The organism is Leuconostoc sp. DB-1, from assembly GCF_013414845.1.
Lineage (GTDB): Bacteria > Bacillota > Bacilli > Lactobacillales > Lactobacillaceae > Leuconostoc > Leuconostoc mesenteroides.
The window spans coordinates 1,872,672-1,930,342 of record NZ_JABFNJ010000001.1 but is presented as its reverse complement, the minus strand read 5'-3'; the positions used below and the strand labels follow the sequence as shown (position 1 = coordinate 1,930,342).

Annotated in this window: 55 protein-coding genes, 1 tRNA gene, 1 riboswitch and 4 other annotated features (1 of these 61 only partly in view); of the genes, 9 read left to right on the top strand and 47 right to left on the bottom strand. The window is 38.3% G+C overall.

Going from position 1 to position 57,671, the window contains the following annotated elements; genetic code table 11:
• Positions 1 to 102: 102 nt before the first annotated feature.
• On the bottom strand, positions 103 to 1,599 hold the full coding sequence (gene gltX / locus HFP47_RS09555; protein ID WP_179876378.1) for a glutamate--tRNA ligase: 1,497 nt from the start codon (positions 1,597 to 1,599) through the stop codon (positions 103 to 105).
• Positions 1,600 to 1,697: 98 nt separating this feature from the next.
• A complete protein-coding gene (locus HFP47_RS09550; RefSeq protein ID WP_011679118.1) occupies positions 1,698 to 2,285 on the bottom strand; it encodes a TetR/AcrR family transcriptional regulator in 588 nt (195 codons plus the stop codon).
• Positions 2,286 to 2,419: 134 nt separating this feature from the next.
• Here HFP47_RS09550 and HFP47_RS09545 point away from each other — a divergent pair, with 134 nt between their 5' ends.
• A complete protein-coding gene (locus HFP47_RS09545; RefSeq protein WP_011679117.1) occupies positions 2,420 to 3,658 on the top strand; it encodes a YhgE/Pip domain-containing protein in 1,239 nt (412 codons plus the stop codon).
• Positions 3,659 to 3,759: 101 nt separating this feature from the next.
• Here the strand turns inward: HFP47_RS09545 and radA are convergent, their stop codons facing one another.
• Positions 3,760 to 5,130 carry a DNA repair protein RadA gene (radA, locus tag HFP47_RS09540; protein ID WP_071951759.1) on the bottom strand — a complete coding sequence of 457 codons (1,371 nt, stop codon included), beginning with the start codon at positions 5,128 to 5,130 and terminating at the stop codon, positions 3,760 to 3,762.
• Between the two features lie 47 nt (positions 5,131 to 5,177).
• Positions 5,178 to 5,717: a deoxyuridine 5'-triphosphate nucleotidohydrolase gene (locus HFP47_RS09535; RefSeq protein ID WP_011679115.1), complete on the bottom strand. Its 540-nt coding sequence runs from the start codon at positions 5,715 to 5,717 to the stop codon at positions 5,178 to 5,180.
• 211 nt (positions 5,718 to 5,928) lie between these two features.
• On the opposite strand from HFP47_RS09535, the gene HFP47_RS09530 reads away from it, so the two are divergent.
• The 3 genes from HFP47_RS09530 to HFP47_RS09520 all read left to right on the top strand — a co-directional run bounded on the left by HFP47_RS09530 (position 5,929) and on the right by HFP47_RS09520 (position 8,463).
• Complete coding sequence (locus HFP47_RS09530; RefSeq protein ID WP_258984611.1) at positions 5,929 to 6,231, top strand: GNAT family N-acetyltransferase; 303 nt, start codon at positions 5,929 to 5,931, stop codon at positions 6,229 to 6,231.
• Entirely contained in the window at positions 6,228 to 6,914 is a 687-nt protein-coding gene (gene rpiA / locus HFP47_RS09525; protein WP_179876377.1) for a ribose-5-phosphate isomerase RpiA, read from the top strand. The genes HFP47_RS09530 and rpiA overlap by 4 nt, the downstream gene beginning before the upstream one ends.
• Before the next feature lie 118 nt (positions 6,915 to 7,032).
• Positions 7,033 to 8,463: an aspartate ammonia-lyase gene (locus HFP47_RS09520; RefSeq protein WP_010292838.1), complete on the top strand. Its 1,431-nt coding sequence runs from the start codon at positions 7,033 to 7,035 to the stop codon at positions 8,461 to 8,463.
• Positions 8,464 to 8,494: 31 nt separating this feature from the next.
• On the opposite strand, the gene HFP47_RS09515 is transcribed toward HFP47_RS09520, so the two are convergent.
• The 4 genes from HFP47_RS09515 to HFP47_RS09500 form a co-directional block, all read right to left on the bottom strand.
• Positions 8,495 to 9,433, bottom strand: a complete 939-nt coding sequence (locus tag HFP47_RS09515; RefSeq protein WP_179876376.1) for a DUF1810 family protein — start codon at positions 9,431 to 9,433, stop codon at positions 8,495 to 8,497.
• An 11-nt stretch (positions 9,434 to 9,444) separates the two neighbouring features.
• The gene (locus tag HFP47_RS09510; protein WP_179876375.1) at positions 9,445 to 10,437 is read right to left on the bottom strand and encodes a nucleoid-associated protein; all 993 of its coding nucleotides are present in this window, start codon (positions 10,435 to 10,437) and stop codon (positions 9,445 to 9,447) included.
• A gap of 107 nt (positions 10,438 to 10,544) precedes the next feature.
• Positions 10,545 to 12,695: an AAA family ATPase gene (locus HFP47_RS09505; RefSeq protein ID WP_179876374.1), complete on the bottom strand. Its 2,151-nt coding sequence runs from the start codon at positions 12,693 to 12,695 to the stop codon at positions 10,545 to 10,547.
• A gap of 56 nt (positions 12,696 to 12,751) precedes the next feature.
• A complete protein-coding gene (locus tag HFP47_RS09500) occupies positions 12,752 to 12,976 on the bottom strand; it encodes a transcriptional regulator (RefSeq protein ID WP_179876373.1) in 225 nt (74 codons plus the stop codon).
• A 273-nt stretch (positions 12,977 to 13,249) separates the two neighbouring features.
• On the opposite strand from HFP47_RS09500, the gene HFP47_RS09495 reads away from it, so the two are divergent.
• Together HFP47_RS09495 and rlmD are read left to right on the top strand one after the other, a co-directional pair.
• The gene (locus HFP47_RS09495) at positions 13,250 to 14,413 is read left to right on the top strand and encodes a DUF998 domain-containing protein (RefSeq protein ID WP_179876372.1); all 1,164 of its coding nucleotides are present in this window, start codon (positions 13,250 to 13,252) and stop codon (positions 14,411 to 14,413) included.
• Between the two features lie 111 nt (positions 14,414 to 14,524).
• On the top strand, positions 14,525 to 16,015 hold the full coding sequence (gene rlmD, locus HFP47_RS09490; protein WP_011679108.1) for a 23S rRNA (uracil(1939)-C(5))-methyltransferase RlmD: 1,491 nt from the start codon (positions 14,525 to 14,527) through the stop codon (positions 16,013 to 16,015).
• 32 nt (positions 16,016 to 16,047) lie between these two features.
• Here the strand turns inward: rlmD and adhE are convergent, their stop codons facing one another.
• Positions 16,048 to 18,750, bottom strand: a complete 2,703-nt coding sequence (adhE, locus tag HFP47_RS09485; RefSeq protein ID WP_179876371.1) for a bifunctional acetaldehyde-CoA/alcohol dehydrogenase — start codon at positions 18,748 to 18,750, stop codon at positions 16,048 to 16,050.
• A gap of 226 nt (positions 18,751 to 18,976) precedes the next feature.
• Positions 18,977 to 19,753, bottom strand: a complete 777-nt coding sequence (locus tag HFP47_RS09480) for a (S)-acetoin forming diacetyl reductase (RefSeq protein ID WP_010290041.1) — start codon at positions 19,751 to 19,753, stop codon at positions 18,977 to 18,979.
• Between the two features lie 126 nt (positions 19,754 to 19,879).
• Here HFP47_RS09480 and HFP47_RS09475 point away from each other — a divergent pair, with 126 nt between their 5' ends.
• Positions 19,880 to 20,563 carry a hypothetical protein gene (locus HFP47_RS09475; RefSeq protein WP_011679106.1) on the top strand — a complete coding sequence of 228 codons (684 nt, stop codon included), beginning with the start codon at positions 19,880 to 19,882 and terminating at the stop codon, positions 20,561 to 20,563.
• Positions 20,564 to 20,578: 15 nt separating this feature from the next.
• Here HFP47_RS09475 and thiD read toward each other — a convergent pair whose 3' ends face one another.
• From thiD to HFP47_RS09420, 11 genes are all read right to left on the bottom strand, one after another.
• Positions 20,579 to 21,406 carry a bifunctional hydroxymethylpyrimidine kinase/phosphomethylpyrimidine kinase gene (gene thiD / locus HFP47_RS09470; protein WP_179876370.1) on the bottom strand — a complete coding sequence of 276 codons (828 nt, stop codon included), beginning with the start codon at positions 21,404 to 21,406 and terminating at the stop codon, positions 20,579 to 20,581.
• A gap of 38 nt (positions 21,407 to 21,444) precedes the next feature.
• Complete coding sequence (locus tag HFP47_RS09465; RefSeq protein ID WP_102753392.1) at positions 21,445 to 22,002, bottom strand: folate family ECF transporter S component; 558 nt, start codon at positions 22,000 to 22,002, stop codon at positions 21,445 to 21,447.
• 36 nt (positions 22,003 to 22,038) lie between these two features.
• Positions 22,039 to 22,171: riboswitch (THF riboswitch) on the bottom strand.
• A gap of 117 nt (positions 22,172 to 22,288) precedes the next feature.
• A complete protein-coding gene (locus HFP47_RS09460) occupies positions 22,289 to 22,831 on the bottom strand; it encodes a hypothetical protein (protein WP_014324186.1) in 543 nt (180 codons plus the stop codon).
• Positions 22,832 to 22,920: 89 nt separating this feature from the next.
• Complete coding sequence (locus HFP47_RS09455; protein ID WP_011679102.1) at positions 22,921 to 24,432, bottom strand: peptide chain release factor 3; 1,512 nt, start codon at positions 24,430 to 24,432, stop codon at positions 22,921 to 22,923.
• Positions 24,433 to 24,550: 118 nt separating this feature from the next.
• Positions 24,551 to 25,333, bottom strand: coding sequence for an amino acid ABC transporter ATP-binding protein (locus HFP47_RS09450; RefSeq protein WP_011679101.1), 783 nt, complete (start codon positions 25,331 to 25,333; stop codon positions 24,551 to 24,553).
• 10 nt (positions 25,334 to 25,343) lie between these two features.
• Complete coding sequence (locus HFP47_RS09445) at positions 25,344 to 26,054, bottom strand: amino acid ABC transporter permease (protein ID WP_011679100.1); 711 nt, start codon at positions 26,052 to 26,054, stop codon at positions 25,344 to 25,346.
• The gene (locus tag HFP47_RS09440; RefSeq protein WP_011679099.1) at positions 26,051 to 26,773 is read right to left on the bottom strand and encodes an amino acid ABC transporter permease; all 723 of its coding nucleotides are present in this window, start codon (positions 26,771 to 26,773) and stop codon (positions 26,051 to 26,053) included. Before HFP47_RS09440 ends, HFP47_RS09445 begins: the two co-directional genes overlap by 4 nt.
• 23 nt (positions 26,774 to 26,796) lie before the next feature.
• Positions 26,797 to 27,657, bottom strand: a complete 861-nt coding sequence (locus HFP47_RS09435) for a transporter substrate-binding domain-containing protein (protein ID WP_011679098.1) — start codon at positions 27,655 to 27,657, stop codon at positions 26,797 to 26,799.
• A 53-nt stretch (positions 27,658 to 27,710) separates the two neighbouring features.
• Positions 27,711 to 28,673 (bottom strand): uroporphyrinogen decarboxylase family protein, encoded by a 963-nt coding sequence (locus HFP47_RS09430; RefSeq protein ID WP_257229750.1) that lies wholly within the window; start codon positions 28,671 to 28,673, stop codon positions 27,711 to 27,713.
• Positions 28,666 to 29,697 carry a uroporphyrinogen decarboxylase family protein gene (locus HFP47_RS09425; RefSeq protein ID WP_140683012.1) on the bottom strand — a complete coding sequence of 344 codons (1,032 nt, stop codon included), beginning with the start codon at positions 29,695 to 29,697 and terminating at the stop codon, positions 28,666 to 28,668. Before HFP47_RS09425 ends, HFP47_RS09430 begins: the two co-directional genes overlap by 8 nt.
• A 169-nt stretch (positions 29,698 to 29,866) precedes the next feature.
• Positions 29,867 to 30,124: a binding site (T-box leader), on the bottom strand.
• Positions 30,125 to 30,245: 121 nt separating this feature from the next.
• Positions 30,246 to 31,091 carry an undecaprenyl-diphosphate phosphatase gene (locus tag HFP47_RS09420; protein WP_041775143.1) on the bottom strand — a complete coding sequence of 282 codons (846 nt, stop codon included), beginning with the start codon at positions 31,089 to 31,091 and terminating at the stop codon, positions 30,246 to 30,248.
• Positions 31,092 to 31,230: 139 nt separating this feature from the next.
• Between HFP47_RS09420 and HFP47_RS09415 the strand changes: the two genes are divergently transcribed.
• Positions 31,231 to 31,303, top strand: a tRNA-Lys gene (locus HFP47_RS09415).
• A gap of 152 nt (positions 31,304 to 31,455) precedes the next feature.
• On the opposite strand, the gene xylB is transcribed toward HFP47_RS09415, so the two are convergent.
• The 22 genes from xylB to HFP47_RS09305 form a co-directional block, all read right to left on the bottom strand.
• The gene (gene xylB, locus HFP47_RS09410) at positions 31,456 to 32,967 is read right to left on the bottom strand and encodes a xylulokinase (RefSeq protein WP_179876369.1); all 1,512 of its coding nucleotides are present in this window, start codon (positions 32,965 to 32,967) and stop codon (positions 31,456 to 31,458) included.
• Between the two features lie 146 nt (positions 32,968 to 33,113).
• Entirely contained in the window at positions 33,114 to 34,460 is a 1,347-nt protein-coding gene (gene xylA, locus HFP47_RS09405; protein WP_179876368.1) for a xylose isomerase, read from the bottom strand.
• A gap of 174 nt (positions 34,461 to 34,634) precedes the next feature.
• Positions 34,635 to 35,804 (bottom strand): ROK family protein, encoded by a 1,170-nt coding sequence (locus tag HFP47_RS09400; protein ID WP_025267671.1) that lies wholly within the window; start codon positions 35,802 to 35,804, stop codon positions 34,635 to 34,637.
• A 205-nt stretch (positions 35,805 to 36,009) separates the two neighbouring features.
• On the bottom strand, positions 36,010 to 37,464 hold the full coding sequence (locus HFP47_RS09395) for a sugar porter family MFS transporter (protein ID WP_036089410.1): 1,455 nt from the start codon (positions 37,462 to 37,464) through the stop codon (positions 36,010 to 36,012).
• 142 nt (positions 37,465 to 37,606) lie between these two features.
• A complete protein-coding gene (locus HFP47_RS09390) occupies positions 37,607 to 38,245 on the bottom strand; it encodes a hemolysin III family protein (protein ID WP_002815718.1) in 639 nt (212 codons plus the stop codon).
• An 83-nt stretch (positions 38,246 to 38,328) separates the two neighbouring features.
• Positions 38,329 to 39,210: a DegV family protein gene (locus HFP47_RS09385; RefSeq protein WP_011679091.1), complete on the bottom strand. Its 882-nt coding sequence runs from the start codon at positions 39,208 to 39,210 to the stop codon at positions 38,329 to 38,331.
• A 43-nt stretch (positions 39,211 to 39,253) separates the two neighbouring features.
• Positions 39,254 to 39,592 (bottom strand): CrcB family protein, encoded by a 339-nt coding sequence (locus HFP47_RS09380; RefSeq protein WP_011679090.1) that lies wholly within the window; start codon positions 39,590 to 39,592, stop codon positions 39,254 to 39,256.
• Positions 39,589 to 39,987, bottom strand: a complete 399-nt coding sequence (locus HFP47_RS09375) for a CrcB family protein (RefSeq protein ID WP_179876367.1) — start codon at positions 39,985 to 39,987, stop codon at positions 39,589 to 39,591. The genes HFP47_RS09380 and HFP47_RS09375 overlap by 4 nt, the downstream gene beginning before the upstream one ends.
• Before the next feature lie 148 nt (positions 39,988 to 40,135).
• The gene (gene solA, locus HFP47_RS09370; RefSeq protein WP_179876366.1) at positions 40,136 to 41,263 is read right to left on the bottom strand and encodes an N-methyl-L-tryptophan oxidase; all 1,128 of its coding nucleotides are present in this window, start codon (positions 41,261 to 41,263) and stop codon (positions 40,136 to 40,138) included.
• A 35-nt stretch (positions 41,264 to 41,298) separates the two neighbouring features.
• Positions 41,299 to 42,162 carry a MetQ/NlpA family ABC transporter substrate-binding protein gene (locus HFP47_RS09365; RefSeq protein WP_179876365.1) on the bottom strand — a complete coding sequence of 288 codons (864 nt, stop codon included), beginning with the start codon at positions 42,160 to 42,162 and terminating at the stop codon, positions 41,299 to 41,301.
• Between the two features lie 47 nt (positions 42,163 to 42,209).
• Positions 42,210 to 42,986: an acetoin reductase gene (locus HFP47_RS09360; RefSeq protein ID WP_014324174.1), complete on the bottom strand. Its 777-nt coding sequence runs from the start codon at positions 42,984 to 42,986 to the stop codon at positions 42,210 to 42,212.
• Between the two features lie 50 nt (positions 42,987 to 43,036).
• Positions 43,037 to 44,368 carry an APC family permease gene (locus tag HFP47_RS09355; RefSeq protein WP_011679085.1) on the bottom strand — a complete coding sequence of 444 codons (1,332 nt, stop codon included), beginning with the start codon at positions 44,366 to 44,368 and terminating at the stop codon, positions 43,037 to 43,039.
• A gap of 1 nt (position 44,369) precedes the next feature.
• Positions 44,370 to 45,116, bottom strand: a complete 747-nt coding sequence (locus HFP47_RS09350; protein WP_011679084.1) for a cyclase family protein — start codon at positions 45,114 to 45,116, stop codon at positions 44,370 to 44,372.
• A 72-nt stretch (positions 45,117 to 45,188) separates the two neighbouring features.
• Positions 45,189 to 45,437 (bottom strand) — a binding site (T-box leader).
• A gap of 74 nt (positions 45,438 to 45,511) precedes the next feature.
• Positions 45,512 to 45,826 (bottom strand): thioredoxin, encoded by a 315-nt coding sequence (gene trxA, locus HFP47_RS09345; protein ID WP_010291094.1) that lies wholly within the window; start codon positions 45,824 to 45,826, stop codon positions 45,512 to 45,514.
• 14 nt (positions 45,827 to 45,840) lie between these two features.
• Complete coding sequence (locus HFP47_RS09340; protein WP_115230875.1) at positions 45,841 to 47,007, bottom strand: amidohydrolase; 1,167 nt, start codon at positions 47,005 to 47,007, stop codon at positions 45,841 to 45,843.
• Positions 47,008 to 47,032: 25 nt separating this feature from the next.
• Entirely contained in the window at positions 47,033 to 47,848 is an 816-nt protein-coding gene (locus HFP47_RS09335; RefSeq protein ID WP_179876364.1) for a transporter substrate-binding domain-containing protein, read from the bottom strand.
• A gap of 34 nt (positions 47,849 to 47,882) precedes the next feature.
• Positions 47,883 to 48,635: an amino acid ABC transporter ATP-binding protein gene (locus HFP47_RS09330; protein WP_011679081.1), complete on the bottom strand. Its 753-nt coding sequence runs from the start codon at positions 48,633 to 48,635 to the stop codon at positions 47,883 to 47,885.
• Between the two features lie 14 nt (positions 48,636 to 48,649).
• A complete protein-coding gene (locus HFP47_RS09325) occupies positions 48,650 to 49,318 on the bottom strand; it encodes an amino acid ABC transporter permease (RefSeq protein ID WP_010285713.1) in 669 nt (222 codons plus the stop codon).
• A 14-nt stretch (positions 49,319 to 49,332) separates the two neighbouring features.
• Positions 49,333 to 49,890, bottom strand: a complete 558-nt coding sequence (locus HFP47_RS09320; protein WP_179876363.1) for a GNAT family N-acetyltransferase — start codon at positions 49,888 to 49,890, stop codon at positions 49,333 to 49,335.
• Between the two features lie 21 nt (positions 49,891 to 49,911).
• Complete coding sequence (locus HFP47_RS09315) at positions 49,912 to 51,246, bottom strand: MmgE/PrpD family protein (RefSeq protein ID WP_179876362.1); 1,335 nt, start codon at positions 51,244 to 51,246, stop codon at positions 49,912 to 49,914.
• Entirely contained in the window at positions 51,221 to 52,303 is a 1,083-nt protein-coding gene (locus HFP47_RS09310) for a glutathione S-transferase C-terminal domain-containing protein (RefSeq protein WP_179876361.1), read from the bottom strand. Before HFP47_RS09310 ends, HFP47_RS09315 begins: the two co-directional genes overlap by 26 nt.
• Positions 52,304 to 52,458: 155 nt before the next feature.
• Positions 52,459 to 52,703: a binding site (T-box leader), on the bottom strand.
• A gap of 41 nt (positions 52,704 to 52,744) precedes the next feature.
• Positions 52,745 to 52,891 (bottom strand): hypothetical protein, encoded by a 147-nt coding sequence (locus HFP47_RS09305; RefSeq protein ID WP_010290557.1) that lies wholly within the window; start codon positions 52,889 to 52,891, stop codon positions 52,745 to 52,747.
• 68 nt (positions 52,892 to 52,959) lie between these two features.
• Positions 52,960 to 53,205, bottom strand: a binding site (T-box leader).
• A 209-nt stretch (positions 53,206 to 53,414) separates the two neighbouring features.
• Between HFP47_RS09305 and HFP47_RS09300 the strand changes: the two genes are divergently transcribed.
• The gene (locus HFP47_RS09300; RefSeq protein ID WP_011679077.1) at positions 53,415 to 53,954 is read left to right on the top strand and encodes a DUF1440 domain-containing protein; all 540 of its coding nucleotides are present in this window, start codon (positions 53,415 to 53,417) and stop codon (positions 53,952 to 53,954) included.
• Between the two features lie 87 nt (positions 53,955 to 54,041).
• On the opposite strand, the gene HFP47_RS09295 is transcribed toward HFP47_RS09300, so the two are convergent.
• From HFP47_RS09295 to HFP47_RS09280, 4 genes are all read right to left on the bottom strand, one after another.
• Positions 54,042 to 55,412, bottom strand: a complete 1,371-nt coding sequence (locus tag HFP47_RS09295; protein WP_179876360.1) for an FAD-dependent oxidoreductase — start codon at positions 55,410 to 55,412, stop codon at positions 54,042 to 54,044.
• A gap of 180 nt (positions 55,413 to 55,592) precedes the next feature.
• Positions 55,593 to 56,075, bottom strand: a complete 483-nt coding sequence (locus HFP47_RS09290) for a GtrA family protein (protein ID WP_179876359.1) — start codon at positions 56,073 to 56,075, stop codon at positions 55,593 to 55,595.
• Between the two features lie 82 nt (positions 56,076 to 56,157).
• Positions 56,158 to 57,162: a glycosyltransferase family 2 protein gene (locus HFP47_RS09285; protein WP_140682994.1), complete on the bottom strand. Its 1,005-nt coding sequence runs from the start codon at positions 57,160 to 57,162 to the stop codon at positions 56,158 to 56,160.
• A gap of 20 nt (positions 57,163 to 57,182) precedes the next feature.
• A protein-coding gene (locus HFP47_RS09280) for a glycosyltransferase family 39 protein (RefSeq protein ID WP_179876358.1) crosses the window boundary here: on the bottom strand, positions 57,183 to 57,671 show its 3' portion. The gene runs 1,614 nt beyond the window's last position; only the last 489 of its 2,103 coding nucleotides appear in the window; its start codon lies off the right edge, out of view — the gene reads right to left on this strand; its stop codon occupies positions 57,183 to 57,185.

Genomic DNA, 57,671 nt, shown 5'->3' with positions numbered 1-57,671 from the left:
GTATTATACATGAGCTGCAAACATTTTGGCATTATTCCTCAGTACGAATGGATACTCAAAATCATAATAAAAAACGCCGAGCATTCCTCGACGTTTAGATACCTATGCTAAATATTTTTCTTTCACATCGCGCATTGTCTTCAGAACAGTGTTCTTATCCAACAATGTCAACATTTCTGGTAAATTAGGCCCTTGGACTTCGTGAGTAGTCATAATACGAATAGGATTCCATAAGTTACGGCCTTTTATTTCTAAGTCGTTTTGAATCGCACGAATTGTACTCATATAGTCGGCCGGAGTTGCATCAGTCGGCAAGGATTCATATGTTGATTCCCACGCAGCTGCCACTTTACGGCCATCTTCTGAAGTCAGGTATTCAACCATTTCATCTGTTATATCGCCCAACTCAAAGAAAGGTTTGCGAACTAGCTCAACAATTTGACGCGTATATGATATACCATCAACGCCAGCGACTTTAATAACTTCTGACAACCACTTTTTCTTATCAGCAGCATCCTCTGCAGATATCAAATGAGCATTGACGAGCTCTTGAATAAGTTGTGGCATAACAGCATCCGTATCACGACGCATCCATTGGTTGTTGACCCATTCTAATTTCTTTTGATCGAACTTAGCATTTGCTTTGCTCAAACGCTTTTCATCAAACATTTCTTTGAATTCTGACAAACTAAAGATTTCATCTTCACCCTTTGGTGACCACCCCAGCAAACCAATAAAATTAACCATAGCTTGTGGTTGGTAGCCTAATTCCTTGTATTGTTCAACGAACTGCAAGAGATTTTCATCACGTTTAGACAATTTCTTACCAGTTTCTCCATTGATAATCAAAGCCATATGTCCAAACTTTGGCACATCCCACCCCAAAGCTTCATAAATCATGATTTGCTTTGGTGTATTTGAGACGTGGTCATCTCCACGAAGAACGTGGGAAATTTTCATCAAGTGGTCATCAACGACAACCGCAAAATTATAAGTTGGCATACCATCAGCTTTTTGAATGACCCAATCACCACCAACTTCTTTAGCACCAATCTCGATATGCCCTTTAACGATGTCATCCCAAGCATATACCTGCTCTTCTGGTACACGGAAACGCACTACCGGCTTTAATCCTTGTGCTTCAAATTCAGCATATTTGGCTTCACGCTCTTCGTTAGTCAAACCTTCATATTCATAAACATAATGCGGCGCCTGCTTAGCTGCCTGTTGCGCTTCACGTTCAGAGGCGAGCTGTTCTGACGTTTTGTAAGACTTGTACGCTTGCCCACTAGCTAATAGTGCATCGATAAATTCTTGATAAATACCCTGTTCATTACGTTCTGATTGACGATAAGGTCCATAAACGCCTGGTTTGTCTGGGCTCTCATCCCAGTCTAAACCTAGCCAAGCTAAATTTTCAAGTTGTGATTTTTCGCCATCAGCAATATTACGTGCTGAGTCAGTATCCTCAATACGAATAACGAATGTGCCATTGTAGTGGCGTGCAAATAACCAATTAAAAATAGCTGTTCGTGCATTCCCTATATGCAAATGTCCCGTTGGTGACGGCGCATAGCGAACACGTATGTCTTCTGTCATGAATCAATAATCTCCTATGTATGGTATTTAGTACCGTTTTGTCTAGGTACTAGTATACAACACTCATGATACTAATTTCCAATCACTATATCGTGTTTTTATGGACGTAAACTTTTTGCAAAAAAGCGAATTTGCTTTTCGTAGAAATCTTCTGGTTCAGTAATTAACTCAGGATTGTCATAGCGAATCGCAGTCAAAAAATAACCGAAATTCAACCATATGACATTCATAACCGCTGCTTCCACATCTACCGACTTTTTTATTTTATTTTGTGCCCTCATCTCTGTAAAATACTGCAGTAAGATTTTTCTGAATCGAATTGGTATTTCTTCGACCGCATGACTCACTTTTGGCATTCGAAAAGATTCTTGAAGGCCTATCAAAACAACTTCTTGATGTTTCTCCTGAAACTCTTGATACGTTCTTGACATATTGATTAGGTCAGTCTCAATATCACCCGTCACAACCAGTGCATCATCAAAAATAGCAGCCAAATCATTGAGATGCCTATCAATCACAGCTGATAGTAACCCTTCTTTGTCTTTAAACTTTCTAAAAATTGTACTAGGATTGACATTCGCTTTTTCAGCAATTTTGTTGATGGTTGCCGATTGATAACCGACTTCTATCAACAATGTAATGAACGCATTTAAAATTAAATCGTATTTTGATGGTTGTTTGGACATGTTTCGTACCTCTTCTTTAGTTATATTATCATATTCTCTTTTGAAAGACAGACTATTTTTAGTATGCACGCAACTACTTGCATGCAAAACGAATAAGTGCTACTCTATTGTCAGCAAAAGAAAAGGAGTTCCACATGAGTTTCAAAAAATTTATTGTCAGCAAGGGTGTCATCGGAGCGCTCATTATCGTGCTATTCTACGGCTTATTGATGGTTGGTATTTATTTTTCAGGGTATAAAGTCGTGCCCAGCAAAATAAACCAATTGCCAGTTGCCATTGTCAACCAAGATAAGGACAGCACTACATTAAAAAAACAACTTAAAAAAAGCTTGCCGTTTAAACACGTCAAAACTGATTTGAATATGAAACAGGCTAAAAGTCAATTGAACGATCGCAAAGTTTATTTGATTATTGATATTCCAAAAGATTTCAATGCCAACCTCAAGAAAATAGATGGTCAATCTAAAGGTGAACTTAAGTTTTACATCAACTACGCCAATCCTATGACATCAGTTTCAGCCATGGAAACTGTCGCCAAATCAGTCGGTAATCATGTTCAAAAAAGTGTTTTACTGCAGCAAAGCAAGGGGATTCTAACAGCCACCGAATTGTCACAATTAGAATCAGAGACAAAATCATTAATCACAGCTAATCCAACACAAAAAGACGCTATTTTACAAAAAGCTGAACAAACAAAAAGCACTGCTACAGCAAAAATAAATCAAACCTATGCAAACGTTGCTAATTCATACAATTACAGCATTGTAAAAGTGAATAAAGCACCTTCTGGTATGCAACATAGCATGGCTCCGTTCTTTATGTCACTAGCTTTTTATATTGGTTCCATGATTGGCGCTATGTTAATTGTCGTTGCATACAAGTCATTTTCACCATTAATAGGTCGCTGGAAAGCATACACTTATACGGAAATCGCTATTATCTTAATTTCAATGATAGCACCGCTGCTAATTGTTGCACTAAGCAAAAGTATGCTTCATTTTGATAGTAATACCTATTGGCAACTGTGGGTTAACCATTCTATTGAGTTATTTGCATCATTGAATGTCAACCTAATCTTCTCATTAATTCTTGGACAACTTGGTATTATGATCAATATGCCTTTCATGCTGACTCAAGTCGTTTCAGGGGCCGGTCTCATTCCACGCCCAATCCTGCCTGATTTTTTCAAGGTCATGAGTAACATTTCTCCTTGTTTCTATTCAATTCGTGCAGATTACAACATTTTATACGGCGGCAATAACACACACACCCTTTGGCTGCAACTTCTGACCATTGGCATCGTAGCTATTATTATTCACCTAGCTATTGTTGCTTTCCAAAAAAAGCGCACACCGCTGGTACAACCTTCATAATAAAAAAGGCCCTTTCTAGGAAGGCCCTTTTTTATGTTTAGCTATTTAATAGAGAGCACAATTGATGTCAGTCAACCCTGTTAATAAATGCTCTGACATGATCATTCTCCTAAGGCAATTTTAAGCGCCTCACTTAATGTTGTTACTCCAATAACTTGAATACCTTGAGGTAATTCGACGCCATTTAAATTATTTTTAGGAACAATAGCACGCTTAAAGCCCAATTTTTTAGCTTCTTTTAATCGTCCTTCAATATCTGCTACGCTACGGACTTCGCCAGTTAGACCAATTTCGCCAACAAAGACATCACTTGGCCTTGATTCTTTATCATGATACGAACTAGCTAGAGCAACAGCAATCGCTAAATCAATTGCTGGTTCATCAAGTTTCACGCCACCTGCTGCCTTTAAATACGCATCTTGATTTTGTAATAATAAGTTAGCGCGTTTTTCTAATACAGCCATAATCAATGACACACGATTCCTATCGAGGCCTGCTGCTGTACGCTGTGCGTTACCAAATACAGTCGGCGTTACTAAGGCTTGTAATTCAACCAAAATAGGTCGTGATCCTTCTAACGCGACCACAATTGCCGATCCAGTGGCACCAGATAAACGTTCTTCTAAGAAAATCTCAGAGGGATTAGCTACCTCTATCAAACCGCCATTACGCATTTCAAAAATACCTAATTCATTCGTTGCGCCAAACCGATTTTTAACCGCACGCAGAATGCGGTACTTATAATTACTATCTCCTTCAAAGTACAATACTGTATCAACCATGTGCTCCAGAATTTTTGGCCCCGCTATGGCGCCATCTTTAGTCACATGCCCTACTATAAATATAGAAATATTATTAGTCTTAGCGATTTGCAACAGATCGGCTGTCACTTCTCGAATTTGTGACACTGATCCAACAGCCGATGAGACATCAGGTTCTTGCATGGTTTGTACCGAGTCAATAACAACAAAATTCGGTTGTAATTCCTCAATCTGCTTTTTCACGGCCGTCATATCCGTTTCCGGATATAAATAAAACTCATCGTGCCCAACGCCTAAGCGGTCGGCACGCAGTTTCACTTGTGTGGCAGACTCTTCGCCGGTCACATATAGTACCCGTCCTTCTTGAGCAAGTTGTCCAGATACTTGAAGTAGTAATGTTGACTTGCCAATACCAGGATCACCACCAATCAAAACCATCGAACCTGGGACAACACCACCACCTAAAACTCGGTTTAGTTCTTTAAGCTTAGTTGCTACGCGCGGTGTCTCTTCAGATGTAATCTCGTTTATTTTTTCAACTTTAGCATTGCGTCCATCTAGACTCACACGACTTTTACGATCATTTGATTCTGGTTGGATTTTTTCTTCAACAAGCGTGCCCCATTCACCACAATTTGAGCAGCGCCCTAAATACCGCGCCGAAACAAAACCGCAGTTGGAACATATAAATTGTGTTTTTACTTTAGCGATATCCTAGTCCTTTCATTTAATTCGTTCTAACATAATGATAAAAGATATTATTGCCCTGTTGAACCAAAGCCACCCTTACGATCTGACTTTTCCACAGCATCATCGCCATCAGCTAACAAATAGGGCAAAAATATGCCTTGACCGATGCGCTCACCTTTTTTAATATGGGCGTCTTTAAGGCCAAAATTAATAAACTGAAAGAAAATTTCCCCTTCATTACCCTCATTATTATAATAATCAGCATCTACGATACCAACTGCATTAGGCATCATTATCCGTTTTTTAATAGGTCCACTTGAACGTGAAACAAGTTGCAAGTATTCACCTTCCCCCATGTAAGCTTTTATACCCGTTGGAATAAGTACCGGTTTAAGCATATCTTGCAAATCTTCATTATCACGTAGCTTTGAAAGTTTCCCAAGTGATAAAATATTAAGTCCCTTGAAAAAATTATTACTCAAAACGCTAGGAATAGTGATGTCCACTGCGGCTTCAAAATCATAACCTGCTGCTTGCTGTGTGCTGCGCTTTGGAACAGTAATATTCTCGTCAGCATATTTGCTAACAATCTCAAATCCACGTGTCATAATAAGTACACCTCTTCATAAATAGTTTATCCCTTATTATACGATATATTGTCCTTATTTTAAAAAATATACGTTAAATTATAAAATGTTAGATGGATTAAAAAATGGTCAGAACAAGTAACACAGACAAGCACAAATTATGTTAGTATCATAGGTAAATAGTAAATTTTCACGCACTCAATTAAATACCGCTAATCATTATGCTGTTATAATAAAACGAGAGGAAATTATTATGGAATTCCAACACGAAAATGGTCGTTATTTCTTGGAAAAAAACGGCAAAGTTATCGCTCAGATTACTTATACAGTAATCAACGAGGGGCAAACCTATTCAATTAATTCAATCGTAGTGGATCCATCTCTACGTGGGCAAGGTGTTGCTAAAAAATTGTTAGACACGATTGTTGCTGATGCGCGTGCCAAAAACATGACAATAAAGCCCGTTTGTCCTTATGTAAAAGAAGCATTTTTACGTTACCCCGACACTTATCAGGAGATTGAGTACAAATCATGAGTTCATCACAGGATTTACAAAAAATTATTGCTGGTCGCCGCACCGCCGACTTTGTTCAGGACGGTATGGTAGTGGGCATTGGCTCTGGATCAACAATTGCTCAAGTCATTACCGCTTTAGGTGAACGCGTGGCCAATGAAAATTTAAAAATCGTCGGCGTCCCTACTTCTGAAAAGACAAGGCGCAATGCTGCAAAACTAGGAATCCCGATGTACAACGTTGATGATGTCGATAAAATTGATCTTACAATTGATGGAGCTGACCAAATTTCGGATGATTTCTCAGCCATTAAAGGTGGCGGGGCCGCGCTTTTATGGGAAAAAATCGTTGCGTTTAACTCTCGTGAGAATATCTGGGTTGTAGACAGTAGCAAACGTGTATCCAAACTAAATCAGTATTTGCCAGTCGAAATTATTCCATATGGATCTGACCAATTATTTAAACGCTTTACTGCAGATGGGTTCCATCCTACTTGGCGTTTAGATCAAAATGGCAACCCTGTACGTACAGATTCAGCAAATTACCTCATTGATCTACATGTTCCCGTTATCGAAGATCCACGTGATTTGGGTCAAGAATTAATTAATATGGTCGGTGTTGTAGAGCACGGTCTGTTCACTGATGTTGTTAACCGTGTAGTCATTGGTAGTGATGATGGCGTTGAAATTATTGAAGCACCTTAAAGGGTGCTTTTTTTCTATATCAAGAAAGAAAAATATGGTGTCATAAAACTTAACAAATAAAATTGGTATAGTTATTTTTTGCGGTAAAATATTCTCATAACCAGTAAGGAGAAGCAATATGCGCACAGAATCAGATTCACTCGGCCAAATCAACGTACCCAAAGATGTCTACTACGGGGCACACACTCAACGTGCGCTAAATAATTTTCCAATTTCAAAAGAAACAACCCATCCAGAAATCATTCGAGCCTTTTTAGAAATTAAACAGGCTGCGGCACAAACAAATGCTACATCTGGTAATCTAGATCGAGCTGTTGCTAAACATATTGTTGATGCAACAAAAATTTTGTTAAGTCAGCCAATCGATCTTACAATGTTTCCAATTAGTGACGTTCAAGGTGGTGCTGGTACAAGTACCAATATGAACGTCAATGAAGTTGTTGCTAATACAGCTCTTGAGCAGGTAGGCCGTGCACGTGGTGAATATGGCTACGTTAACCCAAATGACCACGTTAATATGGGTCAGAGTACCAATGATACTTATCCTAGCGCAGGAAAAATTGCTCTTATCCGACTACTCGAACCACTTTTTTCAGAATTAACATTATTGGTAGACGCTCTTGGTAACAAAGCCGACGAATTTTCAACAACTTACAAAATGGGTCGTACACAGCTACAAGATGCTGTGCCCATGACCTTAGGAAATACCTTTCATGCTTGGTTAAAACCACTTCGTCGAGACTTTAAACGTATCGAAGCCGCACGCAATGAGCTATATACATTAAATCTGGGCGGATCAGCTATTGGTTCCGGTATTAACGTAAGTTATCATTACCAAGTGCACATCGTCCCTAACCTAGCTAGCATAACTGGGCTTCCACTTGAGCAAGCCCATGATTTATTTGATGCAACTTCAAACTTAGACTCCTATGTTGCCCTGTCTGGTTCATTAAAAAATTTAGCAGTTAATCTATCTAAAATGTCTAATGATCTACGCTTACTCAGTTCTGGCCCACGTTCGGGATTACATGAAATTAACTTACCTTCAAAACAAGCAGGTTCATCAATCATGCCTGGTAAAGTTAATCCAGTTATTCCAGAAGTTGTCAATCAAGTCGCCTTTGAAATGATTGGCTTTGATACCACCGTTACGGCAGCAAGCGAAGCTGGTCAATTAGAATTGAATGCATTTGAACCCATTATTTTCAAAAGCTTAATCACTGGCATTGAACATCTCCAACAAGCTATGAATACTCTACGCATCAATGCCATTGACGGCATTACAGTAAACAAACATCGCTTGTCACAAGACATTGATTTGTCGGTGAGCTTTGCAACCGCGATGGCGCCAATAATTGGCTACAAAGAAGCCGCTAAAATTGCTAAAGAATCTCTGCGCACTGGAAAATCTTTGCGTGAAATCGCTGAAAAGAAAAATAGATTTACTGAAAGTGAATTGGCACATATTTTCAAGGTTGAAGATATCGTTATTAATGCTCGAACACCAGAGCATGGTCTAGTATTGCACGCGCCAAAAACAACAGTATAAACAAATAAAAAAGACGACTTAGTCGCCTTTTTTATTTGTTTAATAAGTCTAGTGTTGGTTGATGTAAGTCACCATTGAAATATTTCACTAAAACTTGCTGATACAAATCAGGTGTTTCTACAACTTGTGCAAACAACGTCACACTTGCATGAAGCTTTTCAGCGTCTACTTGTCCAAATATGGCAACTGGATCTGATGATTCTATAGTCAATACAATTTTTAAAATTTTCTCCAAGCGAGTACGTAATTCATCATCTGCTAGATACTCACGAGCCTCTTTGGCATTTTTGATACCGTAATACGTCGCACGTTCACTTGTTCCTAGCCCACGAAGTTGTGGTAATACAAACCACATCCAATGTGTTCTTTTTTGACCGGCAGTCAATTCATTAATTGCATCCTCATACGTATTCACATCAGCAATGCGACCATCCTGCGCATCCAAAAAACGCTGCAGTTCACTATTGATGGTTAACAATTGTATTTGTTTCGTTTCTTGGAATTGACGATATGCCTGATACACTGCTCGACCGGAAAAGGTTAAATGAACATGATCAATTGTTTGCGGTGTCATACATTTTTTCCCGTCAATCTCTGTATCGTCTATCTTATCTAACTCTTCTGACCATTTTGTCAGCAAAAATACATTTGTATAGAGCTTAACCCGGTCACCATTAGGATATTGCGTACGATAGTTTTCTCCTGAAACAGAACCAATCAATTGCAAATCTTTTGCATTCGCACGAATGCCAGACTCTTCCAAAGCTTCTCGTGCTGCATTTTCTTGCCATGACATTTCTGGTTCAATGTAACCACCTGGAAAGGCCCAACCATCAAAATCACGGTTATAAATCATCAAAAGTTCACCTTTTGAATTGGCAATTACCACATCTATCGTAGGCATCACGAGCTCAAAGTCGTGCCCAATTTTTTCGCGTATTTTAGCAACATAAGAATCTTGATAAGGCATTATTTTCTCCTCTACACATTGAACTTATTTAATATTGATGCGATATCTTTAATCATTAAGGTGATTGTCCCATCAGCATTATTGACAAATTCAACTTTACTCAAATCCTGGTAAACATGAACAGGAATAGAAATTTCAATTCCAGAATCGAGTTTAAATTTTTGTGTTCGATACTTTTTCTCATACTTCTCGGAATTAACAACCGAAACTTCCGTTGGCAATGATTTTGCAGTCAGCTTTTCTTGATATTCTTTTTTAGCCGTGATGTTATCACCAAACACCTTTTCTGCAATAACATCTGTGCTAATACTACCTGTCTCTGCTAAACTATTGTAAATCACTTCCTGCGTTGCAGCTAGTATCTCATGTTCTGGCTCATCATATTTTTCAGCAATATTTTTAATTGTACGCTTAATGACTTGGATATTTTCTTTTGCTGAAACTTCAGGTTTTATTTCCAAAAAATTTTCTGAAAAATAAGGCACACGATGCCCGTCAATCAATTGTTTCTTTTCCAACAATTGATAGCTGCCATCATCGACATTTACCAAAATAGCTTCATCAACTGTTTGCGTTGCAGCCGGTAAAATTGACTGATTAAGCACCAAATTATTCACCATCTGGTCATCTTCGTACTCTACTGCGTGAGCATAACGAGTGCCGAAATTGAGTTTGATTAATCCAAAGATTGGCCCTTCATCAATTGTAGCCTGAAAACTTAACAAATCACCAGCTGGAATAGACTCACTAGCAGCAATCGTATCAAATAATTTAGTGGCCAATTGTGTCGTTAATTCCGGAAAATCCGATTGTTTAATCATCTTGTCCAGATAACTATCTGGCAATAAATTTCCTGTCTTGATGTCACCTTTATAGATTTTATTAACCAGCTTTTCAATATATTCATGAACGCCAACATTGTCGACGTTCATTTCTCCTTGCGATGCAATGAGACTACCTGTATTCGTGTCCAGTATATGGAGAATTGCATGTTGAATAATCATGTAGACGTCCTTTAGTTTAATGAATTCATTATACCATGCTGAATAAATTGTTCATTGAAAGCAAAATAAAAACCACGTTTTGTACACGAACGTGATTTTTTCAAACATTAGTTAGTAACCGCAGTCTTCTCAACAACAGCCGAGATGACAACTTTGCCATCAACCAAGTCTGCGCTTAAGGATTTTTCACCTGGATTATCCAAATAGAAGTCCGTTACTTGATCACGAATTTGTTGCTCAATTACTCGACGCAATGGTCGTGCACCTAAGGCTTCATCATAACCATCTTCAATCAAGTGATCCTTAACTTCGTCAGACACATGTAATGTCAAGTCTTTCTTAGCCAATGTCTTATTGACATCATCTAACATCAAATCAACAATTTGCTTCAAATCATCCTTAGTCAACGTACTAAATTCGATCACACCGTTAAAACGGTTCAAGAACTCTGGACGGAAGTATGGCGCCAACTTAGCCATCAAATCCTGATCTGCATCACTCGAATTGTGTCCAAATCCAGCGTTAGATGTTGCAATAATGACCGTGTTCTTGAAGTTAACGACGTTTCCCTGACCGTCTGTTAAGCGACCATCGTCCATCACTTGTAATAACAACGTTAGTACTTGTGGATTGGCCTTTTCAATTTCATCAAGGAGAATAATTGAATAAGGATTACGGCGAACTTTTTCAGTTAGTGTGTTGCTATTGTCATCATAGCCAACATACCCAGCGGTCGTACCAATTAACTTAGATACCGCTGTCAAATCCGAATACTCACTCATATCCAAACGAACAATGTTATCTTTGCTACCAAACATGTCCAAAGCTAGTTGCTTTGCTAACTCCGTCTTACCAACACCAGTTGGACCGACGAACAAGAACGAACCAATTGGTCGGTTTCCTTCATCAAATCCCGCGCGGTTACGACGAATGGCTTTAGCGACCATACTTACAGCTTCATCTTGACCAATAACTTTACCTGCCAGGCGATCACCAATTGTCTTCAAACGTTCAATGTCTGATGCCCCCATTTGTGCCACAGGGATACCAGTCAAACGCTCCACTGATTCGGCCACATCGTTCGGTGTTGCCTCAACCTTCTTAGCTTCCTCTGCACTACCAATTCTCTTTTCTAAATCAGCAATTTGGTTCTTGTACTTCAAAGCGGCTTCATAATCCTCATCAGCAACAGCCTTTTCTTGCTTTGCTTTAGCATCGCTCATCTGCTTCTCTAAACTAACCTTATCTGTTACTGGGTTCTTAGCTGACAGGTGAGCCGCTGTCATGTCAAGCAAATCTATCGCCTTATCTGGTAACGAGCGTTGTGGGATGTATTGTACCGCGTAATCAACTGCTGCCTTCAACACGTTTTCAGGCAATGAAACATGGTGATGCTTTTCATACAACTTCGCAATCCCCTTCAAGATTTCAAGCGTATCCTTAGGTGATGGTGCATTCACAGTCACTTCATTAAAACGCCGAGCTAGTGCAGCGTTCTTCATAATCGTGTTACGATATTCATCTTGCGTTGTCGCACCAATTAATGAAATTTCACCACGACTCAAAGCTGGCTTGATAATATCAGCTAGTCCTTTACCGCCATCTTCTCCACCGGTTGAACCAGCTCCCAAGATTTGATGAATCTCATCAAAGAACAAGATAACGTTGCCTGCTTGTTTAACTTCTTTCAAAAGGTTCTGGATATTTTCCTCAAAAGCACCACGGAATTGAGTACCAGCTTCAAGGCTAGAGATATCGATACTGTAAATCTCCTTGTCCTTAATTGCTGCTGGGACATCCCCATTAACAATCGCTTGTGCCAAACCTTCAACCACTGCTGTCTTACCAACACCAGCATCGCCAACTAGCACTGGGTTGTTCTTTGTACGGCGTCCTAAAATTTCAGCCGTTTCTTGAATCTCTTTGTTACGTCCAATGACTGGATCAAGCAAACCGTCGCGAGCCTCTTTCGTCAAGTTACGTCCAAGCTTTGCCAGCATTCCTTCCTGCTTTACTTGTCCAGGTTGCCCAGCTTGTTGTGCTACTGGCTGACCGTTTGTAGCATTGGCTGCTTGAAGACCTTGTGGTAGTTTCCCAGTTTGTCGATATTGAACAAACTCTTCCGGCGTAACCTCGCGACCGTTAATCAAATAACGACGGTTCTCAGAGTTCATGCCGTTCATATTGCCCATCATGTTATTAAAAATGTCATTCATGTCTGATCCAAATGGATCATTGAAAAAATCATTGTTAGCCATAGTCTAAAATCTCCTTTTAGTTTTCTATGTGCTTGTGCTTACCCCAAGCACGTTTATCATTCATCAAAATAAAGTTTTTCTAATTCTCGCAACACTTCCCACATTTGTTTATGTTGCACCTTAGCCAGAGCATCTAAATCACGCATGTTTAGGCTCGTGGCATCTGATTGTGTTTTGTTAAACGACTTGTGTATCGTTGTGTATCCATAACCAGATTCCTTTGCTACGCGGTAAATTGTTAGTGAATTATCATCTAAGTAAGCCTTTAAATCAAATCTCATTGCTAATCGCCATCCTATTCAGTCTGACCTCGTACGCGATTGTGTACAAAGTCGTTAATAAAGTTTCTGCGTTTAATCATTTATCCACATCTCCTTTAACTCGAGAGGTCTCTGAGGCACATCTGCTACTTTTTCTGTTCCTCTCTACATCTATATTATACCACATATTTGTTATAACACAAATGTGATATATAAATACAAAATATTAAAAAATACATGTTCTTTCAATCTTCTTTTATGAACATGCTAAACTAGAACATATTGGAGAGAATTATGTCAAAGACACCATATCAACTTACGTTACCTGATGAAATTGTTAGCGAGCTACATTTAAAACACAATCAACCACTAAATCTCACGCTTAGAAACGGACAATTGATCATACAGCAGACAAATAATCCTAATGAACGTCAAACATTGTCGTTGCGACATTTTTTGATTCCTTCTATGGTGATGGCAATCATTTTCACAATTTATACCGTGGAGGAAAAAATGTTTCGTATCCCTTTGGGTGGCGACAACTCTATCGCTAGTGCCGTCATTATGTTAAGTGAGATCAGCGGCATTTTCATGTTCCTTTTAATATACTTTCAGCAACAACGACAACAAATTGATAAGCTGCGGCGTAAAACCAGTTGGCGCGTCTTACCAGCTTTAACCGTAGCTTTTGCTATTATCTTAGCTTTTGTGACATCAGGATTCTTTTGGGCAATTAATTACTTATTTCAAACCGCATCGTTTGATTTATTCACGTCAATTGCGCTATTTACTATGTTTAACGGAATCATTAACTTTTTAATGATTTATTCAGCGTTATCAATCTCTACCTTATTCATTACTTCAATTTTTGTAATGACTATCATTGGCGGTGTACTAACAGCGATGGTTACAAATAGCTCGCGTATGTGGTGGCAATATAACCTAAGTTTTTTAGGAACTGATAATGCGCTGGACTCTTGGCAGTTTAACGCCACTTTAATTCTAGCTGGGTTAATCTGGTTGGCGTTAGTAGACTATCTATTCGTTCCTTTACAAAAAATTCTGCGTCACAACCGACGGCTCATTACGTTGCGCATATTGCTAAATTTATCGGCTTTGTCATTAGCTGGTGTCGGTCTGTTTCCAAACAACGCTGGACGTCTTCATATTTTGCATGACCAAATGGCCAATTTTTTAATCTACTTTATTTTAATTATGATGTTGGGCAATCGCTGGCTACTACCAAATGCACCGCGTGAATTCGAAGCAACATCCTATATCATCTGTGCAATCCTAGTAACAAGTATGATTTTATTTCAATGGGTAGGTTATCTGTCTCTAACAACCTTCGAGATTGTTGCCTTTGTGTTGGCTTTAAGTTGGATACTACTACTATTTCAAAACATTTATCGACTCTATTATCACACTTATCAAACATTCGTAGTCCCCATCTCCTGACTTTTCATGCTATCATGTTATGATGGTTACATAATCCTGACTTTTCATGCTATCATGTTATGATGGTTACATAATAATGAACCTTGGGCATTGCAATGCAGAAAGATGAATATGACAGAACAAAACAAGCGGCCTTATCAAAAAAGTCGCAACAATAACGGTAAAAAACCATATTATGGTAAAAACTTTGACCCCCGTAAGTCTGGCGCACCAAGAGGCAACACGAGTGAAGGTGTCAACGTACGTGTTGGCCAAAACTTCCCGTTAACAATCAAGCGCCTCGGTATTAACGGTGAAGGAATTGGCTACTTTAAACGTAAGATTGTATTTGTACCTGGCGCTTTACCTGATGAAGTGGCTGTTGTAAAGGTTACTGAAGTAGAACCAAAATATATCGCCGCTAAAGTCTTGAAAATACGTGAGAAATCTCCGGATAGAGTGAAACCGCTTGATGAATTCGCAGATAGTGTTGGTGGATTTGAATTGGAGCATATGAATTATCCAGCACAATTACGCTTCAAAAAAGATGTACTCGTTCAATCGCTTGAAAAATTCCAACCGAAGGGCTGGTCTAATTATGACATACGTGACACAATCGGCATGGATCATCCGTATGAATACCGTAACAAAGCCCAATTCCCTGTTCGAAAAATTGGCGATAAACTGAGTGTCGGTATGTATAAACGTGGTAGCCATGATTTGGTTGATTTACCGGTTGTACATACACAAACCCCAGCCACGATGAAAGTCATGCGTACCGTTCGTGAGTTACTCGATAAATTATCTGTCTCAATCTACAATGAAGATAAAAATCGAGGTACGGTAAAAACTATTGTTGCTCGTGTATCTCAGACAACCAGCGAAGTTCAACTAACATTTATCACAAACACAGATGGATTCCCAGGAGATACCGCACTGATTGAAGCAATCAATCAGGCCCTACCAGAAGTTACTGGTATTTTTCAAAATTATAATCCTGGTCGTACTAGCCTCGTTTGGGGCGAAGAGACACTTAAGCTTTGGGGTAAGGACTACATCGAAGAAAAGGTTCTCGGGAAAACATTCCAATTATCACCACGTGCTTTCATGCAGTTAAATCATACGCAAATGTCCGTAGTTTATAACCAAGCCTTGGCAGCACTTGATTTGACGCACGCTGATAAACTAGTCGATGCATATGCTGGTGTAGGTACAATTGGTCTGTCCTTAGCTGACAAGGCTGGCGAAGTTCGTGGTATGGAAATTATCCCCGAAGCAGTTGATGATGCTAATCAAAATGCTACTTTAAATCATATTAGTAATGCTCACTATGAAGTGGGCACGGCTGAAAAACTGTTTCCTAAATGGCAATCAGAAGGATGGATAGCTGATGCATTAGTTGTTGATCCACCACGCACAGGTTTAGACACTGCACTGCGTCGAGAAATTTTGCGCACACAACCTGAAAAGTTTGTGTATATTTCATGTAACGCCTCAACTTTGGCTCGTGATTTGGTTGATTTATCAAAAGCCTACCAAGTTGATTACATTCAAAGTATTGACATGTTCCCTCAAACTGCCCGTTGGGAGGGCGTTGTTAAATTAACAAAACGTCAAAAATAAAAAGACCTTACTTAATTGTAAGGTCTCTTTTTTTAAAACTGATCTTTCAACAATTGACGAATTTCTGCCAAGCTTGGTTGGCGAGGGTTTCCCGGCGTGCATTGGTCATTGTAAACTAAGTCAATCATCTTTTCTAACTTTGTATCAAAGTCATGCTTTGAAACACCGTTGCCAGATAGTGTTTGATTGACACCCACTGATGCAGCCAACTTCTTGATTTCTGCAATCAATACATCGACCAATTCAGCATCTGTTTCACCTTTCAAACCTAAGTAACGTGCAATATCAGCATAATCTTTTTGTGCTGTATAGGTTTCGTATCGTGGGTATGGTGTGCGCTTTACATTTCCTGTTACCGCATTAAACTTAATCACATGTGGCATTGCAATAGCGATTGCCATACCGTGAGGTAGTCCGAATTCTCCACCAGTTTTGTGTGCTAGTGAGTGGTTAAGTCCCAAGAAGGCATTCGCAAATGACATACCAGCCAATGTTGACGCATAGTGCATCTTTGTGCGTGCATTCTGACCTTCCTTAGTTGGGTGTTTAGGATCATAATTGTATGAATTTGTTAAGTTATCAAAAATCAACTTAATAGCTTGTAATGCCCAAGGACGTGTGAATTCAGAAGCCATCACTGAGACATACGATTCCAAAGCATGTGACAAAGCATCTAATCCTGACCAAGATACCGTGTGTTGTGGTACGGTCATAACAAATTCTGGATCAACAATAGCAACTTCCGGTGTCAATTCATAATCGGCTAGTGGATACTTTACATGTGTTTCATCATCTGTAATAACGGCAAATGGTGTGACTTCTGATCCAGTACCTGAAGTTGTTGGAATCGCAACCATTTGTGTCAAACGTGCGTGGTAAAACTTAACGATTCGCTTACGAATATCCATAAACTTTTGTTGTAGTTCTAAGAATAGATCTTTAATCGCCTCGTCATCTTCTAAAATTCCTTCATGGCGTGTCGAGTATTCGTACAAGAACCGACCAATTTTACCAGCGTCAAGTGCCGAACCACCGCCAAGTAAAATAACTGTATCTGGTTTGAAGTCTGCCATTTGGCGAGCAATTTCAACAGCTTGTGACAAAGTTGGGTCAGGCTTAACTGAACCATAGATATTTGTTTCAACCTGTTCTTGACGTAACTCAAGTTGGCCTAGTACTCTGCCAACAAATCCGAACTGAACCATACCAGGATCAGCGACAATAAATGCACGGTTTATAGTAGGCAAGTCTTGTAAGTAAGTAATGGCATTGGCTTCGTAGTAAACTTCCTTAGGTAAACGAACCCATTGAGGACGATTACGGCGGCGAGCCACGGTCTTAATATTAAGTAAGTCGTATGTTGATAAGTTATGAGACAATGAATTCTTCCCCCATGATCCGGTACCAAGTGTCAACGATGGACGCATAGCATCTGTATAAATATCTCCAACACCACCGATTGAGTCAGGTTGGTTAACCAAAATACGTGATGCACCAATAGCGTCAGCATACTCTTTAATGAACGGATCATCTTGTGAACCAATTTGAATTGCTGCGTTGTGCCCCGCGCCTTGATAGTTTAACAAGGATTGAACAGTCTCAATAGCTTCTTCACGCTTCTCAACTTTATAAATTGAAAGTAATGGCGATAACTTTTCAGAAGATAACGCTTCACCTATGTTCTTCTGATCTAATTCGAACAAAAGTACATCTTTACCATCAGGAATCTTTACGCCTGCTTGCTCAGCAATCCAACGTCCTGACATACCAGCAACAGGACCAGCAATACCAAATCCCTCTGCATTAGGCTTAAAGACATAATCAGCAATTTTCTTGTAGTCTTTCTTAGGAACAAGGTATGCACCTTGTTCTTGTAACTTAGTTAAAATTTCGTCATAGATTGGTGCTTGAATAACGGCTGAGTTTTCTGTGGCACAAATCATGCCATTATCGAAACGCTTTGATAACAACAAATCGGACACGGCACGATCTGTGTCAACAGTTGCATCAATATAAACTGCACCGTTTCCAGCACCGACACCCATGGATGGATTTCCTGACTTCAAAGCTGCATTAACCATTGATGGCCCACCAGTAGCTAGAATTGAAGCAATGTGAGGATTTTGTATCAGCGCACTTGTTGCATAAAGTGAAGGCTTTTCAATCCATTGGATAAAGTTTTCCGGTGCGCCTGCTTTAACAGCAGCATCATAAACAATTTTTGCAGCAAGAACCGATGCTTTTTGAGCCTGGGGATGGAAAGCAAAGATAATTGTGTTACGTGTCTTTGCTGTCAACATTGATTTGAAAATAGTTGTCGACGTTGGATTTGTCGTTGGGACGATTCCAGCCAAAATACCAAGTGGGGCTGCTAATTCTACCTTACCTTGAACCTTGTCTTCACTAATAACACCCACAGTCTTATCAAACTTAATAGCGTTATAAACTGATTCTGAGGCGAAACGATTTTTCGTATCCTTATCTTCCACAACCCCACGTCCAGTCTCGTCGTGAGCAGCATGGGCTAACAGAAGTGAATTCTCAGAACCTGCCAAGGCCATAGCTGCAACAATTTTATCAACTTGTTCTTGCGAAAATGTTGAAAATTCAGACAATGCCTTTTGTGATTTTTCAATCAATACCTCAGTCATCTTCTCAGCTTGTGTTTGTAATTCCGCTTTTTCTTCAGGGGTCAAAACCTTTTTTGCGGGTTTCTTTGCAATTGCTTCTGCCATAATCTTTGCTCCTTTGCTTGCTCATTTATTAACAATATAAGTATATATCATTCTTTTTTAAAAAGCAACCTTTTTTGAATATGTTTATTAAACCCTTATTTAAAAGCTTTTGTTAGCGCTAACATAATAATATATATATTGTATAATAAATCACATATTTAGATTAGTTCACAAAAAAACACCCCAATTAAAGAAATTGAGATGCATTTAAAGTTATATATTGAATTTAACTAAATACCATACCACCATCAACAATTAATGTTTGGCCTGTCACATAGTTTGAATCTGAGCTAGACAAGAAGGAAACCACATTTGCTATATCTTCCGGTTCACTTAGTCGTCCTAAGGTGATTCCTTCTGAAAATTGTGCCATTCCCCATTCATCGTCTTTACCAGCGTTCACGCTTACTTCATGAGCAATATCTTCCATCATCGGTGTTTTCACAATTCCAGGCGCAAATGCATTTACTGTAATACCAAATTCTGCTAACTCTTTAGCTGTTGTTTGTGTAATACCGCGAATGGCAAATTTTGTTGATCCATAGGCAGTCAAATTAGCATTTCCTTGCACACCAGCTTGCGATGTTGCATTAATGATTTTGCCACCATGACCAAATTCCTTGAAGGCTTCTGTCGCAGCTTGTGTTCCCCAGACAATACCATTAACATTAATGCCCCATGTCCAGTTCATATCATCTTCCGTTACTGACATGATTGGTGTCGTAGGCGCAACACCCGCATTGTTAACAATCACATCAAAACCATTGAACTTTTCTTTCGTTTCTTTAACAGCTGCAAAAACTTCATCACGTTTAGCCACATCAGCCTTAATAGCAATGGCTTCACCACCATTTTCATTAATTTCATCAGCTACTTTTTGTACTTTTTCAATATGACGTCCAACTAAGGCAACCTTAAACCCATCTTTTGACAATCGTTCTGCGATTGCCTGTCCAATTCCTTGACCAGCTCCAGTTACCAAAGCGACTTTATTTTCTGACATTGTTTTTTTCCTCACAATTTTCTAATGCATATATTCTATACCTTAATTGTGATTTTGTAAACTATCTTTAAGAACCTTTCTTAATGCTATAATAAGAAGATAATCAACTAAGGAAAAAATTACACAATGTACTATATAGATGGTCAATTTTATCAACTGGGATATAAACAAAAAATTAGTTTCTTTTTTATCTCTTTAATCATTAACTCATTTGGTAATGGACTAAGTGTGGCTAGCGCCATGGGTTCGGCCCCATGGACTGCAAGCGCCGCTAACTTATCTAACACCACTGGCTGGCAAATTAGTATCTTTTTAGCTATTACAGCTGTTTCTGTGGCATTCTTAAATATGTGGTTAGCCATGCGTATCAATTGGTTACGATTACTCGGCAATATTTTCTTCGGTATGGCGTTTAGTATTTTAGTTGGCGTATTCGCCAATTACTTTGTCTCGCTGGGCATTCGTCAACTTAGTTGGTGGTGGCGTATTCCTCTTGACTTGTTTGGTATTTGGACAATTGGCGTGGCTATTTCCATATACCAGCGTGTTAATTGGATTCTTCACCCCTTAGATGACCTGACGAATATCTTACGCTTTGATTATTTCCGTGGCAATGCTAGTAAAGCTCAAATGAGTAATTTCGCTGTTGCAATTGGTATTTCGATTATTTGTCTCATCATTAGCCATCAAATCGTGGCGCTCGGTATTGGCACTGTCATGTCCTTCCTTTTACAGGGACGTAATATCGCTTGGGCGGATCGTCATATTTTCAAACGACTTGTTCATGGTGATATCACCGGTGCATCATAATAAAAAGAAGACAAACTATTTGTCTTCTTTTTTATTATAGTCTTGAGCTGCCCAGTGATTAATTGGTCCAAACTTATGTCCAACAGCAATTTCATGTTCAATCGCTGTTGCCGTCACATCGTGGGCAATGCGAATAGCTGTTGCAACGTCTTTCCCCTTAGCAATTTCAGCAGCAATAGCAGCGCTTAAAGTGTCCCCAGTACCATTGATGTGTGTAGTATCAAAATACGGGTGCCTTAACCAAAAATCAGAGCCATCCGCGAGAAGAACATAGTCAGCAACCTCATTTTGTTTATCTTGATTATGCCATCCTTTGACAATAACATTTTGAACGCCCAGAGATTGAATATCTTTTGCAGCAGCTGTCTGTTGCTGTTCATTATCAATAGTACGTCCAGTTAGCAATTGTGCCTCAAAAAAGTTCGGTGTTGCAACTGTTGCCAGTGGTAGAAGTTTTTCTTTTAGTGCCTCAAAGGCCGCTGCCTCTAACAATTGAGCACCATGTTTTGTTGTTATTACCGGATCAACTACTAAAGGACCAAAGTCAAACTGTTTATAAGCTTTTACCACTGCTTCAATTAAGCTAGCATCTGATAACATGCCCGTCTTACTAGCGCGAACTTTAAAATCGTCAGCAAGAACCTCAAACTGTTTGTCAACAAAGTGTAGCGGTAATGTTTCCGCAGCATGAATACCGTATGAGTTACCAGCCACAGCAGCAACTAACACACTCATACCGTATGTTTTTCTAATGAAAAATGTATGCAAGTCTGCCTGCATCCCTGCTGATCCATCTGAATCAGAACCTGCTATTGTTAAAACTTGTGGAAATTTATTTACCATATTAAAACCTCTGCTTTCAAAAAAACAGCCGAAGCTGTTTAACTAAAAATCTTTTTTGTGGTGTGACTAATAACCTGATTATTTAAAAGAAAATACGAAATACCCACTTGAATGGGAAACATAATTAAATTCTTAATGACACGTGGTGTAACAAAGGCTAAAAATGAAGGCCAATCGTGTGCTGTATGATACATCATAACCAACCAAATGGAATTTAAACCAATATTAGCAATTAATAATACCAACCCCACAGCAACACTTACTCGCCACCAGCTTGTTTTGTCATGCTTGAAATAAGCCAGTGAATAAATTAACGCACTAATCATTGCTGTAAAAGTGAATCCCACAAAGAATGCACCAGGATTAATAATTGTTGCGCCGATAACGTCTAATATTGCCGCAATTAACATAGACCACAATGGACCATACCATTTAGCAATCAGAGACATCGTTACGAATGCAAAGCTTACTTGAAGTACATTAGTGCCGACTGTCAGCCTGCTCAGCACCATGTGAAGTGCCATCAACATCGCCAATAAAACGAATTGGCGCGTATCTAGTTTTGGGAAAACCCACGTTCGTGTTGTATTTTCCATGCTATAGAACCTCCGAGTGGAGTGTTCACCTTATATAGTGGTGAATGTGACTGATGCACCGCACAAACATTCATTGCTAACACGAAAAAATGCTAGCAATGAATGTTTGTTTCGTCAGCGGCTCACATTCCGTCTCCGCTGCACTTAACGCGCATCAATCTACCCCGATTTTATTTGTCTTATCGACCCAGACATTGTACCATAAAAAAAAACGAACGTTAACGATAATGCTTACAAAACGTTCGCTAAATTAGCTAAATATACTATTCATCAATCCATATATTCACTATTCTGGTAATATTATCTGGGTTGATGGCCCTTTTTGTTCGGATTGTTCAGGTTGCTCTTGTACTAAAAAGCTTGGGTAAAGTGTCAAAGCTTTTTCTTCAAATCCAACAACAGAAGATCCAAGAACACGTGTAACTAATTCTAACAATCTTTCTTCGAAAAGATCCTTATCAATTTCCTCAATTTCAGGTTTCAGAGACTGTTGATACATATTCATATGTAAGTTGGGAACCAATGCATATTCACGGCCAATTAGGCCAGCCCATTCCTCAAACAATTCATTAGGAATTTCTTCCTCTTCAGCATGCGCTAGGGGCATAAAGTTAACGCTAAATGTGTTAACCGACTCTCCTTCCTCATCAAACTGTTCCTGTGTGATTTCACCATTCGTTAATTCTTTAGCGTATTCAAAGTCAAAAGCTCGCCGTTCGTCAAAAATATGAATAAAACCAGCAGTTGCTTGTGTAGCATCATCTGAATCAACAACACGCAAAATACGATCGCGTTGGCCATTAAAAAGTTGTTGTGTATAATATGACATGATTTTCTCCAATATTCTTGTTACTATATTCTAACATATTACGATATTAAAAAAGAACGTCCACAGACGTTCCAATATGCTTGGTGTTTTTACATTTTTTCTTCTAATTCAACATCAGGGTATTTATCGTGGAACCAATTCAAGGCGAATTTATTCTCGAATAAGAATACTGGTTCATCATACCGATCTTTTACTAGTAAATTACGTGATGAACTCATCTTCTCGTCTAATTGTTCTGGCTTTATCCAGCGAGCAACTTTGGAACCAATGGGTTCAAATTGAATTTCAACATTATATTCGTTTTCCATACGGAACTGGAACACTTCAAACTGCAATTGTCCAACAGCGCCAATAATGTAGTCGCCGCCGTTCCATGATTTATAAAGTTGAATTGTTCCTTCTTGAACGAGTTGTTCAATCCCTTTATGATATGACTTTTGCTTCATCACATCCTTGGCAACCACACGGTTAAACAATTCAGGTGTAAATGTTGGCAAATCAGGGAACTGTACAGCTTTCTTTCCAGAGTAGATTGTATCACCTATTTGGAAATTCCCCGTATCATAGACACCAATAATATCACCAGGAACTGCTGTCTGGACATTTTCACGTTCTTCAGCCATAAATTGTGTCACGTTCGAGAGCTTTAATTTCTTGCCATTCCGTTGTAATAACACATCCATACCGCGATTAAACTCCCCACTCACGATCCTCACAAATGCAATACGGTCTCGATGTCTGGGATCCATGTTGGCCTGTATCTTAAATACAAAACCACTGAACTGGGCGTCTTCTGGATTAATTTTTTTGTCATCAACTGTCGTCATCGCTGCTGGGGCTGGTGCATACGTCAAATATTCACGCAAGAATTCTGTTACACCAAAATTAACCAACGCTGAGCCAAAGAATACTTGTGTTAATTGCCCATGAGCGATTTTATCCTCATCAAATGGATTACCCGCATCACGTAACAATTCAATTTCATCCATCGCCTCATCGACGATCTCGGAATGAATTGTGGCATTCTTAAAGGGCACAAGTTGGTCAGCCTGCAAATCATAAATGCCTTGCAGAACCTGGCCGGAGCCGACTGGCCAATTCATTGGGTAAGCTTGAATTCCTAATACAGTTTCAAGCTCGTCAACCAAATCAAGTGCTGGGCGAGCGTCACGATCAATTTTGTTAAAGAACGTAAAGACTGGTATTCCACGCTGTGAGACAATTTCAAATAACTTTTTAGTCTGTGGCTCAATACCCTTGGCGGCATCGACTACCATGACTACTGAATCCACAGCCATCAAAGTACGATAGGTATCTTCTGAAAAGTCCTCGTGCCCCGGTGTATCCAAAATATTGATTCGTTTACCTTCATAGTCAAACTGCAATACAGATGACGTTACTGAAATACCACGTTGTTGCTCAATCGCCATCCAATCAGATGAAGCTAATTTGTTCGACCCACGGCCTTTAACTGTTCCGGCTTCACGAATCACTCCACCATGCAACAATAATTGCTCAGTTAAGGTTGTTTTACCAGCATCGGGATGGGAGATGATCGCAAAAGTACGTCGGTTCTTTAGTTGTTCTTGAAAGTTTTCCATAGTATCTAGTTTACCTGAAAAACAAGCTAATCGCTAGTAACCAATTAAATATTTTTATCCGTTTCACGTGAAACATTTTCCGCTAGATGCTGCTGCAAGTCTAAAGAGCGCGTTTAACTTATTTTTGATTAGCCTTTTCATACTCAAAACTGTTGTCAGCAACATTGGCAGCGCTAATACGACTTAAAAATTCTTTCAAACGTGGCGACTTAGGATTATCAAAAAATTCAACGGGTTCATTTTCCTCTACAACTAAACCTTTATCCATAAAAACAACTTTATCAGCCACATCACGAGCAAAAGCCATCTCATGAGTGACGACAATCATCGTTTTCCCTTCATCAGCTAGTTGTTTAATCACCTGCAAAACATCTGCTACTAACTCGGGATCTAACGCGCTCGTCGGCTCATCCAATAAAATAATCTCCGGATTTAAAGCTGCTGCTCTAGCAATTCCTACGCGCTGCGCTTGTCCACCAGACAATTGACTTGGATAATGATTGGCAAATTCCAACAAACCTACTTTTTGTAAGGCTTCCTGCGCTTTTTTTCGAGCTATTTCTTTTGGCTCCTTATGCCCAATAATCAAACCTTCTTCGACATTTTGTATGGCCGTCTTATTAGCAAACAAATTGAAATTTTGAAAAACGAAGCCCATCTTTTGTCGCAACTTTTTAATATCAACAGGCGTTGCCGATTCAATACTTATTTTTTGATCATCAAATTCTATAACACCAGAATCTCCCGGTGTTAGAAAAGCTAACCCTCTTAAAAACGTAGTCTTACCAGATCCTGATGGTCCAAGTAATGCTACTACATCCCCTTGGTTAACTTCAATATCAATTCCTTTCAATACTTCATGTTCATGATACTTTTTTCTGAAATTTCTGACTTTTAACATGCTATTCTCCCTATACAACTGTTCCGCGTAGCTTATGTCGACCTAAGTAACGTTCCAGATATTTAAAAATGATTTGCAGTATCGTTCCTAAGATAAAGTAAATTATAAAAATATCAATATAAGCTTCCGTGTAATCATAAGTATATGAGGCTGCTGTTTTAGCAACCGCCGTTACTTCTTGAACCGTCATCATGAACGCAAGCGAAGTGCCTTTTAAAATGTTTAACGTTAAATTACCAATGTTAGGCACAGCCGAAACCAATGCTTGTGGAATAATAATACGATAATAAGCTTGTATTGGCGTCAACCCAACCATTAAAGCTGCCTCTTTTTGTCCAGGATCAATCGTCAAAATTGCTGATCGAAATACTTCCGATAAATTTGCAACTGCAATTAAAGCAAAAACAATAATGGCATAAATAATGGGATTAGTATCGAACACCTTGACATTCCAGTGTAGTTTTTGGTTAACTAAGACATTCAACAAGCTTGGTAATGTACTATAAAACAGTAAAATCAGTAATACCATCGGCGTGGCCCGCATGAGAGATGTGTATGCGACAACGAGCGGATAAAGTATACGAATTTTTCTAATTTTAATCCATGCCAATAAAAAGCCAAGCGGCAAACCAATGAGCAATGACGCACCGGTAATTAATAATGTTATTGGCACAGCTTTTATAGCCGACCAGAAAGTTTGAATTAAAAATGGTACATTCATGCGACAACCTCCGCAGGATTTGATGCAATTGCACGGCTTTTACCAAGATATCTTTCTAAATACTTCGCGCCTTGCTCAATGATTACAAATAAAATCCAATAAATAATGGCCAACGCTAAATATGTCTCAAGTGAGTGGTGTCCAAAATTCCTAGAAATCAGATTATCACCTGCACCCATCATATCTAGTAGTCCAATGACATATGCCAAAGCTGCATCTTTAATTAATGCGGCGACAGTATTTGCGAAATTGGGTAAGGCGACTACGATTGTTTGTGGTAGGGTTATACGATAAAATGTCTGCCATTCTGATAAGCCCACCATCAATGCCGCTTCACGTTGCCCAGTGTTCACAGATAAATAGGCAGATTTAAACACTTCTGCTAAATTTGACGCAAACAGTAAGGATAACGCGATAATGACGAAAATCGATTTTTGCCAATCATTGATATTAATATTCAAGGATAGCAATAATAATTTAGGTAACCCATAAAAAACTAAAAACAACAAAACGATGGGTGGCGTAGAGCGCAGTACAAAAACATAACCTTGTGACAAGGTTCTCCATATTGGTGATCGACTAAGTTGCCCACTAGCCACCAATGCCCCTAATAAGGAACTAAAAATTATCGATGTAACAATGATGAGTAGCGTTACTGGAAAATAAGGCAGTACCTCACCAAAAACCGATAGGAAAAATTTGAAACTAAATGGTGGCATCTTAACTCCTTAATTCTGAAACTTTATTTATCACCGACAAAGTCCCAAACATTTTCTTTGAAATACTTTTGTGACAACTTTTCCAGCGTACCGTTCTTCTGTAGCTTCTTGATAGCTTGGTCATATTCTTTTGAGAAATTTGAATTGTCTTTATTGGCACGACTGATAATCGGATAAGTCTTAATGCCCTTGTAGGGTGTGTAGGCCAATTTGTCGGCTGAACTATGGTAAGCGCCACTGCTCTTAACAACTGAATTTTGGTAATTTACCTTCACATCAAAGTAAGCATCATATCGGCCTTCCAATACCCAGTTATATGCATCACCAACAGTAAATTGATCAGCTGATTTTAATGTGATTTTTTCGTTAGGGTGTTTTTTGTTCCACTCCTGTACTACTGCGTATTGACCATTCTGTGGTGAAATTGGTACCAACTTACCTGACTTCTTTGCAAACTCGGCAAATGACTTATAGTTATCATCTTTTCGATAAGTGATTCCTATGATAGACGCACCAACCGCTTGCTTGGGTAAGATGTACTTTTTGGCACGTTCTTTTGTCCACCAAGCACCCTTCACCCCAACATCATATTTTCCTGAATCCAAGCCAACTAATAAATCTTCATCTGATGTTGGATGATACTTAAACTTATAATCGGGCAATAGCTTATCAACAGCTTTCAAAACATCAACTTCATATCCTTTTGATACACCGTTTTTCACATAATCATATGGCACATAGTTTTGTGTATGTGCCACATTAATTGTTCTTACTTTTTTGGCTGCTGCCTTGTTGCTGTCTGCATTAAGATGACGTATAGTCAAACCACCACCAATAATGACAACGGCTACCGCAGCAGTAATAATCCCTTTTTTATTTACCATTCTCTCTTCTCCTCGTTACACAACGTTTTCATGTACGGCGGCAATCGCCCACTTCAAATGATCCACAGGAATATCGCGGGAACAGTGCAATCCGCACCGATAATAACACGCTTTTTATCAACGTTGGACAATAATCCTTGTACAGCCGCTTCTATTTCGTCTTTAGACCCGTTGTATAATACATCATCTGTTGTATTACCAAATCCGCCCAATACAACTTTGTCTTTAAATATTTGTTGTCCCTGTTGGAGGGAAATACCTTCCACTGTCACTGCCCAATTGACAATTGGCAAGTCATAGTCTATAAACCACTCTAAGTGGTTACTTGTACCGCTGAAACCACAGATATGAAGAATGCTAATATCACTAACAGACTTAATTGCATCTATAACACTTAAATCAACATTCTTTTGTATACCATCAAACAATTCTTTAGTATATTTTGAACTCTGTAATTCTTGTGTACTGTAATAGACTCCATCAGCACCACCATCTACTACAACCGCCTTTACTTGCTTGATAATGTTCTTAGCTAGAACATTTAGAATATGCTTAATTTCCTCCGGGTATTGAATAAACAGTTCGGTTAAGCGTTCATCGCCCTTGGCAGGCAACTCACTTTCTGCATCATAGAGTGCCCACTTTAAAATCGTCACTGGTGAAAAGATATTATAAAAACCTCTACGCTGACCAATAACTTTTTTCTGCTCTTGCACTAATTTGACTTGTTCAGTAAGCCAAGGATCATCATCTTGTATCTCTTGAATTTTACTTAAATTATCAATATTTTTAGGATCAGTGACATTGTCAAAAGGAACATTAAAATAACCGTCACTCATTAACTTCACAAAATCTGGACGTAAGTCGTCAACATATTCCTTATGTCCTTGAATATTAATCGTAGCAATTGTTGGATTTTCTAATGCGTCGACGGTTTCATCATCAGCGAAATGGCGCCAAAAACTAACCGGTATTTTTTCTGTTGAATCTAATAATACATTTTGTTGATTACTCATAACTTTTCAAACCTTCACTTTCCTTTTGAACTGCTTCTATCGCCCACTGTAGATGTTGAGGATCAATATCCCGGGGAACCGTACAATTAGCACCAATAATTAAATTATCGGCACCAGCTTCCTGAACTAAACGTTTAGCAAATTGTTGTATTTCAGACTGTGTTCCTCGATACAAAACATCTTTCGCAGTGTTACCAAACCCACCAAGAACAATTTTCCCTGGGAAGATCTCTTTGCCCTCATGTAAAGATATGTCTTCCGTATCAACCGACCAGTTAACAATTGATGCCGGATAATTTTCAAACCATGAAATTGCATTTCTGGCGCCGCCATTACCACAAATATGTAAGATATTTGTATCTGACAATTGATTTGCTGCCTTTAGAACTTGTTTATCAGTCGCAGCGACAAATTCATCAAAATCGGCATGTCCTAGCCGTGTATCCTGAATAACTTGCGTACTATAATAGATCCCATCGGCACCAGCATTGACCGCAGCCTTCACCTGCTTGATTACATCTATTGTAATCACCTCTAATGCCTGACGAACATTTTCACTATCTGTCAAAATAATATTAGCAAGCTTTTCATCGGCTTTACTTTTATCGTAGTGTCCATCTGGATTTTTAACTAGTGCCCATTTAAGTAACGTCGTTGGTGAAAAAACATTATAAAATGAAGCTCGCTCACCGATGACCTGCTTTTGCCGTCTAACTAAATCTGCTGTTTTTATCAACCATGGATGATTATCCGCTATTGGTGATAAATTAGCGTAAACTACCCTTTTATCATCAGCATCTTGGTAATTAAATTCGTAATGAAACAGGCCGTCGCTCATTAATTTCACAAAATCTGGTGAGGTTGTCTCAACTAACTTCTTAGTACCTAAAATATTACCTTCAATAATCTCAGGATTTTTAAAAGCATCCAGCTCTACACCTGAGGCTGCCGAAAAATGATACCAAAAACTCGCTGGAACGTAGTTGTAATTATTAGTAAAGGATAATTTTCCCGTGCTTTCCATGTGATCTCCTTAATGATATTAATTTAAAGTTAATAAACAGAATCACATTCGGCTATGAGCTATGCCTAAGCCCTTTAATCTAACTAATATATTTTTAGTTAACAAATAGCGCATATCAATTTCTCCTTTATTTCATACAACAAAAAAACGCAGCCTTGAATAATCAAAGCTGCGGGACGAAGTTACCGTGTTACCACCCGTTTTCTGCATACTATCACTAGTACACACTTACCAAGTACAGAAAAGACAATGCTTTCGATACTCTGACACTGTAACGGGTGTACCCGAATGATATTTACAAACCTTATTGCTCACATCACTATTAACTCCAAGACCATTTTCCTAGCCATCCTGATACTAACTTTCACCAAACATTAGCTCTCTATACAATCATTTTGACAAGTACTTATCTTTTCAACGTTATATGTTGAACTAATTATATACTATGCATTTTCTCATGTCAATCACTTTTTATTTTAATTTTAAATATTTTTTTATGAATAAAAATATGAAACAAAAAAAGCACAAGCCATTGCCTGTGCTTTTTATTACCCCACGATGCCAAGAATACCGAAAACTAAGAAAATAGCGCCTATAATAATTCTATAGTAACCGAATACCTTGAAATCATTATTCTTAATATAGTTCATCATAAACTTAATAGCAAACCAAGCAACAATCCAAGATACGATGAAACCAACAAGCATTACTATGCTTTGCATGCCCGTGAATGAACCACCATCTCTAAAGAATGAGCCCATCTTAAGGAAAGTCACACCGAACATAACCGGAATTGACAAGAAGAATGAAAATTCTGCAGCCACGAATCGCGATGCTCCTAAGATAATAGCACCCAAGATAGTTGCTCCCGAACGTGATGTACCGGGAACGATTGACAGCACTTGAAACAAACCAATATACAATGCTAGTTTAAAAGTAATTTGGTTTACATTAGTAATTACCGGTACAATGCTTTTTTGACGGTTCTCAATCACAATAAACGCAATACCATAAATGATAAGTGTTGCTGACACAACCCAGAAATTCATCAAATGTGCATCCATAAAGTCATTTAATGCAAATCCAAACACAATGGCTGGTAATACACCAACGATTACTCGAATCCACAAACGCCAAGTTTGGAATTTTTCATGATCTGTTTTTTTAGATGAAAACGGATTCAACTTGTCGAAGTACAATTGAATAACCGCAAAGATTGCTCCCAATTGAATCGAATAATCAAATACTGAACTAAACGCCTTCGTCCAAACGTTGCCACTAGGAATTTTCATCAATGCTTCTGCTAAGATGATATGTCCAGTTGAAGAGACTGGTAAAAACTCCGTCAGGCCTTCAATGATACCAATAATTATTGCTTTGATAAGATCAAACATGCTAATAGAGCGTGAACAAATGGTGCAAAAGTCCACGCATCTCCTTCCAATATAGAATATATTCATTTTATCATACTTAGCTATTGCATTTTGTATTTTCACATGGTATTATATTTGATGTTGTGAAACACGACATTATGGTCAGCTAGCTCAGTTGGTAGAGCAACGGACTCTTAATCCGTGGGTCCAGGGTTCGAGCCCCTGGCTGACCACTATTAAACCACTAAACAATTGTTTAGTGGTTTTTTTGATTTGATAATTACTATTTGAGAAAACGTAGTATATTTTCAACCTAAAAGTTCCTATGATAAATACACCTCTGTCCGTGTATTTAAAATAAGAACCTTATAAACTTCTTTTTCAATTAAGAACTGATTTTACGCTGATAAGAAACTAATTTGTGTGATATTTCTGCAGTTGAACGATATGCCGTTTGATAAATGCTGTACATTTGCTGATACTTCAAAACATTTTCTGCCTTCGGTTCGTAAACCATTCCAAACGATAGGAAGGATTGTGCAGCTTCTTGCACACTGTCAAACCAGCCCAATCCTGTGGCTGCGATTATTGCGGCGCCTAATCCCGGTCCCTGCTCATTTTCTAGCGTTGTGACCCGCTTTCCAAATATGTCAGCTTGTATTTGTAACCATAGTGGTGACTTTGCACCGCCACCAATGGCAATAATCGTGTCAAAGTCAACCCCTTGTTGGTCATAAATTGTCATAATATCCTTGAAGCTAAAGATTATGCCTTCCAAAACCGCACGGATAAAGTCGCCTCGTTGATGTTTGCGATCAAGTCCTAAGAAGCTTCCACGGATATCTGCATCAGGATATGGCGTTCGCTCCCCTGATATATAAGGTGTAAACAATAAACCATTGGCACCTACACTTGATTGTTCAGCTTCACGTAACCATGCTGAAAAGCTTTGTGTTTCACCAAAAACACGCTTAAACCAAGAATTGGCGTCACCAGCTGCTAACGTCACGCCCATGGAATAATACTTGTTAGGAATAGCATGATTGAAGAAATGAATTTCTCCATGATAGTCTATATCAGCATTATCTTCAAACTTTGCAACCACACCTGACGTTCCAATGGAAGACATGACCATGTTTGATTTGAGCAAACCCGCTCCAATTGCCCCAGCGGCGTTATCAGCCGCCCCACCATATACTTTAGTTTGTGTCGTCAATCCGGAAAATGTCGCGTAAGATTCTGAAATATGACCAGCAAAATCAGTTGACGCAATGAGATCAGGGAAAAAAGATGATGGTAAGTCAAACGCTTCTGCAATATCTGTTGACCAGCACTTTTTAGTAACATTTAAGACAACCGTTCCAGCTGCATCAGAGTAATCCATGGCTAATTTACCAGTCATACGATATCGTAAATAATCTTTAGGTAGTAAGAAAAGATCCGCTTGCTTAAAAATTTCTGGCTCCTCCTCCTTAACCCATAAAATTTTTGGTAAAGTAAAACCTTCTAGAGGATAGTTTCTGGTAATATCAAGAAATTTTTCACCTAGTTTATTCTTAATTTCCTCTACTTGTGCGCTGGTGCGTGTATCATTCCATAAAATTGCTGGTCGCAGTACCTGATGGTTTTCATCTAGCAAGACAAGCCCATGCATTTGCCCAGAATAAGAAATTCCTTCAATCTCTGTTGGCGCAATATGATCTTTTAAAATCAGATTAACAATTGCAACAGTTGTTCCATTGACCCAATCTTCAGGATTTTGTTCTGACCAACCAACTTGTGGTTGTGTAACAGGATAATCAAAGCTTTGTTGTGCAACAATGTTCCCTCGCCGATCAACCGCTGATACTTTCACTGCTGAGGTACCAAGATCAATACCAAGCACTACCTTTGTCATGTCTAGCCTCCACTTTCTGTTCATCTTTACTAAGATAACCCAACACAGTTCACCCGTGTTATGTACAAGACCAGTTTAAACTAGTCTCTTTTGAAAATATTTATACTACTCGTACCAATTTGAATGTCTTAAGACACATTCAAATCTTAAGATCCAAGTACAGAAAAAATGTAATTATTCAATGTTTGTTTGATTCGTTCTTGGCGACCTGACTTGAGGGTTGCGTTGATTTCTTCATCTGTTTTATTTTCAATATAGGTGGCCAATTCTTTTAAGGTAACTTTCCCAGCTTCAAAATCAGCGCCAATACCCGAATCAAATGAAGCATACCGCTCTTTCAGAACATTTTCAATCACTTGGTCATCAATTAGCTTAGCAGCAACTTTCAAGCCAGCAGCATAAGTATCCATACCAGCAATATGCGCGTAGAACAAATCGTCAGCTTGGAAACTTTGACGGCGTGCTTTCGAATCAAAATTCAAACCACCAGTTGGTAGACCCCCGTTTTTCAAGAATTCATACATTACTAAGGTCGCCTCATAAACATCATTTGGAAATTCATCAATGTCCCAACCAGTGAGCTTATCACCCATGTTAGCATCTAATGACCCTAGCAAACCAGCCTCTCGCGCAAATCTCACTTCATGCTCATACGTGTGACCAGCTAAGTAGGCGTGATTGCCTTCCAAGTTCAACTTGAATGTATCCTCTAATCCATAAGTTTTCAAGAAAGCAATTGTTGTTTGCACATCAAAATCATATTGATGCTGTGTTGGTTCTTTGGGCTTGGGTTCAATCAAGAATTGTCCCTGATAACCAATTTCATTTGCATAATCCTTAGCTAGCTTAAAGAATGCTGCAATATGGTCTAATTCACGTTTGGTGTCAGTATTTAATAGAAAGTCGTAGCCTTCTCGTCCGCCCCAGAAAACATATGATTCTGATCCTAAGCGCTTGGCAATATCTAATGAATGCTTAATTTGTCCAGCTGCATAAGCAAATACCTCAGCAAATGGTGTAGTTGCGCCACCAGCCAAAAAACGTTTATTCGTAAATAGTGATGAAGTATTCCATAAAAGTTTTTTACCTGTTTCATGCATTTTTTGTTCAATTTTGTCAATAACTTGATCTAAATTTTTATTTGTTTCGGCAAGTGTATTCCCTTCAGGTGCAAGATCACGATCATGAAAGGCAAAGTAATTAACGTCAGTTTTTTCCAAAAACTCAAACAAATAATCAACCTTCGCTAATGCTTGCTCCATTGAATCTGGTTTACCTTGATTGTCCCACGGCCGGACTGCTGTTCCTTCACCAAATGGGTCTACTAAGCGTTGATCCATTGTATGCCAATAAGTCACTGAAAACTTTAGCCAGTCACTCATTTTCTTACCTTTAACTACTTCATCTGGGTTATAATAATGAAATCCATCACCCGCTTGTAACGATTGTGTTCCTACAAATGTTACTTGGGGAAAATCAAAAAGTTCTGCCATTGTACTTATCCTCCTGTATTAATTTAATACAATTATCATAGTTGGTTACACCAACCAACTATGATAATTGTATACGCTTTCATTAATTTATGCAAGCTTATTAACCGAGTCCATTAACGCAACAATTATAAAAAAACAGGGACAGCGTAGTTACTGTCCTGCTTCACAAAAAGATTATAGCCTAAAACTAAGCGACAAACCGTCTAAATCTAATACTTCTCTGGCAATGCTCGATGCTCCACCTAATAATGTTGCATCGTATACTGAGTGATTTGCAAATAATATCTCGGACTGATTGATTGGATTTAACATTTGATAAGCCACAATCACGCGCTCTAATAAGTCAGGCATTTCAGCAATAAAACGTGAATGAATGAATAAAGCTTCCGGTGCCAGTGTTTGCACTAAATTAAATGCCACTCGTGAAATACCACGAACCCACTCATCAAGCAACAAACTAACAGTCTCTGGTTGTTCTTTTCTCAGTTGAATGAATCGATCCCTATCTTGAACAATCAACCCAGTTCGTTCGGCAGTTCTTCGTAACATAGCATCTTCAGAATATAAATCTTCAATTCTAACTGTCTCACCTGTACTTGTTTCAATCACACTACGACCTATCTCACCGGTTCGACCCTGTATCCCTCGATACAACTCACCATTAATTATAATCCCAGCGCCAATCCCATAGTGAATGTTTAAAACAACCATATTATTATAATGATCAGACTTGCGATAATCATGATAATCGCGCATATAGGTGGCCGCAAAATTGGCTTCGTTTTCCAAAACCACACGTACGCCACTGACGTTTTCAAGTTCTACTGCCATGTCTAGTTGTGAGTAATCGAAAAAAGGGGAATATTGTACCTTGTTATTTTCAACGACACCATGGATACCAACTGATATTCCCATCAGCCCGTTCAAGGTACCATTTTTATTATTCTTATACTTTTTAATCTGAGATATCATTAGCTCAGTTACTTGTAATACGCTCATGCCGTCCACAGCAGTATTTTGTTTCATAATCACTGCTCCACCAACCTGAACCAGTGCTGTCCGCAAATGATGTCGCCCCATATCAAAAGAAATGACGTACCCATAACGTCGATTAAACCGAATCAGCTTTGCTTTACGGCCTCCCGTCTCGGAAGTTTCACCATCACCAAGGCTTTCAATAAAGCCTTTCTCATCCAAATCGCGGTAAATAGAGCTGATTGTCGATTTATTTAAGTTTAAATCAATAGCTAATTGCGCCCGGGATGTTTCGTCAGCATTAAAAAGCGCTTGTAAAACTAAGCGCTGATTATGATCACGAATAGTTAGATGATCTGACTTTTTCATCTGAAATGCCCTCAAATAGTTTTCTATTAGTTTTAACAGTACCTCCATTGTACGGTAACCGACACATGCTTTCAAGTTGGCGTCCAAACACCGGAATATGAAGCAATGAATGTTTAAACTAAAAAACCTATGCGCATCAGTACAAAATATTTGCTTGATGCGCATAGGTTTAATGAGTAAAAATTCAGAATACGTATGAGTTCAGCTATTTTATCCCAACATAGTCACTCTCCAGATAGCCTTTTGCATGGGCTTTTGATCTCAAGTCTGATTCGATAGATTCTAATGAACGATTACGAGTCTCGATTGTAAATTTAGCAATAAACCAAATAGCAACAAAGCACAAAACACCATAAATGATAAAGAGCTTAGCAATCCCTTGCCCCTCTGCATTAATAGCATGATCTGGTGTAAAAGCGATTAAAAGCATAGGAAATGACTGTGACACAGCAAAATTAGCTGTCCAGTTTATAACGGCACCAAACGAGTTACCAAGTCCACGTATATTAAGTGGAAATGCCTCTCCTATCATAACCCACATAACTGGTCCCCAAGTAGCCGAAAAGAAAGCAATATAGAGCGTCAAAGCAATGACACATATCCATGAACCAACATTACCATTTCCCGCTCGAAGAACAAGCATCGCTGTTGACATCGTTAACAGCGATGCACCCATACCAATAGCACCATAGGTTAGCATTTTCTTTCGATCTATTTTATCCATTATTTTAACCGCAATCGCGGTAACAATCACGTTAAATAATCCGATAACAATATGTGATTGGAGTGCAAAATGTTCACTAAACCCCGCAGAAATGAATATTTTTGGTGCGTAATATAATACGGTGTTACATCCCATAACCTGTTGAAAAATGGCCAGTCCTAAAGCCATTATTAACACTGGCCGTGCCATGGGACCAAATAGTTCCTTGAAACCACCGGAAGGTGTGTTCGCTTGTAGTTTAATATCATATAACTCTTCTTCTACAAGTTTTGCGTTTGGATTCATGGTTGATAAGACCTTTTGGGCTTCACTCATTTTTCCTTGTTTGACTAGGAAACGTGGCGACTCTGGAAGCGAAAGACCGCCGATAAATAACAGGGCAGCCGGCACTGCTGCTAATCCAAGCATCCAATGCCATCCGACATTTTGATCGAGTCCTAACCACCCACTTGGAGAAAGCCATTCATTTGAAACATAGGCAAGAAATATTCCCGTCATGATCATTAATTGAAATAAGGTTCCTATTCCGCCACGTTTGTCTGCAGGAGATAATTCTGCCAGATAAGTTGGAATCAATGCTGAAGCCGCTCCAACTGCGATACCCAACAATACCCGCGAAGTGACCAGTAGTGTGTAATTAAAACCAATTCCAGATCCCAAAGCACCTACAAAGAAAATTATCGCTGCTGATAAAAGAAGTTTTTTCCTGCCTAGTTTATCAGACATTGGACCTATAATTGCGGCACCAAGAATGGCACCAAGCAATACAGACGCCGTAATGAATCCATCTTCAAAAGATCCTGTCTGAATTTCTAATTCTTTTCCGATGAATAACATAGCACCAGATATTACACCCGTGTCATATCCGAATAGGAGGCCACCAAGGGCTCCAAAAAAATAAATAAAATTATTTGAGATAGGTTTACGTTTCAACATGATTTCTCCTTACTTTTATTTTTATATTGGAAGCGCTTACAACAAATACATTATACAACCGTTAGTTTATTTACGCAACCAACTAACTTTAATAAAGTAATCATTATTTTGAAAATAGTCATAAAAAAAAGCCTAACGGCTTTTACAAAGAAATGTAGATACTAGCAAACATTAATCCAGCGCCACCTAAGACGAAGAGATGCCAATAAACATGACCCATTGGAATTTTAGGAATAAGATAAAAAATAGTTCCCGCCGAATAGGTCAAGCCTCCAGCAACAAGTAACCAGAAGGCGGTATGCGACAAAACGCCCCAAAGAATAGGCATTGCTAGAATAATCAACCACCCCATGACCAGATAAATCGTCACCGATACCCAAGGCCATCGTCCAACAAAAAATAAATCATAAACAAATCCGGCAATCGTCATTGCTAAAATAGCGCCCCAAATAGTCCAGCCAACCCAGCCCTTAATCAATAACCATGTGTAGGGCGTGTAACTACCTAAGATAACAAGATATATGCCTGCATGGTCAAAAAATTGAAAGATTTTTGCCGCACGGGTAAACACGAGCGAATGAAATAGCGTTGAGGCAAGTAGAAAAAAACCAACCGTACTAATATAGATGATAACCGCAGTTAAAGTCAATGCGGTAACTGGTTTGCTCAACACATGAATCATCAACATTACACCGGCAATCACAGCTAAAATGAACCCAAATCCGTGCGTGACCGCGTTGAGCACTTCATAAACAATTTGAAAACGTCTTGATCGTTGCATTAGTAAACCCCGTAAATTATTCTATTCTTAATTATACAATAAAACCAGCACCAATTTTGGTTGATACTGGTTTTTATTACCGATTAAATTAAATCTTCCCAATCACGTGCCCAGATTACACCCATGGCGCCATCGCCTGTATGTACGCCAATAAATGCACCAATCACACCACGTTCAAATTTAACGGTAGGATATTCAGACTGTAAATCTTTCAACCATTTATCGCCTAACTTCGTGTTATTACCATCAATTACATAGGCCCGAACAGGATAATCAGCTTCTGCTAATGACTGACGTAATGGTTCTTTTATTTCTTTTAAAGCCCCACTCATCTTGCGTGCCTTGCCAACAGCTCCTATTTTCCCTTCGTCTTGAACATCAATGGACAAAATTGGTTTGATATTCAACAAACCACCAATTAAAGCTTGGCCGCGTGATAAGCGACCTGTGCGTTGTAAATGTGAAATATCATTGACAACGAAGCGAACGTCAATGGTTGATCGTAGTTGTTCTAATGATGTAATAATTTCATCAAGTGAACGGTTTTTCTCCGCCATGGCAGCTGCTAATATAGCTTGCACACCGGCACCCATTACTGCTATTTTTGAATCCCACGCGCGAACTTCATCCATACCGTCATATGATTGCGCAATTGCATTAGCTGTTTGATAGGTGCCTGAAATACCAGATGAAAGCGTAATCAAAATGGCCTGATTGTAACCGGATGCTTTAGCTAAGTTCAGCGCTTCTTCCCAATCGCCAGGGGCCGGTTGAGATGTGGAGGCCAATTGCTTTTTTTCTTGCATCATTTTAACAAGTTCACCCAAACTATGAATATCCACAGTCTCCTTGTAGACTTCATCCCCAAAAATAATGGGATCATTCACTTGAAAAATATGATACCGGTTGCGAATAGCTACTGGCATTGCCGAAGATGAATCAATAATAACTGCTATTTTACTCATTATTTTGTCCTCATTAATATGTTCAACTTAATTTGGTATTCTTTCATAATATCGTGATTAGCGCAGTTCCTGCACTAAAGAAAATCATACCAAAAATGATTTGCCAAGCTAAGTACCAAGCTTGTTGGCCACGAGTGTATTGACCGCTTTGTGTCATCATCGTACTAAAAGTCGTTAGCCCCGCAATTACACCCGTCGTCCAAAAGCTATGCATCGCGTAGGTTGCGCCTGTAGCCATAAGATAACCTAGCGCGAAACTGCCAACCATATTAACAATGAATACGGCAGTAAAGTATTTCGACTTAGCTGGCCACGTATTCAGAACAATATACCGCAGCATTGTACCTAATGCCGAACCAATGGCTACCCCTAGTATTGTCATACATGTGCCTCACCGATCTTGTTGCCAAAGTAGTTACCCAATTTTAACATGATAAGACCACCACCAAGAGTTAATATCATATAAACTAAAGCATTGGCTACGCTAATGAATAACTGTTGATGTACTTGCCAAATCATGGTGCTAAATGTCGTGAATCCACCTAAAACACCAGTACCAAGGAAAGACTGCCACCGCTCTAACCGACTGCGATGAATCGCTAGATAGGCGCCCAACATTGCTAATAGCAAAGTACCAAGCCAATTAATTAACATCGTCATTACTGGCATTGGTCCAATTATTGGAACTAATCCCAAAAGATACCGCGTAGCCCCACCAATGGCACCGCCAAGTCCGGTAACTAATAGTTCAGTTAGAAAATTCTTCTGATTTTGCATACCCTCTATTTTAGCAATTTTATGCTTATTCAGCAAAATTTTTAACTGTTATAAATTTATCATGAACATTGAAAAAGCAACTACTTAAATTAGTAGTTGCTTTTTTTCACGCCATCATTTAATTTTACTAAAGCATTTCAATATTTTCTTATGAATTAAACCGCGATAACAAAAATGGTGAGAGGTCAAAATCCAATGTTTCATTTAACGCTTTGGCAACCAATGTTTCGCCTAACACACTAGCAAATTTAAAACCATGACCACTTAATCCTGAAACAAACTGAATATTTTTCTTTCCTGGTAAATCGTCAACGATAAAGTGTTCATCCGGTGACAAATCATAACTGCAGGCCACACCATGATCCAAGTTACCAACAGTTTTCAAGACACTGTTTAACAAAGGTTCTATTTCTGTTCTATCCTCATTAAGGGCATCGAAGTCAAGTCGTTCTTCTCGCTTCGTGATATATTGCCCTCCCTGGTGTCGACCTATTTTAATGAGCCCTTTATTGGCTGGAAAACCGTAATAATGTGTACCGTCACCGAGTTGAATTGTAAATGCTGGAAAACCGATCTCTTCTGCCAGCTGTTTTGGTGCTTCAAACCACGAAACAACTTTTCTAACTGGCTGAATGGGTAGGTTGGGTATCAGATCTTTAACCCAAGTACCAACAGTTATAACAGCCGATTTCCCTATAAATGTACCTGCATTTGTGGTCACATGAACAAATCCATTATCATCATTATCAACCGAAATGACCTGCGTGTTAAATTGTTCATGAGCGCCCAACCGTTTAGCTTCTTTAACATACGTATCAATAGCTAGTTCTGATTTCAAATAGCCAGAGTTCTTTTCTAAAACCGCCCTGAATTGATCAGGTATTGTAAATTGTGGCCACTTTTTTCTGGCTTCAGAAGCATCATATACTTCGATCGGTAACTCATATTTTTCAGCAGAAGTTATGATATTATTTAAAAAGATCGATTGCTTAGGTGCTATATTCAGCACTCCTGTTTGATGAAATATGTCAACTTGTGTGTCTCTTTTTAGTTCGTTCCATAGTTCTTGCGCACGCAATACAAGAGGTACGTAAGATGAACCTTCACCATAAGCATGGCGAATCATCCTAGTTTCGCCATGGTGTGATCCATTAGTATGTGGCGGTGTGGCGGAATCAATTTCCAAAACACTTAACCCTCTCTTAGCGGCATAATAACCAGTGCTAGAGCCAACAGAACCAGTTCCTATAACAATCAAATCATAAATTTCAGCCATGTTAACTCCTTACTTTTGAAAATTCTAATGATAAACTAGTCAGCTAAATAAGAGACAGACTTTTGAACTTCGATTTTAGTCCCATCAAACTTTTTGTTAATATATTTTTGAGCTGCTTTACTATGATACAACTTAACTAACTTTTTAAATCTAGCATTATTCTTATTCTTTTCTGCTGTGGCTAGAATATTAATATTGTCCTTTGTTGATTGGTTAATTTTTTCGTAGTAAAGTGAATCTTTCAAAACATTCAGTTTGCCTTCTAATGCGATTGTATTTCCAATAAGTGCAGCGGCAATCGAATTGTCTTTAATCACTCGTGGCCCGGTCGTATCATCAATTTCTTTAAACTTGAAGTTGTGTGGGTTGTTTTTAATGTCATTAACGCCAGAAAGACTACCAAAATTATCTTTTAATGTTATTAATCCTGCTTTTGCCAGCAGTTTCAATCCACGTGCCGTGTTAGCTGCATTGTTAGCAATAGCAATTGTTGAACCATCTGGAATATCGTCGATAGAATCATATTTTTCAGAGTAAATGCCCATAGGCTCTAAGTATGTCGTCCCTAAAACACTCAACTTGTTCGAGCTATTATTCTTGTTATAAGCCACAAAATATGCGTATGATTGAAAGGCATTAACATCCACTTTCCCTTGTGCAGTCGCTGCATTTAGTGAAACCCCATCAGTGAAGTTCTTAACCTTGATAGTGATATTTTCTTTTTTGGTTTCTGGTAGTTTTGCAATATATTCCCAAATTTGGGCATCCGATCCTATTGATCCGACCGTCACTTCCGTCTTATCGGTTGTTTGCGCCGTGTTTCTATGAATAATCACACCTGCTACAATAACAATTCCTGCCACAACAGCTGCTATAACTACCGTTTTCTTTTTTACCATCTCAAATTCTCTTTCCTGTACTTTTTATTAGAAATACTTACAAAACATCAATGAAATCTCATACCACCATCAATTAAAATCGATTGCCCAGTAATATACTTTGCCTGCTGTGAAACCAAAAATGATACAACATCGGCTACATCATCAGGCAAAGCCGCTCTTCCTAACGCAATTTCATTGACAACACTTTGCCTTTGAATCTCAGCTGTTGTGTTTTTAATTTGTGCTGTTCGCTGATCAATATAATCGCGCAAAGGTGTAATAACAATACCCGGATCATAAGCATTTACAGTGATATTATATTTTGCGAGTTCTTTTGCCGCAGATTGACCTAATCCTCTAATGGCAAATTTGGAAGCTGAATATGCGCCTTGTAGTGCAGATCCTTCCACTGCAGCCAGTGAAGCAGCATTGATTATCCTTCCGCCACTCCCTTGCTTTTTCAACTGTTTTGCAGCCGCCTGGATTCCCCAAAAAGTGCCCTTAAGGTTAACATCAAACAACCGCTCAACTTTTTCCGGATCACTATCGATAATGCTATCAATGTAGGCAATCCCTGCGTTATTAACAAATACATCTAGCCGCCCAAAATCAGCTACTACTTTATCAACCAAATCAAAAACTGATTTTCGATCAGCAACATCTAAAACATAATATTTGGCTTGGTTTTCCTTAATAGCGTTGATACTATCACTCACATATTTAGCACTAGATTCATCAATGTCGACTACTGCAACGTAATAATTTTCTGTCGCGAGTCTCTCAGCAATTGCTTTTCCTATTCCTCTACCACTGCCTGTAATAATTGCTACTTTCTTTGACATTTACTACCCCTGTCTCTTTACATAAAGTTTGTATCATTAGCATTGAAAATTTATTCTGAAAAATCAAACTGGGGTACAGGTTTTTTAAAAATACTCGTTTTATATACTAAAATAACGAGTCCAATGATTAACCAAAATAACCCAGTTAATTTTGCTTCAAGAGCTAAACTCAAAAATATCCACAAACTCACTGAAAACCCAATGAAGGGTGACACTAAATACTTTACAAACGACTCAATATTTTTATCAGGACGCTTGATATAAAAATGCCAAATAACAGCTATGTTTAATGACAAAAAACCAAATAGGGCGCCAAAGCTAATTAAATTTGATACTGTGGTTAACGATAATGATAGGGAAAGGGCAACAGATACAATCCCCACAAGTATAATGGCAACCCACGGCGTGTTATAACGGGGATGCAAGTAGGATAAGCGCTTTGGTAAAATACCGTCTCGTCCCATTGAATACAAAATTCTTGATACCGCGGTCTGCCCTTCTTGACCACCCGCCAAACCAAATGACAAAACTAAAGTGAATTCAGCTAAATGCACTAACCAGCTACCACCCACTTTTCCCAAAATAGTTAAAAATGCTGTATCTGGATTTAATTCACTATAATTTGGTGCAACAAAACCTGCAAAGAATGTAACGATGACGAATAATGAGCCGATTAAAATAATTGACAACACAATCGCTTTTCCAATTGATTTAGTTGGATCGTTAGCTTCTTCTGATAAAGTACTAATGGCATCAAAACCTAAATAACTGACAATAACAATCCCAGTCGCTTGAACAACTCCGGACAAATCAAAATGACTAGCATTATAAAACGAACTGACATTAAAACTAACTGTACCATTCGCTAAGGCAACAATAGTCCCCACGATGAAAGCTATTAAAACCACGCCCTGTAACCCAAAAAGTAACCAACTGAATTTCGATACAACTTTAATCCCTAATAAATTGATAACTGTATTAAATATGGCTATGCCTAGAATCCAAACCCAGAAAGGAACAGCCGGCAACAATGACTGACCGAAAGACGCGCTGATAAGATAGGTTATAACGGGAATTAAAATATAATCAAGCGTTATACCCCATCCTGATAGAAAACCTAACACAGGATTTGTTCCTTTTTGAACGTAAGTATACACCGAACCAGAGTAAGGAAACTCACTAGCCATGCTAGCATAACTAAATCCAGTAAATAACATAGCAATCATTCCGATTAGATAAGCTAGCGCCACCATACCATGGGCTGGCGATAGAAATGAACCGTAAAAGGCGATAGGCGCTACTGGGATCATGAATATAATGCCGTAAACAACCAAATCTTTTGTGGAAAGTGATCGTGATAATGTTATTTTATTCTCTGCCATATCAAACCTCCTCGGGAACTATGGCAAATACTCGAGCTGGAAATCCAGGAGATTTTTCAACTTTCGGCACTGATATTGAAATTAAAGCGCCCGTGGCCGGCACTTGGTCCAAATTAGCCAATAGTTCAATTTGATAATGGCCACTACTCAATACATAATATTCACCTTCAAACCCTTTTTCTGGTTGTAAAATGGCAGGGTCAGTATCGAAAGTTTCATGTCCATTTGCTATTGCTTGACGCTCTTCATAAATATATTTAAGTGCTTCCAAAGACCAGCCAGGATAATGATTTTGTAAATTATCATCCTTATTTTCAAATTGTTCTTGTGATGGCCAACGCTTTGACCAGTCTGTTCGTAACGCTACAAAAGCTTTTGGTGGAATGGTGCCATGCTCCTTTTCCCACTGCTTAATATCTTCCACTGTTAAAATATAATCTGCATTACTTGCTACTTCACTTGATTTGTCAATGACTACTAACGGTAGTAAAAAGTCTTTCAGATCAATATCTGAGTCATATACATTCTGATTTTTCTCGAAATGTACCGGTGGATCAATATGCGTACCATACTGACCTGGGAAGGTATACTGTTTCACGAAAAAACCATCATCATGTGTAAAAAGTGTTTCAAATTTTGCGGCAGCGAACGCTGGGAAGTGCGGGCTATCAGGCCCAAATGTATGGGTTAAATCAACCCACTGAAATTCTTTCAATTCTGATAAGATGTTATTTAATTTGTTTGTCATAGACCATTCTCCATTATTTTTTCTACATACGACAATAAAAAAGTCCCATAATCTTTGCCTTGTCTACAAAGATTATGGGACGAAAAACTCGTGTTACCACCCAAATTCTATAAAGTATCACTACTTTATACTTGACAGGTACATCAAAAGAAATATACCTTAACGCGATAACGGGCGCACCCGAATGACATTTACTCACATTAAGCTCATATCAATTTAACTCCAAGACCATTTTCCAAATTTTTATGATGCTAACTTTCACCTCACGTTAGCTCTCTACACAATCACTCTAATTTGTACTTATCTTTTCAAAGTTTTTGGTTATAATCATCTTATTGTATCCACATTGAATAATAATGTCAATGTTATTATTCAATGTCTTCCTCTGCTAATGCTTAATCAACATACTTATTTAAAATATTCACTAGCTGTTCGCTATTATGAAAGCCAGTTAGTCGTTCAACGATTTTCCCGTCTTTGTGCACTACCAAGGTAGGTATAGCTCGAATGCCAAGCGAAGCAGCTGTTTCTTGACTAATGTCTACGTCAACTTTAAAAAAATGAATATCATTTCTATCTTCAGATACAGTTTCTAACACAGGTGACTGCATCCGACACGGGCCACACCAAGTAGCCCAGAAATCAACGATAGAAACACCAGTTTCTACTTCTTCTTGATATTGTTCATCAGTTATTGCTTTTACTACCATTCTTAAAAATTCTCCTATCTATCATTTGTGGTTGTACCACTAAAATGTGCTAATAACCGGTTAGCTGTGTAGAAATACCATCTAGCAGCTGGCAACAGACCACGGTCGTCAATAATTAAATCATCATGATGCCAATCAGTTGTGCCTGCACTACCAATAAATGCAAAAACACTTGGTACTTTCTGACTAAAATACGAAAAATCTTCTCCTGCATTAGATGGTTTTGGTGTGAGTAATTTCGCATGTTGTTTGGTTTCTTCTATAACAATGGGCGTCAGCTCACTATCGTTATTAACAACGTTTGGACCTTCAATCCAGGAAATATCAACCGCCAAACCAAAAGTTGCAGCCTGGCCGTTAACAATTTGATAGAATTGTTCTCGAGCTAATTGACGACTGGCCTGGTCAAAACTTCGAACCGTACCCTCAAACCAAGCAACATCAGGTAATACATTCCATGTACTACCACCATCAATATGTGTAACAGAAACAACAACTGGACTTTGTGGATCTGTTTTACGGCTAACAACGGTCTGTAGCGTATTGACGGTGCTCGTTAAAGCAACAATGGGGTCATTCCCTAACTGTGGCATAGCCGCGTGTGTACCCTGACCACGAAAAGTAACTTTAAATTGATCAACTGCCGCCATCAATCCACCAGATAGAATGCCAATTTCGTTAACTTTCAGGTCCGGCTTATTATGGAAACCAATAATTGCATTCAAGTTTTTAATACCACCAGCTTCTGCCACAGCTTGGGCACCTACATGAATTTCTTCTGCGGGTTGAAAAATTAATCGAACCCTGCCGGTTAGCTTATTAGCTTGGTCAGCTAATAATTCTGCCGCTCCTAACAAGGAAGCCATATGGAAGTCATGCCCGCAAGCATGCATAATACCTTCATTAACCGATGCATAATTGAGCCCAGTTTTTTCGGCGATTGGTAAGGCATCAATATCTGATCTTAATCCAATAATTACGTTTGATTCACTTGGCCCTATTTCAGCAATCACACCAGTCAATAATTTTTGTGGTGTTACAATATGATAACCTAAAGTTTCCAAGTAACTATTTAAAAACAATGTAGTCTGGTGTTCTTGATTAGATAGTTCCGGATGTTGGTGCAGCTGATGGCGTACCTTGGTTAATTTATCTTCTAGTGTTTTGTCATTGATTGCCATTATATTGCCTCATGTTCTTATCCTGTTACTTTAAATCAGCTGTTGCGTCATACCCGAAGTATTTTTCGGATAGTTTTTTCAACGTCCTATCTTCCTTTAGTTTATTGATTGCTGGGTTGAGCTTCTTTAATATTTTTGCGCTTTCACTATCATCTTTACGGAAAGGCAAGGCAATATTTACAGTTGCTGCACTCCCTTTCACAACCTTCCAAGGGTAATTTTTGGCTTTGATTAACGCCTCTAAATTATTACGTGTGTTAACCACACCATCAACGTGCCCTGCTAGTAAAGCTTGAAAAGTGACGTCACGGGCATCATATAACTTAAATTTGATTTTACTATTATAGTCTTGCAAATTTTTGGTATTGTTTGAAGCAGATGCGCCAGCAATTGTCTTGCCTTCTAAATCATTTAATGTATTATAATCAGAATCTTTGTTAACTGCTACTGTTGTTTCTTCTTTGTTATAAATATTACTAAACTTGTACTTAGCTTTTCTTTCTGGTGTAATAGCAACATCATTAGCCACAGTGTCAAGCTTATTGTTATCTAGTTGCCCCAGCAAACCATCGAATTCACCAGTGACCCACTGTACTTTGTATCCTGCTTTTTTTGCTGCAGCATTGATTACGTCAACATCAAAACCAACTAATTTTCCTTTTGATTTGTATGCTGTTGGGAAGCTGGTTCCCGTCGCGCCAATTTTAAGCACTTTTTGTTTAGTATCTTCTTTGGCTTCGTTTTTATGGTTATTGGTTTGATAAATCAAACCGCCTACGGCAACAATAGCAATTAATACTACGACGATAATCACACTAATGATTGGGTTCCTTTTTTTCATACGCTCTTCTCTTTTCTTTTTTATTCAATACAGCTTATAAATAATTATTTTTTGAAACAGAATTTACAAAATCATTGACTCTTTTGGGACCATTGCTTGACAAGACTTGATCAGGCGATCCTTTATGGACAATTTGTCCATTTTCTAAGAAAATAATTTGATTTCCGATTAGTCGGGCGAATTCCATTTCATGTGTCACAATAACCATTGTTATATGCTGTTTGGCTAATGCCAGTATCGTTTTTAAAACACTTCCAACTAATTCAGGATCTAATGCCGAGGTTGGCTCATCCAATAAGACAACAGATGGTTTTGCTGCAATTGCACGAGCTATTGAAACGCGCTGCTGCTGTCCCCCTGAAAGTGAACTTGGATACTTATCTTGAAACGCCACTAATCCTACTTCCGATAAGACTGATGCAGCAATGTCATGTGCTTCATCCCACTTAGCCAATTTATTTAACAATAGGGGTGCCATCACATTCTCAATGACAGTCATATTTTTAAATAGATTAAATTGCTGGAATACCATTGTTGACTCCGATCGTAAGGATCGCGTTGATTTTTTGTTAATTTTACGGCCATCAATAGATGTTCCACCAATTTTTATAGTACCTTGAGAAGGTTCTTGTAACAGATTTAGTGTTCGTAAGAGCGTTGTTTTCCCTGAACCACTCGGTCCAACCAAAACCGTCACCTCTCCCTTCTCAACAGAAAAATTGATTTCCTGCAGTATTTTCTTTTTTTTAATTTCAACAGATAAATTATTTACTTCAATCAGAGCCATAATGTCTATCCTTTCTAACTATATGGCGTGTTCAGTACTCTCTCTACCCCAGACTGTGCCCATGAATAAAGAATAATTAACACCCAATATGTAAGACCGACCGCTAAATATGTTTCAAAATATTTAAATGAATCACCGGCCAACATCTTTCCTTCTGCAAAAACCTCTGTTATGCCTAAAGTAAAGGCTAACGAAGTTTCTTTTAACAAACCAACAAATGTATTACCCGTAGCAGGTAAGGCATTGATAAATGCTTGCGGTAAAATTACATAACGGAAAATTTTAAAACTTTTGATATTAAGTGACTGTCCTGCCTCTATTTGCCCTCTATCAACAGAATTTACCGCTGCTCTAAATACCTCAGATAAGTAAGCAGATTGCTTGAAACCAAGACCAATAACAGTGGCAATAATGGCAGGCAACCCTTTAAATATCGGGAAAATTTGTGGTAAACCATAATAGATTAAGAATAGCTGCACCAAAGCTGGCATTCCTCGAAAGAAAGATACGTATATTGAAGCAAACCAATGAATAACCTTATAATGCGAAAAGTGTAGTAATGTAATTATGCCACCCAATACTATCGCTAATAACATAGATAGTATTGCTAACAAAAGCGTCATCGGAATATATTTCACAAGTTCTGGAAATGTATTTACAAAGTAATGCCAATCAAAATTCATATTTCACCTACTCACTAATAACGTACTTTTGTTTTATTTTCATTTAGATATTTCTTCAATTGTTCAGACTCTAACTGGTCAAATTTTCTATTCAAAACTTTTACCATATACACTGTCAAATGATCCGGCGTTTTTTGTACCATCTCAACGGGTTGGTAACCAACTGAAGTATAAAATCTTTTTAACCAAGGATGTTCAACCGCTGTTCCTAAACTAACCATTGGAGCTTTTAGTTGTTTTTGAATGTACTCTTTTTCAACCCAATCAATAAGTTGTGTTGCATAACCTTGCTTTGAAAACTGACTATGAGTAGCAACCCATCCAAGATGAGGTATAGCATACGGACCTGTATTTTTTGACCAAGGTAACCTGACAGATACCGTCGCTACAATAGTATGATTTATCTCTGTCACAAAGGTTGCTGTGTTCTCGATATGTTCATCAATCTGTTGTAAAGTAACTCTTGCCGCTTGAAAATTAATACCTAGTTGTGTGTCACTCTTATACGCTTCATGTAATAAGAGCTGTAATTCTTTTACTTCATTTTTTTTAATGAATCGATTAGTAATCACTTTTCCTCCAGGGTAGCTGCTTTAAATTCTTGCAATAATGTTAAGCAATCCTGCTACCGATTTCGATGCCAATCCTGCCGTCAAAATATCGAATAATTCATTTTCATCTATCGACAATGCATGAGCTAATTTGACATATATCTCATCCATTGTTAGTGGATTCTGTGGTGACCCTTGGGGCCAATCAATATATATTGTATTGATAGATTTGTCAGTACGCACGAACTCAACTAGTATTTCCCTTTGATCAACAGCTATATTCTTTAAATCATTAACTCTTTTAAACAAATAACTCATCTCTTGAAACTTTTCTGTACTTACACTGCTATCAAAAAGTTTGTCATTCACATCCCCAAAGGTTAATATTTGCCACGCAATGTACTCAATTGAAAACTTTCCTTCTTGCCCATTCAATGGTTGCTTATACCGCAAGACCTTATCTCCAAAAGGTCTAAAATGGAAAATTACTTGCTTGATGTTTTTTATATTAATTCCCTGAAGGTAGCCCTGTTTGATTGCATCATACCCAGACATAGCAGCAGAGCAAAATTGATGTCGCTTAAACCAGATGCCAGGCGTGATAATTTGAGCAGGAGTTAACCATGTTGATTCTATTAAATCTAAATCTAATTCCTGCCCAACAACTATTTTTACCCAACCTGTTTGATTGTTAAAAACATCTTGATTGGTTGTAAGTTGGCTGGACACAAATTGATAGGATTGCACCGCACGCTGTGCAGCTAACCCCGCATGCATTGGCTTAGTATCAGTACCTGCCTCTATTCCAAGACCTGTGGCTTGTGTAGCAGCAAATGATAAAATGTCGATAGTTTGACCCAAGGAAAAACGTTTAAAGAAAGCAAGGCTAGCAGCTGCAGCAATCGTACCAAGGGTTGCAGTTGTGTGGTACCCAGATAACTTGTGTGTTGGGTTGACTTGAAATCCAATTTGTCCAGCAATTTCCACCCCTACAATATAGGCCTCAAAAAATCTATCTGCACTTTCAGTCCCATCAGCAAGAGCTAACAAAGCTGAATAAATGACAACACTTGGATGGCCGCGAAAATTAGCTTGAACATCATCGAAATCATTGTAATGTGCAGCGAATCCATTAAATAATGCGGCATGATCACTACTAGCTGTACCAGCTTGACCTAAAAGCTTAGCCGGTCCAGCATTTTTGAGTGTGTCAAATAATCTTTTCACCGCTGGTTCATTTCTAGAAACATAGGCACTTGCTAAATAATCCACAAAGCATTTTTTGGCAACATTCAATTCGTCTATTTGGAACTTGGAATCTACAATTAACTGGGCTAACTTCCGAATATTACTAACCAAATTTTTCTGCTCTGTCATTTGCTTCTTCCCAAATACTATCATCTGGCCCTAATGGAATAATTCGAGGCAGATCCTCTTGCGGTGTATGATCAACCTCATAAAAACGTTGACGCATTGATTCAAAATTAGTATTGTCGCCAAATGCAGGGATGGCATACAAATCCTTAGCGTAGTTCCACAAATTAGGATAATCAACTAAACGTTTTTTATTAACAAAATACTTTTGATAAAACACTAAGTCAAATCGTGACAGCGTGACATATAAATTAATATCTACTAATGTTATTTGGTCACCGAATAAGTAGCGTTGGTTGGCTAGGCGCTCCTCTAGCCTATCTAATCGATTAAATACTTTGTCATACCATTTTTTATAATCTGCTTGAGAACGTCCATGACCCGCCTCATTAACCGCATAATTGATGTCCATCAATATGATGTCACTCAACGCATCAATATCTGAACGCAAGTTCTTAGGATATAAGTCCGGTGCAGTTTCTGGTACATATTCTTGCCAGGCTAAGGCAAATTCTTTGATTAAATTATTATAATCATTGTTAACAACCTTACCGGTTTGAGTGTCAACGAGTGCTGGTACTGTCGTTCTTTTATCGTATGAAGGATCAGCTAACCGGTAAGCTTCCCCAAGTGAATGAATCCCTAATACTGGATCAACATCCCCATCATCTAACGTAAAGAACCAGTCTCCAACTACCCCAGCTGGTCTCAAAGGATCAACGATGCCATTAGAAATCACTTGATCTAAACCTAATAAATCAATACCAATGGCAATACGATTAGCCCAAGGGCAATGACGAGACCAAATCAAGCGATAACGGTTAGGTGTAACAGGAAGCGTACCGTCTGTAAAACGGGCTTTAAATCGGGGGCCTTGATAGGCTGAAAACTTTTCTCGTTCATTAAAATTGGACTTGTCTTTACCGTTGTCATATTCTTTTTGCTTTTGATGCGCTCGCGGATTAGCAACCTTTGATTGTGAAAAATCAATCGGACACGCCTGTAGTGTATCCGTTACCTCAATGTTTTCTAGTTCTTTTTGTAGTGTTTGATCACTCATGCTGTTTCTCCTCAAATCTTTCTTTCGTCTATATTTTTTAAGTATTTTAAATCATCATCTTTATATATCACCTTAACTAGGCTATTTTCAGCTCTATTATGACCACCCCCTTTATTTCAAACCACAAAAAAGCAACCCAGCTAAAAATAGCCAGATTGCGGGACGAAAATCGTGTTACCACTCGCATTCAATAATCTATCACTAAATTATTCTCTTTAAGTTCTGTTTTTTAACAAAACTCTGTGCTATATCGGGCACACCCGGAATGAATTTACATACTTGCTCACCTATTCTATGACTCCAAGACCATTTTCAACTTATTCGTAACACCAACTTTCACCAATTCGTCGGCTCTCTTTCAGTTACTCTTTAAATTTACTTATCTTTTCTTTGTCTTTGTCTTTAAAACTGCAGTTACTTCTTTAAAGTTAAAATTGATAATTACGACTTAGTCGTAGACGATATAGGCTTGCTATCCGATATCAATATTGTTTCAAAGCCCACATCAATAAAAGCTGGAAAAATAGTTAAATCAATCCATGGAAACTTCTTTAATACAGTCAAAACATCATACAATTTATTGGTCATTACTTATTCTCCATTCATTTTATTCATCAACAAAAAAAGTCCCATAATCTTTGCATTATCTACAAAGATTATGGGACGAAAAACTCGTGTTACCACCCAAATTCTATAAAGTATCACTACTTTATACTTGACAGGTACATCAAAAGAGAGATACCTTAACGCGATAACGGGCGCACCCGAGCGGTATTCACGAACATGCTTATACCACTAACGACTCCAAGACCATTTTCAATTCATTCGTAATACTAACTTTCACCAAATGTTAGCTCTCTTTGATTACCCCTAAAATTTACTTATCTTTTCTTTGTCTCATTTATTTGTAATAACCTTACACTATTTATAATTATTTTGCAACCATTTATTTTTATTCTCATTGTTTTTTTAATTACAAGTATTTTATTTCACAATTTTGTCAATATCCATAATTAATCGAACATATTCCCGAAATCAAATGAATTGACAAACGATCCCAATGGCTGTATTATTAACAGTTGTTAAATGATTCACATAAGGGAGAAACACTATGGTTACACTAAATAAACCAGTTGCATCACTAAAGGAGATCATTACTAAAAGTATTTTCTACGGATTTATTGCAGGGATGATTTCAGGAATGGTTAAAATCGGTTGGGAAAATATTTTGCCACCACGTACACTAGCTCGTAATGCCACTAACCCACCACAACATATGGCTGAACAGCTTGGCATTCCATCTAAACTAGTTCATTCATTCTTTTACTACTCTCAAGATCAAAAAGTATTTTGGTTCACATTGATTCTACACTTCTCATTTGCCATTGCGTTTGCAATACTATACGTATTTGTATCTCAATATTGGTCTAAAGTAGCTTTGTGGCAAGGTGCTGCTTATGGTATATTCCTTTGGATTCTTTGGCATATCATTATCATGCCTGCATTTGGAACAATTCCAGCTCCATGGAATCAACCTTTAGATGAACATATTTCTGAGTTCTTTGGGCATATTGTTTGGGCATGGTCGATCGCAGTGACGGTCTACTTCTTAATTGCTAAGGATAAGAATGGTCATTTAGAAAACGTATAATTCTACTTATTAAATAAAAAGAGACGCAACCTTTCGAGTTGCGTTTCTTTTTATTTGTAGCCTAATATTACCTTATTCACAAACTAATTAAAATTTAGGCTCACCAAGTGCATGTTGTGCCGCTAAGTTCAATAGACTCCATTGTCGGTCAAATCCTGGTTGGAAGAAAAAGTCGGCTTCAGCCAAATCTTCCAAACGAAGTCCGTGTTCGATCGCTAGCGCAATGACATTACCTTGAGCCGTTATATCATAAGTCGATAGCACCGCACCGCCTAAAATACGATGTGTCTGCGGATCATAGCCCAGCTCGACATAAACTTCAGTGTTCCCATTTTCTCGAGGAACGTAGTCGGGCCGTAAGGTATCTTGGTAGAAGGAGCTCTTCAAAGTAACACCTGATTTTTGGGCCGTTGTGGTATTTAATCCAGCCGTTGCAAAATGGTAATCGAACACACTTAACGCTGACGAGCCAACGACCCCTTTGAAAGGAACTGAGGGCTGATTTTCAAATAAATGTGCGATTATATAACGGACTTCACGCCGTACAACGGTTGCTAGTGCAATTGGTAATTTAGTTTGGGCAGGGATTGAATACGATAGAACCGCATCTCCCACAGCATAAACATCTGGTAAATTCGTCCGTAAATATTCATCCGTTTTAATCCAGCCTCGATCGTCTAAATCAATCACACCTTTCAACCAATTCGTATTTGGCTTAACCCCAGCGGCTTGAATAACTAAATCACTCGGGTACTTTCCCTCATCTGTTTTTACTGCCGTTACTTGACTAGTTCCTTCATAACTTTCGATGCGAACGCCAGTAACCACTTTTACACCTTTATCAGCTAACCCCTTTTCCAGAACAGCTGTTAATTCAGCATCTAAATAATTTCCCAAAGGGCGGTCAATCATATCAATTAAAGTAACATTTTTCCCGGCCTTAACACTAGCTTCCGCTGCCTCAACGCCAATGTAACCCGCACCAACAATTGTGATATTTTTAACATCGGGATTTTCTAACTTGGCCTTTATACTTGTTGCCCAATCTTTACCACGCATGAGGTAGACATTTTCTAAATCAGTCCCTGGAACAGGTAGACTATTTGGTGTCACGCCTGAACTTAATATCAGCTTATCATAGCTATATTTCTCAGTACTACCGGTAGTAACGTCTTTGACAGAAACTGTTCTATCATCAGCATCAATTGCCAGTACCTCGTGGTTACTGTAAATTTCTGCGCCCAGCTGTTCCATATCTTCAGGACGGAAATTACGAACATCATTAACATCAGTAACACTATTTTCCAAATATAATTCCATGCCGCAAGACATGAATGAAATAAAATCACCGGCTTCAAACAACTTGATGTCAAGGTTCTTGTATTTACGAGTTAGTTCTAGAATAGCTTGATGTCCCCCATGAGATGCACCAACTATAATAATCTTTGTTTTTGACATTCCTAATTCCTCCTTAATATTGTTATCCTTTTCCTACCTACCATGCTAGAACAATTCTAAACAGAAAGCAATCATTTTGATTTTTTGACAAAAAAGAACAGCTATATCAAATAGCTGCTCTAAACTTGCTTGTTCTTAAATAAAGTCATCACTTTTATCTACAGGTAGCTGATAAAGATGTTAATTGAAAATCATAAATTTTGAAATAAGATAATTTACAATTACCGATACCACTTGTATCAAAATAATTGCTAGCAAACTATTTAGTTCCGTACTATTTGAAGCGAATTGGTTTACTATTGGTAATGAAAAAGGAAATAGCTTAAAGTTTACTTGATTAAGAAAGAAAATATGAATAAAAATATTGCTATATTTTTCGATCATAACGTAGGTTAAAAAGAAGTCAATTCCGGCCACAAATAACCGTCCCCAAAGGAATCTGACGAACTGAACGAACACGCTTTTTGTTTGTTTGGTTGTAAAAACAAACAGTTTATTAACAACAAATGCGAATATAATGGTCAGTGTCTGCGAGATTAGGACAGGCAGCATTGTGTCATCAAATATTTTCATGGAAATGAGTCGAACGATTAAATATACTATGGTCGTTGCCACACCCCAGAAAATATACTTCATTTTTTCAGAAAGTAAATATTTACGCAAAACGATTTGTCTCCATTCAAATCCAAAGAGTACTTTGATTACTATTGAACAATATCATTATCAACTGTATTATCCTTGAAAATCACTTCATGGCATAGTCATCAACTTTACGTAGCTTTTCCACGAATAGCCCTGTTTCAGTTTCAATTTGAAATAAAGGTCGTTGCTTCACTTCGGTAAATATTTTGCCAATATAAATACCAACAATCGATATTGCTACCAAGTTAATGCCTCCCAATAACCAAATGGAAATCATCAAAGATGACCAACCCGCTTCTGTGTTTCCAATCATTTTTTCAAATATTGTGTAAACAATTTCAATACTGGCGATGCTGATGACAAGAATGCCTAAATTAAATAATAAACGAATCGGTTGAACACTGAAACTGGTAATGCCATCAATAGCAAAACTCAACATCTTTTTTAATGGATATTTTGATGTACCTGCCTGACGTTCACCACGTTCATAGAAAACTTTATCTGACTGAAAGCCAACTAGCGGTACCATAGCGCGTAGAAAAACATTTCGCTCAGGTAGTCGCAGTAATGCTAGCACGGCAACACGACTCATTAATCTAAAGTCGGCGTGATTTGGTACCATTTCAACACCTAAGAATGATGAAATTTTGTAAAAGGTTAGTGCCGTATTACGTTTGAACCATGTATCGGTTTTTCTACTGGATCTGACCCCATATACGATTTCATTGCCCGCTTTATATTTAAGCACCATTTTTTGAATAATGTCTGGATTATCTTGCAAGTCAGCATCTAGTGTTATAACAATGTCCGCTAATTTAATACTCTCTGACATTCCTGCTAATAATGCTGATTGGTGGCCAAAATTACGAGATAACTTGACACCAATTAAATCAGAATTTAATTGTTCTTTTTCTTGAATAATTTCCCATGTATTGTCTACAGAGCCATCGTCCACAACCATAATAAAACTATCGTCGCTAATGAGATTTTTTTGAATCAAAGTCGCTTTAATCGTATTCAATTTGGACAAGGTTGTAGGCAAAACTTCCTGCTCATTATAGGCTGGTAAAATCAACCCAAGTCTTGGTGTTATAAATCTTGTCAGCATATTTAAAGTATTCTCCTTTCTTATTCGTATATATTTGATAGATCATATAGCGTTGTACTTTGTGATTGTCCACCCATTTGTTGCGTTGGGGAACTTTGATTTGACGTACTAGAACTATATGTGACCTTAGTACCATTCTTTTTAACCCAAGTTAGTATTTTACTAATTTGACCACTTGAAGTTTTACTATTATTACCCATAACGAAGTATTTAAGTTGTCCCGACTTGACTAGCTTCTTAAACTCGGATAGAGACATCGTTGGATCAGTACCGTTATAACCACCTATAGCCATAACTGCTTTGCCTGATTTGATAATATATCCAGATGCTGAATTAGAATCTGTTGTAGCAAATAAGTATTTAGCATTGCCTTGATGCTTCTTAGTGTAGCTCAATAATTGATTATTGACTTCCCCGCCCATATCACTGCTTCCGTTTTGACTTAGCAGGGAAGGACTAGCGGCTGGTATTGCTGCAGAATTGTGCGACAATGTTGGTGTTAACGACCA

Bases quoted from the DNA above. Each gene is read 5' to 3' on its own strand.
- gltX (WP_179876378.1), bottom strand. From the start codon at position 1,599: ATGACAGAAGACATACGTGTTCGCTATGCGCCGTCACCAACGGGACAT.
- HFP47_RS09550 (WP_011679118.1), bottom strand. From the start codon at position 2,285: ATGTCCAAACAACCATCAAAATACGATTTAATTTTAAATGCGTTCATT.
- HFP47_RS09545 (WP_011679117.1), top strand. From the start codon at position 2,420: ATGAGTTTCAAAAAATTTATTGTCAGCAAGGGTGTCATCGGAGCGCTC.
- HFP47_RS09535 (WP_011679115.1), bottom strand. From the start codon at position 5,717: ATGACACGTGGATTTGAGATTGTTAGCAAATATGCTGACGAGAATATT.
- rpiA (WP_179876377.1), top strand. From the start codon at position 6,228: ATGAGTTCATCACAGGATTTACAAAAAATTATTGCTGGTCGCCGCACC.
- HFP47_RS09520 (WP_010292838.1), top strand. From the start codon at position 7,033: ATGCGCACAGAATCAGATTCACTCGGCCAAATCAACGTACCCAAAGAT.
- HFP47_RS09515 (WP_179876376.1), bottom strand. From the start codon at position 9,433: ATGCCTTATCAAGATTCTTATGTTGCTAAAATACGCGAAAAAATTGGG.
- HFP47_RS09510 (WP_179876375.1), bottom strand. From the start codon at position 10,437: ATGATTATTCAACATGCAATTCTCCATATACTGGACACGAATACAGGT.
- HFP47_RS09505 (WP_179876374.1), bottom strand. From the start codon at position 12,695: ATGGCTAACAATGATTTTTTCAATGATCCATTTGGATCAGACATGAAT.
- HFP47_RS09500 (WP_179876373.1), bottom strand. From the start codon at position 12,976: ATGAGATTTGATTTAAAGGCTTACTTAGATGATAATTCACTAACAATT.
- HFP47_RS09495 (WP_179876372.1), top strand. From the start codon at position 13,250: ATGTCAAAGACACCATATCAACTTACGTTACCTGATGAAATTGTTAGC.
- rlmD (WP_011679108.1), top strand. From the start codon at position 14,525: ATGACAGAACAAAACAAGCGGCCTTATCAAAAAAGTCGCAACAATAAC.
- adhE (WP_179876371.1), bottom strand. From the start codon at position 18,750: ATGGCAGAAGCAATTGCAAAGAAACCCGCAAAAAAGGTTTTGACCCCT.
- HFP47_RS09480 (WP_010290041.1), bottom strand. From the start codon at position 19,753: ATGTCAGAAAATAAAGTCGCTTTGGTAACTGGAGCTGGTCAAGGAATT.
- HFP47_RS09475 (WP_011679106.1), top strand. From the start codon at position 19,880: ATGTACTATATAGATGGTCAATTTTATCAACTGGGATATAAACAAAAA.
- thiD (WP_179876370.1), bottom strand. From the start codon at position 21,406: ATGGTAAATAAATTTCCACAAGTTTTAACAATAGCAGGTTCTGATTCA.
- HFP47_RS09465 (WP_102753392.1), bottom strand. From the start codon at position 22,002: ATGGAAAATACAACACGAACGTGGGTTTTCCCAAAACTAGATACGCGC.
- HFP47_RS09460 (WP_014324186.1), bottom strand. From the start codon at position 22,831: ATGTCATATTATACACAACAACTTTTTAATGGCCAACGCGATCGTATT.
- HFP47_RS09455 (WP_011679102.1), bottom strand. From the start codon at position 24,432: ATGGAAAACTTTCAAGAACAACTAAAGAACCGACGTACTTTTGCGATC.
- HFP47_RS09450 (WP_011679101.1), bottom strand. From the start codon at position 25,333: ATGTTAAAAGTCAGAAATTTCAGAAAAAAGTATCATGAACATGAAGTA.
- HFP47_RS09445 (WP_011679100.1), bottom strand. From the start codon at position 26,054: ATGAATGTACCATTTTTAATTCAAACTTTCTGGTCGGCTATAAAAGCT.
- HFP47_RS09440 (WP_011679099.1), bottom strand. From the start codon at position 26,773: ATGCCACCATTTAGTTTCAAATTTTTCCTATCGGTTTTTGGTGAGGTA.
- HFP47_RS09435 (WP_011679098.1), bottom strand. From the start codon at position 27,657: ATGGTAAATAAAAAAGGGATTATTACTGCTGCGGTAGCCGTTGTCATT.
- HFP47_RS09430 (WP_257229750.1), bottom strand. From the start codon at position 28,673: ATGAGTAATCAACAAAATGTATTATTAGATTCAACAGAAAAAATACCG.
- HFP47_RS09425 (WP_140683012.1), bottom strand. From the start codon at position 29,697: ATGGAAAGCACGGGAAAATTATCCTTTACTAATAATTACAACTACGTT.
- HFP47_RS09420 (WP_041775143.1), bottom strand. From the start codon at position 31,091: ATGTTTGATCTTATCAAAGCAATAATTATTGGTATCATTGAAGGCCTG.
- xylB (WP_179876369.1), bottom strand. From the start codon at position 32,967: ATGACAAAGGTAGTGCTTGGTATTGATCTTGGTACCTCAGCAGTGAAA.
- xylA (WP_179876368.1), bottom strand. From the start codon at position 34,460: ATGGCAGAACTTTTTGATTTTCCCCAAGTAACATTTGTAGGAACACAA.
- HFP47_RS09400 (WP_025267671.1), bottom strand. From the start codon at position 35,804: ATGAAAAAGTCAGATCATCTAACTATTCGTGATCATAATCAGCGCTTA.
- HFP47_RS09395 (WP_036089410.1), bottom strand. From the start codon at position 37,464: ATGTTGAAACGTAAACCTATCTCAAATAATTTTATTTATTTTTTTGGA.
- HFP47_RS09390 (WP_002815718.1), bottom strand. From the start codon at position 38,245: ATGCAACGATCAAGACGTTTTCAAATTGTTTATGAAGTGCTCAACGCG.
- HFP47_RS09385 (WP_011679091.1), bottom strand. From the start codon at position 39,210: ATGAGTAAAATAGCAGTTATTATTGATTCATCTTCGGCAATGCCAGTA.
- HFP47_RS09380 (WP_011679090.1), bottom strand. From the start codon at position 39,592: ATGACAATACTAGGGGTAGCCATTGGTTCGGCATTAGGTACAATGCTG.
- HFP47_RS09375 (WP_179876367.1), bottom strand. From the start codon at position 39,987: ATGCAAAATCAGAAGAATTTTCTAACTGAACTATTAGTTACCGGACTT.
- solA (WP_179876366.1), bottom strand. From the start codon at position 41,263: ATGGCTGAAATTTATGATTTGATTGTTATAGGAACTGGTTCTGTTGGC.
- HFP47_RS09365 (WP_179876365.1), bottom strand. From the start codon at position 42,162: ATGGTAAAAAAGAAAACGGTAGTTATAGCAGCTGTTGTGGCAGGAATT.
- HFP47_RS09360 (WP_014324174.1), bottom strand. From the start codon at position 42,986: ATGTCAAAGAAAGTAGCAATTATTACAGGCAGTGGTAGAGGAATAGGA.
- HFP47_RS09355 (WP_011679085.1), bottom strand. From the start codon at position 44,368: ATGGCAGAGAATAAAATAACATTATCACGATCACTTTCCACAAAAGAT.
- HFP47_RS09350 (WP_011679084.1), bottom strand. From the start codon at position 45,116: ATGACAAACAAATTAAATAACATCTTATCAGAATTGAAAGAATTTCAG.
- trxA (WP_010291094.1), bottom strand. From the start codon at position 45,826: ATGGTAGTAAAAGCAATAACTGATGAACAATATCAAGAAGAAGTAGAA.
- HFP47_RS09340 (WP_115230875.1), bottom strand. From the start codon at position 47,007: ATGGCAATCAATGACAAAACACTAGAAGATAAATTAACCAAGGTACGC.
- HFP47_RS09335 (WP_179876364.1), bottom strand. From the start codon at position 47,848: ATGAAAAAAAGGAACCCAATCATTAGTGTGATTATCGTCGTAGTATTA.
- HFP47_RS09330 (WP_011679081.1), bottom strand. From the start codon at position 48,635: ATGGCTCTGATTGAAGTAAATAATTTATCTGTTGAAATTAAAAAAAAG.
- HFP47_RS09325 (WP_010285713.1), bottom strand. From the start codon at position 49,318: ATGAATTTTGATTGGCATTACTTTGTAAATACATTTCCAGAACTTGTG.
- HFP47_RS09315 (WP_179876362.1), bottom strand. From the start codon at position 51,246: ATGACAGAGCAGAAAAATTTGGTTAGTAATATTCGGAAGTTAGCCCAG.
- HFP47_RS09310 (WP_179876361.1), bottom strand. From the start codon at position 52,303: ATGAGTGATCAAACACTACAAAAAGAACTAGAAAACATTGAGGTAACG.
- HFP47_RS09305 (WP_010290557.1), bottom strand. From the start codon at position 52,891: ATGACCAATAAATTGTATGATGTTTTGACTGTATTAAAGAAGTTTCCA.
- HFP47_RS09300 (WP_011679077.1), top strand. From the start codon at position 53,415: ATGGTTACACTAAATAAACCAGTTGCATCACTAAAGGAGATCATTACT.
- HFP47_RS09295 (WP_179876360.1), bottom strand. From the start codon at position 55,412: ATGTCAAAAACAAAGATTATTATAGTTGGTGCATCTCATGGGGGACAT.
- HFP47_RS09285 (WP_140682994.1), bottom strand. From the start codon at position 57,162: ATGCTGACAAGATTTATAACACCAAGACTTGGGTTGATTTTACCAGCC.